Annotated in this window: 49 protein-coding genes, 1 tRNA gene and 1 rRNA gene (1 of these 51 running past the window's edge); 24 read left to right on the forward strand and 27 right to left on the reverse strand. The window is 45.5% G+C overall.

The features are described from left to right. Positions 1–241: ribosomal RNA gene (locus LEP1GSC052_RS21515) — 16S ribosomal RNA — on the forward strand; the annotation flags it as partial. Between the two features lie 303 nt (positions 242–544). Here LEP1GSC052_RS21515 and LEP1GSC052_RS02420 read toward each other — a convergent pair. From LEP1GSC052_RS02420 to LEP1GSC052_RS02430, 3 genes are all read right to left on the reverse strand, one after another. Next, positions 545–1,537, reverse strand: a complete 993-nt coding sequence (locus LEP1GSC052_RS02420) for an IPT/TIG domain-containing protein (protein ID WP_010574253.1) — start codon at positions 1,535–1,537, stop codon at positions 545–547. A gap of 188 nt (positions 1,538–1,725) precedes the next feature. Beyond that, entirely contained in the window at positions 1,726–2,535 is an 810-nt protein-coding gene (locus LEP1GSC052_RS02425; RefSeq protein ID WP_010574254.1) for a hypothetical protein, read from the reverse strand. Positions 2,536–2,792: 257 nt separating this feature from the next. Next, the gene (locus LEP1GSC052_RS02430; protein ID WP_051185377.1) at positions 2,793–3,239 is read right to left on the reverse strand and encodes a DUF2721 domain-containing protein; all 447 of its coding nucleotides are present in this window, start codon (positions 3,237–3,239) and stop codon (positions 2,793–2,795) included. A 402-nt stretch (positions 3,240–3,641) separates the two neighbouring features. Between LEP1GSC052_RS02430 and LEP1GSC052_RS02435 the strand changes: the two genes are divergently transcribed. Continuing rightward, positions 3,642–5,567, forward strand: coding sequence for a phosphoethanolamine transferase family protein (locus LEP1GSC052_RS02435; RefSeq protein ID WP_010574256.1), 1,926 nt, complete (start codon positions 3,642–3,644; stop codon positions 5,565–5,567). 113 nt (positions 5,568–5,680) lie between these two features. Here the strand turns inward: LEP1GSC052_RS02435 and LEP1GSC052_RS02440 are convergent, their stop codons facing one another. Beyond that, positions 5,681–7,663, reverse strand: coding sequence for an LTA synthase family protein (locus tag LEP1GSC052_RS02440; RefSeq protein ID WP_010574257.1), 1,983 nt, complete (start codon positions 7,661–7,663; stop codon positions 5,681–5,683). Positions 7,664–8,023: 360 nt separating this feature from the next. On the opposite strand from LEP1GSC052_RS02440, the gene LEP1GSC052_RS02445 reads away from it, so the two are divergent. The 6 genes from LEP1GSC052_RS02445 (at position 8,024) to LEP1GSC052_RS02470 (ending at position 13,554) form a co-directional block, all read left to right on the forward strand. After that, the gene (locus LEP1GSC052_RS02445; RefSeq protein ID WP_156892139.1) at positions 8,024–8,767 is read left to right on the forward strand and encodes a TetR/AcrR family transcriptional regulator; all 744 of its coding nucleotides are present in this window, start codon (positions 8,024–8,026) and stop codon (positions 8,765–8,767) included. 30 nt (positions 8,768–8,797) lie between these two features. Beyond that, positions 8,798–9,613, forward strand: coding sequence for a biotin/lipoyl-containing protein (locus LEP1GSC052_RS02450; RefSeq protein WP_010574259.1), 816 nt, complete (start codon positions 8,798–8,800; stop codon positions 9,611–9,613). After that, positions 9,613–10,851: an ABC transporter permease gene (locus tag LEP1GSC052_RS02455; RefSeq protein ID WP_010574260.1), complete on the forward strand. Its 1,239-nt coding sequence runs from the start codon at positions 9,613–9,615 to the stop codon at positions 10,849–10,851. Before LEP1GSC052_RS02450 ends, LEP1GSC052_RS02455 begins: the two co-directional genes overlap by 1 nt. Before the next feature lie 7 nt (positions 10,852–10,858). Next, entirely contained in the window at positions 10,859–11,569 is a 711-nt protein-coding gene (locus tag LEP1GSC052_RS02460) for an ABC transporter ATP-binding protein (protein WP_040913226.1), read from the forward strand. Between the two features lie 72 nt (positions 11,570–11,641). Then, on the forward strand, positions 11,642–12,877 hold the full coding sequence (locus tag LEP1GSC052_RS02465) for a hypothetical protein (protein WP_040912778.1): 1,236 nt from the start codon (positions 11,642–11,644) through the stop codon (positions 12,875–12,877). A 287-nt stretch (positions 12,878–13,164) separates the two neighbouring features. Next, a complete protein-coding gene (locus LEP1GSC052_RS02470; RefSeq protein ID WP_010574264.1) occupies positions 13,165–13,554 on the forward strand; it encodes a hypothetical protein in 390 nt (129 codons plus the stop codon). Positions 13,555–13,746: 192 nt separating this feature from the next. Here the strand turns inward: LEP1GSC052_RS02470 and LEP1GSC052_RS02475 are convergent, their stop codons facing one another. Beyond that, complete coding sequence (locus LEP1GSC052_RS02475) at positions 13,747–14,598, reverse strand: prepilin peptidase (protein ID WP_020986342.1); 852 nt, start codon at positions 14,596–14,598, stop codon at positions 13,747–13,749. Next, on the reverse strand, positions 14,582–15,694 hold the full coding sequence (locus LEP1GSC052_RS02480; RefSeq protein ID WP_010574266.1) for a pyridoxal phosphate-dependent aminotransferase: 1,113 nt from the start codon (positions 15,692–15,694) through the stop codon (positions 14,582–14,584). The genes LEP1GSC052_RS02475 and LEP1GSC052_RS02480 overlap by 17 nt, the downstream gene beginning before the upstream one ends. Positions 15,695–15,851: 157 nt before the next feature. Between LEP1GSC052_RS02480 and LEP1GSC052_RS02485 the strand changes: the two genes are divergently transcribed. The 7 genes from LEP1GSC052_RS02485 to LEP1GSC052_RS02515 all read left to right on the forward strand — a co-directional run bounded on the left by LEP1GSC052_RS02485 (position 15,852) and on the right by LEP1GSC052_RS02515 (position 23,238). Next, positions 15,852–18,884, forward strand: a complete 3,033-nt coding sequence (locus LEP1GSC052_RS02485) for an AAA family ATPase (protein WP_020985664.1) — start codon at positions 15,852–15,854, stop codon at positions 18,882–18,884. A gap of 138 nt (positions 18,885–19,022) precedes the next feature. Continuing rightward, on the forward strand, positions 19,023–19,505 hold the full coding sequence (gene smpB / locus LEP1GSC052_RS02490) for an SsrA-binding protein (protein ID WP_010574267.1): 483 nt from the start codon (positions 19,023–19,025) through the stop codon (positions 19,503–19,505). A 24-nt stretch (positions 19,506–19,529) separates the two neighbouring features. Further along, entirely contained in the window at positions 19,530–20,999 is a 1,470-nt protein-coding gene (gene der / locus LEP1GSC052_RS02495) for a ribosome biogenesis GTPase Der (protein ID WP_020986442.1), read from the forward strand. Continuing rightward, the gene (gene plsY, locus LEP1GSC052_RS02500; protein WP_010574269.1) at positions 20,996–21,646 is read left to right on the forward strand and encodes a glycerol-3-phosphate 1-O-acyltransferase PlsY; all 651 of its coding nucleotides are present in this window, start codon (positions 20,996–20,998) and stop codon (positions 21,644–21,646) included. Before der ends, plsY begins: the two co-directional genes overlap by 4 nt. Then, entirely contained in the window at positions 21,621–22,397 is a 777-nt protein-coding gene (locus tag LEP1GSC052_RS02505; protein WP_010574270.1) for a hypothetical protein, read from the forward strand. Before plsY ends, LEP1GSC052_RS02505 begins: the two co-directional genes overlap by 26 nt. Positions 22,398–22,545: 148 nt before the next feature. Further along, positions 22,546–22,758 (forward strand): hypothetical protein, encoded by a 213-nt coding sequence (locus LEP1GSC052_RS02510; protein ID WP_020986002.1) that lies wholly within the window; start codon positions 22,546–22,548, stop codon positions 22,756–22,758. 171 nt (positions 22,759–22,929) lie between these two features. Further along, the gene (locus LEP1GSC052_RS02515) at positions 22,930–23,238 is read left to right on the forward strand and encodes a hypothetical protein (protein ID WP_010574273.1); all 309 of its coding nucleotides are present in this window, start codon (positions 22,930–22,932) and stop codon (positions 23,236–23,238) included. Positions 23,239–23,336: 98 nt separating this feature from the next. Here the strand turns inward: LEP1GSC052_RS02515 and LEP1GSC052_RS02520 are convergent, their stop codons facing one another. Continuing rightward, positions 23,337–25,169 carry a motility associated factor glycosyltransferase family protein gene (locus LEP1GSC052_RS02520; protein ID WP_010574274.1) on the reverse strand — a complete coding sequence of 611 codons (1,833 nt, stop codon included), beginning with the start codon at positions 25,167–25,169 and terminating at the stop codon, positions 23,337–23,339. 89 nt (positions 25,170–25,258) lie between these two features. Between LEP1GSC052_RS02520 and LEP1GSC052_RS02525 the strand changes: the two genes are divergently transcribed. Next, a complete protein-coding gene (locus LEP1GSC052_RS02525; protein WP_010574275.1) occupies positions 25,259–28,033 on the forward strand; it encodes a chromosome segregation SMC family protein in 2,775 nt (924 codons plus the stop codon). A gap of 70 nt (positions 28,034–28,103) precedes the next feature. On the opposite strand, the gene LEP1GSC052_RS02530 is transcribed toward LEP1GSC052_RS02525, so the two are convergent. Further along, complete coding sequence (locus LEP1GSC052_RS02530) at positions 28,104–28,652, reverse strand: DUF1564 domain-containing protein (protein WP_010574276.1); 549 nt, start codon at positions 28,650–28,652, stop codon at positions 28,104–28,106. Positions 28,653–28,783: 131 nt separating this feature from the next. Between LEP1GSC052_RS02530 and LEP1GSC052_RS02535 the strand changes: the two genes are divergently transcribed. After that, on the forward strand, positions 28,784–29,611 hold the full coding sequence (locus LEP1GSC052_RS02535) for a thiazole synthase (RefSeq protein WP_010574277.1): 828 nt from the start codon (positions 28,784–28,786) through the stop codon (positions 29,609–29,611). Further along, complete coding sequence (gene thiH / locus LEP1GSC052_RS02540) at positions 29,592–30,710, forward strand: 2-iminoacetate synthase ThiH (protein WP_010574278.1); 1,119 nt, start codon at positions 29,592–29,594, stop codon at positions 30,708–30,710. Before LEP1GSC052_RS02535 ends, thiH begins: the two co-directional genes overlap by 20 nt. A 156-nt stretch (positions 30,711–30,866) precedes the next feature. Here thiH and LEP1GSC052_RS02545 read toward each other — a convergent pair whose 3' ends face one another. The 3 genes from LEP1GSC052_RS02545 to LEP1GSC052_RS02555 form a co-directional block, all read right to left on the reverse strand. After that, entirely contained in the window at positions 30,867–31,151 is a 285-nt protein-coding gene (locus tag LEP1GSC052_RS02545; RefSeq protein WP_010574279.1) for a Cys-rich protein, read from the reverse strand. Between the two features lie 21 nt (positions 31,152–31,172). Next, positions 31,173–31,246, reverse strand: a tRNA-Met gene (locus LEP1GSC052_RS02550). Positions 31,247–31,324: 78 nt separating this feature from the next. Further along, complete coding sequence (locus tag LEP1GSC052_RS02555; protein ID WP_010574280.1) at positions 31,325–32,641, reverse strand: hypothetical protein; 1,317 nt, start codon at positions 32,639–32,641, stop codon at positions 31,325–31,327. A 328-nt stretch (positions 32,642–32,969) separates the two neighbouring features. On the opposite strand from LEP1GSC052_RS02555, the gene glnA reads away from it, so the two are divergent. Next, positions 32,970–34,391, forward strand: coding sequence for a type I glutamate--ammonia ligase (gene glnA, locus LEP1GSC052_RS02560; protein WP_020985826.1), 1,422 nt, complete (start codon positions 32,970–32,972; stop codon positions 34,389–34,391). A 338-nt stretch (positions 34,392–34,729) separates the two neighbouring features. Here the strand turns inward: glnA and LEP1GSC052_RS02565 are convergent, their stop codons facing one another. Continuing rightward, on the reverse strand, positions 34,730–35,458 hold the full coding sequence (locus LEP1GSC052_RS02565) for a hypothetical protein (RefSeq protein ID WP_010574281.1): 729 nt from the start codon (positions 35,456–35,458) through the stop codon (positions 34,730–34,732). A 297-nt stretch (positions 35,459–35,755) separates the two neighbouring features. Between LEP1GSC052_RS02565 and LEP1GSC052_RS02570 the strand changes: the two genes are divergently transcribed. Further along, entirely contained in the window at positions 35,756–37,081 is a 1,326-nt protein-coding gene (locus LEP1GSC052_RS02570) for a protein-disulfide reductase DsbD family protein (RefSeq protein WP_040913227.1), read from the forward strand. An 81-nt stretch (positions 37,082–37,162) separates the two neighbouring features. Here LEP1GSC052_RS02570 and LEP1GSC052_RS02575 read toward each other — a convergent pair whose 3' ends face one another. Both LEP1GSC052_RS02575 and LEP1GSC052_RS02580 read right to left on the reverse strand, forming a co-directional pair. Further along, positions 37,163–38,104: a prolipoprotein diacylglyceryl transferase gene (locus LEP1GSC052_RS02575; RefSeq protein WP_010574283.1), complete on the reverse strand. Its 942-nt coding sequence runs from the start codon at positions 38,102–38,104 to the stop codon at positions 37,163–37,165. 150 nt (positions 38,105–38,254) lie between these two features. Next, on the reverse strand, positions 38,255–39,271 hold the full coding sequence (locus LEP1GSC052_RS02580) for a M23 family metallopeptidase (RefSeq protein ID WP_010574284.1): 1,017 nt from the start codon (positions 39,269–39,271) through the stop codon (positions 38,255–38,257). 53 nt (positions 39,272–39,324) lie between these two features. On the opposite strand from LEP1GSC052_RS02580, the gene pcnB reads away from it, so the two are divergent. After that, a complete protein-coding gene (pcnB, locus tag LEP1GSC052_RS02585; protein ID WP_040912783.1) occupies positions 39,325–40,875 on the forward strand; it encodes a polynucleotide adenylyltransferase PcnB in 1,551 nt (516 codons plus the stop codon). Between the two features lie 67 nt (positions 40,876–40,942). Here the strand turns inward: pcnB and recJ are convergent, their stop codons facing one another. From recJ to LEP1GSC052_RS02620, 7 genes are all read right to left on the reverse strand, one after another. After that, positions 40,943–42,874 carry a single-stranded-DNA-specific exonuclease RecJ gene (gene recJ, locus LEP1GSC052_RS02590; RefSeq protein ID WP_020986250.1) on the reverse strand — a complete coding sequence of 644 codons (1,932 nt, stop codon included), beginning with the start codon at positions 42,872–42,874 and terminating at the stop codon, positions 40,943–40,945. 2 nt (positions 42,875–42,876) lie between these two features. Beyond that, on the reverse strand, positions 42,877–43,197 hold the full coding sequence (locus tag LEP1GSC052_RS02595; RefSeq protein WP_010574286.1) for a bactofilin family protein: 321 nt from the start codon (positions 43,195–43,197) through the stop codon (positions 42,877–42,879). Positions 43,198–43,426: 229 nt separating this feature from the next. After that, positions 43,427–44,146 (reverse strand): glycoside hydrolase family 25 protein, encoded by a 720-nt coding sequence (locus LEP1GSC052_RS02600; RefSeq protein WP_010574287.1) that lies wholly within the window; start codon positions 44,144–44,146, stop codon positions 43,427–43,429. Between the two features lie 214 nt (positions 44,147–44,360). Next, on the reverse strand, positions 44,361–45,527 hold the full coding sequence (locus tag LEP1GSC052_RS02605) for an iron-containing alcohol dehydrogenase (RefSeq protein ID WP_040912785.1): 1,167 nt from the start codon (positions 45,525–45,527) through the stop codon (positions 44,361–44,363). An 84-nt stretch (positions 45,528–45,611) separates the two neighbouring features. Continuing rightward, positions 45,612–45,935, reverse strand: coding sequence for a flagellar biosynthesis anti-sigma factor FlgM (locus LEP1GSC052_RS02610; protein WP_010574289.1), 324 nt, complete (start codon positions 45,933–45,935; stop codon positions 45,612–45,614). Positions 45,936–45,947: 12 nt separating this feature from the next. Next, positions 45,948–46,718 carry a 16S rRNA (cytidine(1402)-2'-O)-methyltransferase gene (rsmI, locus tag LEP1GSC052_RS02615; RefSeq protein ID WP_010574290.1) on the reverse strand — a complete coding sequence of 257 codons (771 nt, stop codon included), beginning with the start codon at positions 46,716–46,718 and terminating at the stop codon, positions 45,948–45,950. Continuing rightward, entirely contained in the window at positions 46,715–47,455 is a 741-nt protein-coding gene (locus tag LEP1GSC052_RS02620; protein ID WP_010574291.1) for an LIC11073 family putative lipoprotein, read from the reverse strand. Before LEP1GSC052_RS02620 ends, rsmI begins: the two co-directional genes overlap by 4 nt. 121 nt (positions 47,456–47,576) lie before the next feature. Here LEP1GSC052_RS02620 and LEP1GSC052_RS02625 point away from each other — a divergent pair, with 121 nt between their 5' ends. Continuing rightward, entirely contained in the window at positions 47,577–48,278 is a 702-nt protein-coding gene (locus LEP1GSC052_RS02625; protein WP_020985974.1) for an LIC_20245 family lipoprotein, read from the forward strand. 74 nt (positions 48,279–48,352) lie between these two features. Here LEP1GSC052_RS02625 and nadE read toward each other — a convergent pair whose 3' ends face one another. Together nadE and LEP1GSC052_RS02635 are read right to left on the reverse strand one after the other, a co-directional pair. Further along, the gene (nadE, locus tag LEP1GSC052_RS02630) at positions 48,353–50,287 is read right to left on the reverse strand and encodes an NAD(+) synthase (RefSeq protein WP_020986328.1); all 1,935 of its coding nucleotides are present in this window, start codon (positions 50,285–50,287) and stop codon (positions 48,353–48,355) included. Between the two features lie 114 nt (positions 50,288–50,401). Continuing rightward, positions 50,402–51,481: an acyl-CoA desaturase gene (locus tag LEP1GSC052_RS02635; protein WP_010574292.1), complete on the reverse strand. Its 1,080-nt coding sequence runs from the start codon at positions 51,479–51,481 to the stop codon at positions 50,402–50,404. Between the two features lie 206 nt (positions 51,482–51,687). On the opposite strand from LEP1GSC052_RS02635, the gene pyrE reads away from it, so the two are divergent. Together pyrE and LEP1GSC052_RS02645 are read left to right on the forward strand one after the other, a co-directional pair. Then, a complete protein-coding gene (gene pyrE, locus LEP1GSC052_RS02640; RefSeq protein WP_020986556.1) occupies positions 51,688–52,251 on the forward strand; it encodes an orotate phosphoribosyltransferase in 564 nt (187 codons plus the stop codon). Then, complete coding sequence (locus LEP1GSC052_RS02645) at positions 52,244–52,951, forward strand: hypothetical protein (protein WP_020986056.1); 708 nt, start codon at positions 52,244–52,246, stop codon at positions 52,949–52,951. Before pyrE ends, LEP1GSC052_RS02645 begins: the two co-directional genes overlap by 8 nt. 71 nt (positions 52,952–53,022) lie before the next feature. On the opposite strand, the gene LEP1GSC052_RS02650 is transcribed toward LEP1GSC052_RS02645, so the two are convergent. From LEP1GSC052_RS02650 to LEP1GSC052_RS02670, 4 genes are all read right to left on the reverse strand, one after another. After that, positions 53,023–53,961 (reverse strand): hypothetical protein, encoded by a 939-nt coding sequence (locus tag LEP1GSC052_RS02650; RefSeq protein WP_010574293.1) that lies wholly within the window; start codon positions 53,959–53,961, stop codon positions 53,023–53,025. Positions 53,962–54,037: 76 nt separating this feature from the next. After that, positions 54,038–56,569 carry an ABC transporter permease gene (locus tag LEP1GSC052_RS02655; RefSeq protein WP_010574294.1) on the reverse strand — a complete coding sequence of 844 codons (2,532 nt, stop codon included), beginning with the start codon at positions 56,567–56,569 and terminating at the stop codon, positions 54,038–54,040. A 6-nt stretch (positions 56,570–56,575) separates the two neighbouring features. Further along, positions 56,576–57,271, reverse strand: a complete 696-nt coding sequence (locus LEP1GSC052_RS02660) for an ABC transporter ATP-binding protein (protein ID WP_010574295.1) — start codon at positions 57,269–57,271, stop codon at positions 56,576–56,578. A gap of 374 nt (positions 57,272–57,645) precedes the next feature. Next, positions 57,646–57,671: the final stretch of a SpoIID/LytB domain-containing protein gene (locus tag LEP1GSC052_RS02670; protein WP_010574296.1), read on the reverse strand. It continues 1,099 nt past the right edge of the window; the window shows 26 of its 1,125 coding nt (coding positions 1,100–1,125); its start codon lies beyond the right edge, outside the window; its stop codon occupies positions 57,646–57,648.

Below are 57,671 nucleotides of genomic sequence, written 5' to 3' on the forward strand. Positions count from 1 at the left end.
CGGTTTTTGTCGTGGCTCCGAAGAGCCTTTGATTCTCCTTAAAAAGGAGGTGATCCAGCCGCACCTTCCGATACGGCTACCTTGTTACGACTTCACCCCCTTCACGAGTTTCACCTTAGTAGTCTGCTTCCTTACGGTTGGGCCAACCGTAAGGAAGCAGACTGCTAAGGTGAAACTCGTNAAGGGGGTGAAGTCGTAACAAGGTAGCCGTATCGGAAGGTGCGGCTGGATCACCTCCTTTTTAAGGAGAATCAAAGGCTCTTCGGAGCCACGACAAAAACCGGATCCTTTCGCAAGGGAGGATCCGGGGTGTTAGGTCACGCTACTTTTTCTGTTGTCAATATCTAACAAAAAGCTCGGCAAACAAGCCGGGCTTTTTTCGTTTCAAGACCAAGACGCGATCCGCGTTCGATCCATTCTGAATTTAAAAATGAGTTTCCGGAATGTAGCCGAGGTTGGAGAAGAAAGCGCAGGAATTCCAAAGTAGAAAAGAAAGAACGAAGGCAGGAATTTAAAATTTCCCGCCTTCAGTGTTACGAAAATTTTAATTCGGAATAAAGATCGCCTTATCCGGGTTTGGTGAATCATAACCGGGTTGCAGACAAGTGGTTTGCGCATAACCCGTAGTAAACCCGTAACCGTCCAGACTGATATAATAACTTCTCGTGGTAAGCCCGGATTCTCCCGGATAAGTGCAACGTCCGGTTCGAAGCATGTTCGCATTTGCCGGCGGATTGAGAGACTCGCAACCGTTTGCAACGTTCGGAGTTGGATTCGAACCCAAGAAATCATAACATCTTCGAAAAGAATTCGCTTCGTTGGACGTAGAAGTAGGAACGATGGCGCCGTCCGAGATATTGGTTTTAAAATTCGCGACAAGACCTCCCGCGTGTTTTACTTCGAGAATATAATTTCCCGCGGCTAAAGTGGCCTTATCGAACTCGGATGTTTGAGACGCTCCGGTTGCAAGCGCGGTCGCCGCCGAAGTCGGAGAAGAATAATAATACAAATCCAAATTGCTTCCCGCATAACCGAAGACGTTTGCGACATGAGGAGTATTGGTCGTCGCGGTAAACGAATAGAACGTGCTTACGTCGACCGAAGAAACTCTTCCCGTAAGAGAATTCGGTTGATTGAGCGCGATACTCTGAAGCGGTCTATAACGAATCGTTTTGGAAAGAACGGAACTGCCGGATCTTTGAATCACGATCGGAAGAGTGGAATTCACCGTAACGTTCGGAACGGTAGGCATCGTAAACGAAAGAGCGGTTGCGCTCGTCAGATTGATTCCCGTGGCGGAGGTTCCACCGATGGTAATCGAATATTCGGAAGCGATTCCCGGAAAACTGCCGCCCGTAAGATTCGTCGTGCTACCGGGAAAACCGCGATCCGGATAAATATCGGCGACGGTTTCTGCGTTGATCACATTGTATAAAAGCAAGAACGTTAGGGTATCGTCGTCCGAACCCCCTTTTTTACAATTCGCGAAGGAAAACAAAATCAGCATCGTGGAAACGAATGCAATCAGACTTTTCATTTTAAACGGCTCCTAAGTGACCTCGAAAAAAGAATAAGGATCACGAGCTAAGAGTAGAATAGAATCCGTATAAAAACAACGTCGGGAACTACGTAGTTCCGGATCGTATGTGCGTAGTTTTACGGAGAATGGAGATCCGATTTTTTTTCGTTTTCCAAGCGGTTACGAGTCGTACCAAGCCGCCCTTATCAGTCGCTTCTCATTTTGAAAACCGCGTTGTTGCAGGAGAAACTCACCTTCTTAGGAATCAGACAAAGATCCAAATTCTTATGATTGCTCCGATACGCGTTCAATAAGAATTGTTTCGTGTGTTCCACCGCGTGCAAACCGGCCCATTCGTGAAAATTTAAGTTGGGATTGTTGTCGATCTCTCCGCCGCCCCGTAAGGATTTTTCCGAATCCTTGTTCAGACAAATATGAGTCGCGTACGGTTGATAGAGTTTCATTTCGTTTTGGGAAAGATTCAAACATTCGATCGCTTCTTCTTCGTGATGAACAACGGGAGAAAGATCGTAATAGCCCGTTTGAATCTGAGGCATGGAAAGAAGTTGCCAAGGTTCTTCGATCGGAGCGATTTTGATTTGGTTCGGATGATTTTCGACCCAGTTGCTGTGCGAATAAAAATCCTGGATGATATGCGTCGCGTGACCTATCTGTTTCATCGAATCGGAGAAGAAAATCGCTTTTTCGGATTTCGATTTAAGATCTCTGAGTTCGATTCCACATCCGAAGATATTGTTGTTATCGCAGTGAAACGATTCCGCGTTCATCAACTCCGAATCGGAATGAAGATTTCCTTGAACGATCCACTCCTGACAATCGGCTCGAATTTCGTAACCGGTTTCTTCGGTGAATTCGCGGAAGGATTCTTTTAAGATTCTTATATGATTGAAGGATCCGGCGGGACCAAAGGCTTCCAAAGGAGAAAACGAGGGCCAAAAATCGAAAACGATCAAAAGAATAGGGACGGAAACGATAGATTTTAAAAGTCGATTCATTTAAAAGTAAGTAACTGCTTACATACATTTAGACCTCTGGATTTTCAAAAGTTCGATTTTTTTGAAAAGGTGGGGCGGAGAAAAAATCGAAAAAAACGGGCCGGATTCAAACTGAAATTCGAATTCAATGGAGAATAACGTGGCCAAGAACTCGACAAGCGGCCAAGGAGAATGAAACGTTACGATCGCTGCAAAAGCGGCGCGCTTTGAGATCGTAACGTCCTTCGGGAACGCGCGTCGCTCCGAATTCGAAACGTTTATTTTTGAATTTGAGAACCTAAAAATTCGGTGAGATCGATCAGGCCCTTGATGAACTTGAGATTGTATCGGCTTTCATACAACAAAAAGATGCTCGCCATAAAAAGAAAAACCCCGCCCAAAAGCGCGGTCAAAGTCGCGATCCAGGAATAATCCTGATACAAAGCCTTGGAAAAAGCAAAACCCAAACTGGATAGAACGAAAAGGGAAGTGGCCGTATAAAGAAAGGCCATGGATCTTTGGATCAGAATTGCTCGGATTCTTTGGATCTGAAGTTGTTTTTCAAGACTTTCCATTCTTTCCGAAGGAAACGGAAGTTTGCCCGCGAGAACTCCTTCCACTTCCGCTTTGAGAAGATTGACGCGATCGAAAATTCTCCCCAGACGATTGGCCGTGGAAAAAATCAAACTCGCACAGGCCGTGATCATCACGGCGGGAGTGATCATTCCGGTTAGGATTCCTGGATTGGAAAGCGATTCTAAAAACACGAACTCAGGTTTGTTCGGACCCCGATTTTGTCCATTGATTTTGATTCCGTGTAATTCGAGTTAGGCGTTCGTGCTGGTTCGTAACTTCGAATATGTCTTCCTTCCAAAAAAGGAAAAAATGAGAATCGAATTATAGTTTGGACACCATCGGAAATCCTTCGTTTTGAGGGTTATTTTTCAAAAATCGACCTAGATTCGTTCGAAAAAAACTTGATACTCTGGGGGTATTCTAAAAATAAACATGTAAGCATTCGCTTACTATATAAAACCCGATACGTTCCTTTCGAGTTACGCCTGAAAGAAAAACAAAAACGCCGTATTCGGGGGAAATGGTTTATTTCGAACAGAACGGGGTGATTTTTGTTTTCTCTCTTTATACAAAAATTAAACAATTTTAATTCTTCCATATCCAAATCCAAGTTTCGGTTTGTATTCGTATTTCTCGTACCGGCCTTGATTCTTTTCGCCGATCTGGGACTTCGCTGGAAAATTCTCAGCCAAATGGAAAGCCTTCAATGGGCTTATTATCTTTTGTCGTTTTTATATTCTTCCCTGATCTACGCCTTGCTTTTGTTTTCCTTGTTTCTTTTGTTTTCCGTTTCGAGGATCCGATCGTATTGGACCGTTTTGGGTTTTGCGGCTTTTGCATATTCGATTTGTGTAATAGGTTCTTACGGATATTTTTTATACGCGGGAATCATGCCGAATTTTTTCGTGTTCTCTTATATCTTTCAGGAACCCTTCAACAGCTGGACGATCTTTAAGGGCGGTCTTACCGTTTGGAGTTTGATCGGATTTTTCTTTTTGTTCATTCTGCTTTTCTTAAGTCTCCGAATCGCGTCGTCGAACTTCAGACCGGCGCGTTTTCAAAGAAGTATTCTTGCGGTTTTGATTCTCGGGTTTTTGGCTCTCACAGCGTTCTTTCACAACAACACGCGCTTCAACGATCAGATCTACGTAGCCGATACGAATTCGATTTCGTTTATCAATCGCAACATTTATAATCTTCTCACCGGAGATCGTCTCGGTTCTGCGGGTTTGCAATCCAGAAACAAACCGATCCTAAAAGAAAGTCCGAATCCGTTTCGAAAAAACATCCTGATCGTTCTGAGCGAAAGTCTTCGCAGAAAGAGCATGGCTCTTTACGGTTACAACAAGGAGACGACTCCGTTCTTAAACCGTTGGACAAAAAATCCTCAAGACGGATCGGTTGTGGTTTTTCAAAACGCGTTTTCGAATTCGAGTTCCACTTTGATTTCGGTTCCGAGTTTGTTGTCCGGGGTTTCTCCGATTCAACCGGTTTCGATGACTCACAGTTCTCCTTTGTTTTGGGAATATGGAAAGGCGGCCGGTCTTTCGACGTTTTACATTTCGAGTCATAGTTTTCGTTGGAATAATTTTTCCGGTTTTTTTAAAAACGCGGGAATCGATTTTTTGTGGAATAAGGAGATCAGCGGTCTCGGAGTTTTCAACGATATCGGGATCGACGATCGTAAGACGGTAGCCGAGTTTAAAAACCGCGTAAAACTTCTCAAAGGGAAAGGGGAGAATTTTGCGGGCGTTCTTCATCTCAACACCAATCACTTTCCGTATATCATTCCCGAAGAATCCGTTTACTTTCCGATCGGAAAGGATACGTACGCGCCTTACGACAATTCGGTCCGTTATCTCGACGGTCTTTTGGAAGAAGTATTCAACTTTTTGAATGAAGAAAAATTATCCGAGGACACTCTCGTAATCTTCACCTCCGATCACGGAGAAGCACTTTTCGAACACGACTACATCGGTCATATCGAAAGCAATCATATCGAAACCGTCGCGATTCCTATGTTGTTCTTTTTGCCTAATTCCTTAAAGGATCGTAAGTTCGAAGATCGTCTTAGAAAGAACGCGGATCGAAACGTTTCTAACACCGATCTCATTCCCACCATCGCGGATATTCTGGGAGTTTCGACTCAATCGGAGGTGAAAGGATATTTATCCCAACTGGAAGGCAGATCCCTTCTTTCCAATCTTGCGAACGACAGAAGAATTTTTATCGCGAACAACAACGAGACTTCCTTGTATCGGGTCGGGATGAGTTATATCAAAGGGAATCTTCATTATATGCTTCGTCTGAATTCCTTTCCGCCGGACGAAGAAGCGTATGATATCCAAGCCGATCCGATCGAAAAAAAGAATCTTTGGCCCACGATGAACCTGGAACAGAAAAAAGAAATCCGCAAGGAATTGGACGCTTGCGGTCTTTGTCAGGATCTGTATTCCGCATCGGGAATCAAACTGTAAGTCTTTCGAAAAAAGTTCCTTGAAGTTCGATCCCCGCGTTCGATAGATCCGCGTTCCGTTCGTTGTGTTGTATGTCGTATCGTTTTTGAATCTTTCTTCTTAAATCGTAACGATTACTTCTTTGAATCGATTTCCTTTTGTAGCTCCGCGTCGGAAGGAAACACGATATTCTTATTGAGCAGTTCGTAACTTAGATTGAGATACGCCTTCGCTTTTTTACTCATATCGTCGCATACGACGGGATCCTTTTCACAGAAATTATTCTTTTGACGAGGAGGTTGTATGTTATACGAAAGATCCTCTTTTCCGTCGAAAAATCTCAGATAAAAATGATCGTTTTCGATCCAGCCGAAAAGGTTTCCGTACGCGAAATACGCGGTTTGTGTTCTGCCCGGGGCGAGAAGATTTCTTCCCATCGACGAGAATACCGCTTTTTTGCCCACGAGTCCGAGTATGGTGGGAATCACGTCCAGCTGAGACGCGATGGTTTCGTCTAACGCAGGTGCGACTCTTCCCGGAGCGTAGATCAAAAACGGAACGTTTCTGTCCTCGTAGTAATCCAGATATCGATGGTGCGTGTGATCGGCCACGAACACGAAGATCGTATTCTTAAAATAACCGGACTTTTCGGCCTGTGCGATAAAGTTGTGAACGGCCCAATCCGCGTAGTTATAGACGTTTAGAAAATCGTAGTCTCTCGTGGAAGGATCGAAGATCCGGAATTTTTCGGAAGGAGTTCTATACGGATAGTGTGTGGTTAGAGTGAGCGCCAAACCGAGAATCGGTTTTTTGGAAGATGAGATTCTTTCATGCAATAATTGTAATACGTCCGCGTCGTCGTAACCCCAGGCCCCGAGTTTGAATCTTCCGAGTTTTGCGATTTCCTTTTCGCCGAGAACGGTGTCAAAACCCCAGTGCGGCATCAACGTGCTTTTGTTGTCGAAGCTCAGATCCCCGCCTGTGACGAAAAAAGTATCGTAGCCCATTCTTTTAAAAATATTTCCGATCCCCGAAAAGTTTCCGAGAACCTGATGCGTTCTCACCACCGTTAAACCGGGGCGATCCGGAATTCCGGTAAGAATGGACATCATTCCGTTGGTCGTTCTTCCTCCCGAAGCGATGAATCGATTGTAGAATCTTCCCTTTTTCAAAAGTTGATTGAAGTAAGGAGTGACTTCCTTCCCTTCCACAAGACCGTTCGAAATCGGCCGGATGAATTTGCCCGTCCAGTTTTCGAGCATGATCAAAACGACGTTAGGCGGCGTTCCCGCGTTGGTTTCCTTTTGAACTCTTAGGATCGGATATTTGTCGCTGATGAATTCCGCGCCTGGATAAGAAATTTCCTTTCGAACGATCGAAACTGCTTCGTCGGTTTCGAGTTTTAGGAATTTAGGAATGGATTGGCTTTTTAAATCCATGATGGAAGTGAAGACGCCGTTTAACGCGATATTATTTACGAAGTTGTTTCCCGATACGATCGCGTTAGTCGCTCTTATCGGAGATTCTTGGATTCCTCCGCGGACCGCGACGATCGTCACGATCAAAACGATCGAGATTTGAATCGCGGTCGACTTCCAGGATTCTTTCTTGTATTGATACGGATTGTATTTGAGGAAGAGCCATGTGGAAACCGGAAGAAACACCAATAGAAAAACGATTCCTATGAGAAACGTGACCGTGTTTTGTTCCAAGGCGGAACGGAGAATCACACCCAAGTCCTTTCCGATAAAAACGAAACCCTCGTAACCGATATGTTTGTTCGCGTTTTCAAAGTAGATGATGTCCGCGATCAAGTGCGCTATCATCCAAACTCCCAAAAGAATCGGAGTGTATCCCCAGAAAAAACGATACGCTTTGAATCGATTGAAGTAAGGCAAAACGGATAAGAATGCGAACAAGCCCAACGTCATTCCGATCACGACGAGATCGAATCGAAAACCCAAAAGAAACGCGAGAGCGACTTCTTCCACGGGAACTTCCCGAAGACGATACGAATAGACCGATAAAAAAGCGATCTTGTATAACAAGAGGATGAGAGCGAAGTAGAGAACATAACCTAAGATAAGTTTTAAGTGTGTGGGTATACGTTGAAACATTCTGACTCTTTGTGTTGGTATGAATTGGAAATTCCGAATCGGATTCTCAAATCTATAGTAGGCTAAAAGAGGAGCAGAGGCTCAAGTCAAAAATGCCCGAAATTCAAAGACTGCCTCGGATTCGAAATTACAAAATCGGAACGAATTCGATACGGATTCTTTTGCGGAAAAAGGTCTGAAAATTCGTTTCGAAGTCGTTTTGATTTGTTCGTGAATCGTTTGGTTTATAAATTTATTTCCTAAAAAAATTTTAAAATCCGGAAAAATCGAAATAAAAACCGTATTAGAACCTTGACAGATTTCGTCTTTTTTACCATAATGAGTGAGTAATCACTCACCGAAAGGTTTATCATGGAAGAAATGAAGGACAATATCGAAGTCGATCCGCAGTGGCCGGAAGGTCAAAAAAAGATATTTTTGGCCGCGATAGACATATTCGCGCAAAAGGGTTTTTCCGCGGCTACGACGATGGAAATCGCCAAAAAGGCCGGCGTCGCCGAAGGGCTGATTTTCAAACATTTCAAAAGCAAGAAGGAACTTCTTCTTCGTTTGGCGCTTCCGATTATGGAAGGTTTTATCGCACCGATCACTTTGAGACGACTTCAGGCAGTTTTCTCAAAGGAATTCTCCTCCTTGGAAGAATTTTTGACCGCGGTTTTCGAAGAGAGAATCGCGTTCGTCACTAAGAACAGAAATCTTCTTCGAATCATTCTACAAGAGGCCTTTGTCAATTCCGACATACAAGCGATGCTCGAAAGAGTGTTTAAAATGAACCTCGCGCCTTTGATTCTGCAACGGCTTAAAAAATTTCAGGAACAGGGATTGATCTCGGAGATGCCCACATCAAGCGCGTTTCGATTGGTCGCAACGAATCTCGCGGGTTATATGATGATCACGGAAATTTTTTATCAACCGAAGGTTGAGGACGGCTGGGACAGGGAAGCGGAGATGAGAAGAACGATCGAATTTATCGCGAAAGGATTATCGCCTAACAAGAAAGAGGCGGCTCCTTCCAAACCCGCACCCAAAAAAAAGGCGCCGATCCGTAAAACAAAACCCGCAAAACCACAAGCAAAACCTAAGAAGAAAAAAAAGAAATCTTAGAATCGAAAGCGATTCTTATCAGGAGTTTGTATGAATGTTGTCATTGATAAAATCAAAACTTTGATCGCGGTTTATCGATCGCTTCGATTTCCGTTTCGGATTTTGATTCCGGCGATTCCGGTCGTCTTGTTGATCGTATTGTTTTCGACTCGAGGTAAAAAACAAACCGAAGACGTCGCGGTCCTCGGACCGATCGTCGAAAAGGCTTACGGACTCGGAACCGTTCATTCTTTGGATACGTTTCGATTCCGAGTCGGAGTCCCGACCAAAATTACGAAGGTGTTCGTGTTGGAAGGGGACGAGGTTTTTGCCGGTCAGTCCCTTCTTCAACTCGAAGGGATGACAGTGGTTCGATCTCCGATTCACGGAATCGTTTCCGACGTGGGTTATCACGAAGGAGAGGTTGCGTTTCAGAATATTCTCGCCATAGAAGTGTTAGGCGTAGGTTCCAAATATTTGATCGTAGCATTGGACGAACAGATTCTTCTTTCGATCCGAAAAGGACAAAAGGCTTTGATTCGATTTGAAGGGAAGCCGAACGAGGTGGTCCAAGGTAAGGTTCAAGGAACGTTCTCGCATGGCGGACAATTCTACGCGAGAATCGAAGCGGCCAGTTTTCCGGAAGGTGTTCTTCCCGGTATGACCGCGGACGTAGCGATCGAGGTCGGCAAAAGAGACAGCGCGATTTTGGTTCCGAGAAAATACGAAAAGAAACAGAAAATTCTAATATTCAGAAACGGTAAATCGGTCGCGGTTCCGTTCGTTCCGGGGTTGAAATCCGAACAGTTTATCGAGGTTAAGGAAGGCGATATTCAAGCCGGAGATAAACTCGCAGAGGTTCCGTAATGTTATTCATCGCGGTCAGACAGATGCTCGTGCGGGGCAAACAAACGATCACCACACTTTCGGGAATCGTTTTGGGAACCGCGGCGTTTATCATCATCTCCGGAGTTCTTCTCGGATTCAGGGGTTATCTCATCGATCAGTTGATCAACGCCGATTGTCACGTTCGAATCAGCCCGAGACAGGAAATCATTCTTCCCAATTCCATGGACGATCTGTTTCCGGACGAGAATGTGTTCTGGCTTTCACCTCCTTCGGGCAAACGCGGTTCCACTCATTTGAACAACGCAAGTCTTTGGTATGAAAGATTGGAACAGGACAAGGAGGTTCAGGCGTATTCTCCGCAAGTCAGCGGAAGAATTTTCCTTTTTTCGGGAGCGAATCAGGAAGCGGGAAAGATCATAGGAATCATTCCTTCGAAACAGATTTTGATCACCCCTCTTGCGGATTATATCACGGAAGGAAGCGTCGAATCTCTTTCCGCAGGAAATAGAATCATACTCGGAGACGGTCTCGCCAAACTTCTCGGACTCGGTTTGGACAAAACGGTTTGGGTGACTTCGGGACTTCAGGAGAAAACTCCGTTTCGAATTTCTGGGATCTTTCGTTCCGGGAACAAGGCGCTCGACGATAGCGTCGCCTACGGGTTGTTATCCGAAATTCAGCTGTTGACCGCACAATCGGGTATGATCACCGATATCGCCGTACGACTCAAGGACGTAAACCGTTCCTTGGCGAAAGCGGAGGAATGGAGAGGTCTCGGCGACGAGAAGGTTTTGAGTTGGCAGGAGGCGAACTCGAGTTTTTTCGCGATCTTTAAACTCCAGGACGCGATCCGGTATTCGATGACGGCCGCCATTCTTACGGTTGCCGGATTTGGAATATACAATATTTTGAATGTAATTATCAATCAGAAAAAAAGGGAGATCGCGATTCTCCGTTCCATTGGTTACAGGCCGAACGAGGTTTTGATGATCTTTTTGCTCCAGGGTTTGATATTAGGAATCTCCGGAGGTTTGATCGGACTTCTCATAGGTTTTTTGATCTGTTTAAGAATCGAATCTCTTCCGTTTACCAATCCTCTTTTTTCGGCCGGAGCGGGAACGATGGTGATTTCCTTCGCGCCCACCATTTACTTACAGGCGTTCCTCCAATCCATGGTCGCCACTTTGATCGCGAGTTGGATTCCCGCAAGATCGGCGGGAAAACTTTCTCCGATCGAAATCATACGAGGAGAATAGGATGCCGATGCAAATCGCAAATCATATCGGAATCTCCGTAAACAATCTGAGAAAGACGTTCGGAAATTCCGAGATCATCAAGGGAGTCAGTCTCGAGATCGAAGACGGGGACTACGTTTCCTTAACGGGAAAGTCGGGTTCCGGTAAAAGTACTCTTCTTTATATGATCAGTTCTTTGGATCCGCCGACTTCGGGAACGATCGAAATCGGGGGAAAGAATATTTATAAGATGGACGAAGAGGAAATCCACGAGTTCAGAAACAAAAGAATGGGTTTTATCTTTCAATTTCATTATTTGTTGCCCGAGTTCACCGCCCTGGAAAACGTGTTGATGCCGGCAAGAAAGGCCGGACTTTTGAAGGAATGCCAAAGTTACGCGGAACATCTTTTGGAGGAATTCGATCTTCGGGATAGAATGGATTATCGGATCAATCGTCTTTCGGGCGGTCAGGCGCAGCGCGTTGCGATCGCTCGGGCGCTCGTGATGAATCCGAAATACATATTCGCTGACGAACCCACCGGAGCATTGGATTCCGCAAACACCAAAGTCGTGATGAACATTCTGGAAAAGGTGAACCGCGAAACCAAAACCACCATTCTCGTGGTCACTCACGACTCCGATTTCGCGTCTAAAACCAAAAGACAGATTCATCTCGTCGACGGAACTGTGGTTCCTTTGAAGGAATTCGAAGCTCAGAAAAAGAAATCGAAAGGTTAAAGGTCGCTTTAATATTCGGAATAAAAAATTTTCAGATAGGCTTTAAAAGTCCCGTCTTCGATTCTACGTTTTATGCAATGGAAGTTTCCAAAGTTTAAATCGGGCCAGACGAGAAGATGGGAATATCTATTGCCCACGGGATCTTCCAAAGAAACCGAACAGATCGCAAAGAAGATTCTCACTGATTCTTATCTTCCCAAAACACAGGTTCCGTTTTTGAAAATTATTCCGGGAAAAATTCTTCTCGAAAACGCGAACTTCAGACAAGCGCTCGAACTTTTGGTAAGAATTCCCTGGGTTCGGGACTTCCGATTGAATCTGGGAATGTTTCCGTTTAAAAAATCCTTTTCCTTCGACGAGTTCGAAACCGCGCTCCGCAAATCCGAAATTCTTCCCGAAGATTGGACTCTTCAGTTCCGTCCGCAGGTGAAAGGACAAACCGATTGGAGCAACGAGGATTTAAACCGACTTTGGGAAACAAGAAACGATTCCTCTTCCAAGACATCGGGGAAGAAGGGAAACAAAATCACGGAACTCAGCGCGCTTCTTGTCGAAGACGAGATCATTCTGAACGTTGGACTCGGCGGAGAACCTCTCAATCAACGAGGAAGTTTTAAACCCCTTTCCAAGTCCGCGCCGATCCGGGAAGACCTTGCAAGATTTCTAATACAAAGAATGCATAAAATACTTCCGAACCCCGACGCGGTTTTTGTTCCGTTTGCCGGAACGGGAACCTTGATTCGGGAATCCGTGGATTCCATATTGGGAATCGGTTTTCCTCATTATTCCAGACAATATCTTTTTCAGGACATGAAGGAATTTCCCGAAACGACTTGGGAGTTTCTCAGAAAAAAAATCCTAAAAGAAACCAAGGACGCTTCGATCGGGATCTGGTGGAACGAACTGAACTCCGAAACTTTTGAATATGCTGAAAATCGAATGAACGTATATCAAGATTTTCTAAAACAAAGCGGCCTTTCGGAATCGATTCGATTTGTACACAACGCGGGGGATTTTTTCGGACTTTCTCCGAAGGAAATTTGGGAATCTTCCGGAAAACCGAAACGGATTTGGATGCCTCTCAATCCGCCTTATGGTCTTCGTTTGGAAACGGGTTCTTCCGCCGGTTTTTATAAAAAGCTCGGGGAAAGATTGAAACATTGGTGGGAACTTCCCTGTGAGATCAGCGGTTTGATCCTTTGTCCGGACGAGGATTCTTGGTCCGTTCTGATCCGCAATTTAGGTATCAAAACCGACACGATCCACGTCACGCACGGTGGTACGGATTTGAGAGTGGTTTATTTTTGAAGCGGAGAATTCGCATCGGCCATTGAGTGAGTCGAAACTTTGTCCGCGCTTTTCGTTTCTTCGAATCGCACTGAAAAAGGTTACACTTCATTCTCCAAAAATTACATTCAAAAAAACGAATTGGATTCGATTCTTTTCGAACGATTCGAAGCCCCGTTTTAACTCTTTGAAAAAATAAAATTCCGATGCAGTAACCTTTTAAAACTCGAGGCGAAGAGAAAATCAAAGACCCGATCCATTGTCGAGTTATAGATCGTGTCCTAACTTATTTTTGGAGAGTGAAGTTTATGTTCGGAGTTTGGGGATCTCAATCGAGTTTGTTTTTGTATGTTCTTGTGGCGGGAACTTTTTTCGTGTTTGCGCTTCCTATGTTTTTAGTTCCTCTGCGTTGGGCCGCGACCTTGGGTTGGGAAATTCCGGGGCAGAATCATCTGTCGATTTATTACGGACGTTGTCTTGCGAGCGTAATGGCCGTTTTGTGTTATATGGGTTTTGTCGCGGCCGGAAATCCTACGGTACAACCCTTTTATTTCAACATACTTCTCGGTTGTTTCGGGTTGATGATCGTCGTTCACGCCTATGGCGGAATCCGAAAAATTCAACCGCTCAGCGAAACGATCGAAACCGGTTTTTGGTTGATCCTTTTTTTTGCGGCTCTTTTGTTTTATCCGGTTTGAGGGAGAATGGAAAACGGCGGATCTTTTCTCTCATTCGTGTCGATCTTTTTTCGAAGGCGATCGTTTGTCGGAACAATCAAAAAAAAATTCTTGATCCATGAATTTGAGATTTCACGAGGAAGTTTGTTTCGCAAGTTCCATTCTTCCTTGAAAAGAAAACCCGTTTCCTGCGCTTCTTATCAAACGAACGTATCACTCGGAATTTGAATATTCGGAAAATATGGTAAACGGCAAAACCCCGGAATCAAAAAGGACCCTGCTCAAAAACGTAAGGATCAAACCGATCCCGAAATACAAACCCATCGGAATCGGAGTTTTTCGGATACTTTTTCCTTTTTCTCGCAAAACGATCGTAAAAAGAACCGCCGGGATATAAGAAGCGTTTAGAAAAAACATCCACCAAGGATGACCCGCGATCATCGCATAAACGGGAGCGAACAAAACGTCTCCGAAGCCGATTCCACCCGGAAAGAAAAAATACAAAACCAAAAACGCGGAGAAAAAACCGCCGAACACGAACAATTCGTTCAGACCCGGAAGTTTTCCGTTTAAAAGATAAACGGAACCCAGGCCGAACAAAAGGATCCAGGGAAGATTCTCATAATCCAAAGAAAAATGAAACGCGTCGGTGATGCAGGAAATCAAAAGATGGCCGCACAAAAAAAGAAAAACAAAACTGAATGCCGGATTTTTCGTTAACGAAAAACAAAACACAAAAACGCAGACGAAGGCGAATTCGATCAGGGGAAACAGAGGATTGATTCTTCCTTTACAGAATTTGCATATACCTTTCGAGATCAAAAAACCGATAACTGGAAGCAATTCCGGATAACGTATCTCCGAGTCGCAATGATCGCAGGAACTCGGATGTGTAAAGATCCGTTTCCATTTTTGAAAAACGGAAAGCGATTTTCTATGTTTGCCGTAGTAGACGTCCAAGATTCGAAAGCCTAGGGTCACGTAAAAACTTCCCAAGGAAGCCGCGCCTAAACTTCCGAAACTTAAGAACAACCAAAAAGGAAAGGATTCAGGCAAGCTCTGCAAGCGCGGAGATTCCCCGTTTCAGATTCTCCCATTCGGACGCGAAGCTGATTCGAATGTAATTTTTGGAATCGGCGAAGATATAACCCGGAACAAGGATCAATTCTTTTTCTTTGATCGCTCTTAGAATAAAGTCGTCGTCCTTTTCCTTGATCTTGATGAAGAAGTAGAACGCGCCTTCGCTTTTCGAAATTTCGTAACGATCCTTTAAGGATTCGTAGACGAAATCCCGCTTCTCCTTATAATCCGCGATGTAAGAACTCATGTCCGTTTTCAGAGCTTCCAATCCCATCCACTGAGTTACGGAAGGAGCGCAGACCAACGTGTATTGTTGCAAAGTAGTCAACGCTTTTGTAATGGGTTCGGGAGCCAAAATCGAAGACAAACGAAGTCCGGTCATACTGTATGTTTTGGAAAAACCCGAAAGTGTGATCGCCTTATCGTAGAACGATCCAGCCGAAATGAATTTCTTATCGTAGTCGAAGAGTTCGTAGATTTCGTCGGAGATCAGATACGCTCCCGTTTTTTCCGCGAGATCGGCTAACGCTTCGAGTTGTTTTCTGGAAAGAATTTTCCCCGTAGGATTGGAAGGGGAAGAATAGATGATGATCTTGAGTTTTTTGTTCGAGAATTCTTTCAGATCCTCCGGTTCGAAAGACTCGTGAACCGAATTCATCTTTCCTCCGTAAATTTTGATGTAGGCCGGATACATCAGGAAGTGCGGAGTTACGACCAAACATTCGTCGCCTTCGTTTAACAACGCGTTAAAAAGAAGTAAGAATGCGGAGCTGATTCCGGACGTGACGAGAATTCTTTCCGGGGTCGCATAGGAAATTCCGTTTACGTTTTTATATTTCTCGGCCAGCGCGCTTCGAAGCTCGGGAATTCCTCCCGTAAGAGTGTAAGCGGTTTTACCGTCCTTCAATGCTTTACAACCGGCCTCGATGATATTGGGAGGACAAGGAAAATGAGGTTGTCCGATGGAAAGATTGATCGGGTTTTTCAACGTGCCTGCAAGTTCGAAGGCTTTGCGGATGGCGGAAGTATCCAGGCCTTGGATACGATTGGCTAAAACATATTCTAACGTACTCTGACTCATACTTATTCCTTTTTGAAATTCTGATGCTGGAGAACCACTGCAAAACTTCTTTCTAAAAAGAATCTTTTCGAAAAGTTAATTTGAGTGTCAAACCATTCAAATTACAGTTTGGCAGAATTGAGGTTGCCAGAGGATTCTAGGGGAGAAAGGTTGAGTCATGGAAACCGTAAAAATCGCCGGTCTAAATGTTCCAGTTTCTAAATCTGGAATCAACACAGGAAGTCTCGGGTCCGATCTCGTCGAGACCGATTCGACAGTTCGCAATTTATCCAACATTCTTTATCCTTTGCTCGAAGGAAAACCCGTGCTTCTCGTCGGAGACGCCGGTGTCGGTAAAAACGCTCTCATCTATTACATCAATCATAAGAGAAAACATCCGACTGCGAGATTCAGTTTTAACGAGGACACTCTTCCCGAGGACTTGATCGGTTCGTATCGGATTCTGATGGACGGTCGGGGTTTTGCTTGGTCGGACGGGCCTCTGACTTCCGCGATCCGTTCGGGTCATAGTTTTGTGGCGGACGAGATGAATCTTTGTCCACCGCATATCATCAAACGATTCTCCACCGTTTACGAGTCCGCCTATTTGGAGTTAATCGAAGGGGACGGTTCTCGGATTTCCTGCGGAGAAGGTTTTAACTTTATCGGAACTCAAAACCCTTCCGAAGGTTTCGAAGGAAGAAAACCTTTGCCCTTCGACATCACCCGTTTTTTCTCCGTGGTTTTTATCGATCCTCATTCTCCGGACGAGATTCTCTTTATCTTAAAAAAATTATATCCCGCGTTGAGCGAATCCTTACTGCAATCCTGCATTCGTATTTCTTTGGAAACGGAGAATCGGGTCGTCACCGGTAAACTCGGCAAGGGCGATCTCGAAAAATATCACTTCAATATCCGCAACTTGAAAAAACTCTGCAATCGGATTCTCGGTTTGAAAGCGGACACGAGCGAACTTCAGTTCCGCGAATTCTGGAACTTCTACGTGGAACCGTTCCGCAAAAAAGAGGACCGGGATTTACAAACGGAACTTTTGTTAAGCGAATCGGGTTTGTCCGTAACTCCTTCGCTTCCCGAACCGAGCTTTCAGGTTCACAAAGGATTTCTGTACTGCAACGATAAGGCGATTCCGGTCCGGGACGAAAACCGCGCCAAACAATTGTTAAGCGAAGTGCCTCTTCCTCTAAAACTCCGCGAGTTCTCTGAGAAAATTTTCACCGCGGTTCAGTTTCAGGAAAACGTTCTCATCGAATATTCCGAGGAACAAGATCCTCAGATTCTTCTTCCTTTGTTTACGGAGATGTCCGGTCTTCCTTTGGAAACGGTCAGTCTTTGTAAGGGAATTCATACTTCCGATATCATCGGTGCTTTGAAACCGATCGACGGTTCCAAAGTGGATTGGGTCGACGGTCCTTTGACGAGAGGAATCCGCGAAGGCGGTAACATTCTCATCACGAACCTCGAAGCCGCGGGCGCGGAGCTCGTGGAAAAATTGAATATGCTTACCGACGACGCTCGTTCTCTTACGCTTCCTCCCGAAAGCGGTAACAACGAGCCGGTTCAGCTGACGGGCGACTCGAGAATTTTCGCTCTGAAACTTTTCCGTAAATCCAAATCGACTGCGACGATTTCCAGAGCGTTCCGAAACCGTTTTACCAGCGTGTTGTTCCCCGATCTCGAAGACGAATCCACGTTAACCGAAATTCTTTCCTTTTATCTTCCGGGCAACAGTTTGATCCTGAAGATGGTGAACTTTCATCTGAAGATCCGAGATCTCGCGAAAAAAAGGACGATCGGTTCCGCGAATCTTCTTCCGTATCTATTCGGACTTTCTAATATTCTTTTTTGGAAGGATCATATTCTGCGTTATGCGGACGCGGGCGCCGGAGAGGCCGGTCTGAAGGAAACCGCGGTTCGGGGCGGCAAGATCGCTTATACGAACCAGATCGCCGACCCGAAAGAGAGAATGGAACTCGAAAAAATCCTGGATTTCCAAATGTCCGGCATCGAAGTCGAATCCGATTTCTTCAAGATTCTTGAGGATAAGAAAAAAAAAACTCTGACAACGGCCACCGACATTGAGAAGAAACGCTGGTGGAATCCCGAACTTCATAAACGGGAAGCGTTAACCGGTAAGGCCAAACTTCTCAACTCGGGCAACCCTCTCAAACGAGGAATCGAAATCGACACTCCGGAAACCGGAGGTCAGATGAAGGAAGGCGCGGACGCTTGGTACGGTCAGGACACGCGCGGCAACAAGGGACAAGGCGAACCCGCGGGCGGAGGCGGCGCTTGGGGTTATCGCACCGAAGAACTTTATAAACAATTTCTTGCCAAACGCAAGATTCTCTGGGATTACACGATCCAAGTTTCCTTAAAGGAATTCAAAGAGGTTTTCGGTCAAAGCCTCGAAGATATCGAACTCAATTTGGATCGTCTGTTCGATCCCGAAATCGACATCACGAGAATGTATCGAAACGAAGGAAATCGTATCGATACTCGGAAATACATTTCATTCTTATCCGGAAGAGGGGACTCGAAAGTTTTCGATCGTACGATCATCGATAAGAACGAGGAAAAACTCAAAGGTGTGGAAGTCGCGTTTCTCGTTTCCAAGTCGAGAAGGATCTTCAACTTCGAATACGCGGTCGCGGTGATCTCCGCGATGCTTTCATCGGCCTATATTCTCAACGAACACGAGGTGGATTTTTCGATCCACGCGTATTCGGACCGAAACAATCGAAAGGATAGAATCGATCTCGTTCCGATCAAACGTCTGGAAGAGGAATACGACGAGGCCAAAGAAGAGGAAATGTTCAATTATCTTCGAACCGATTGGCAAGGCGATTCCGTGGAAGAATATCAGCTTCTCGAAAAAGTAGAATCGTACTTTTCGCCGGAGGCACAGACGAAAATTGTGGTAATGATCTCCGATTTTCGGGGGCAAAGAGGAAAAGCGGAAGTTTCCGACGAGATCAATTCTCGGGACAACCGCAAACTTCACGCCGAAATTCTAAAGAACCAAAATCGGAACTACGTCTTCCTCGGGGTCGGACTCGGTCGAAGATACATTGCGGAACATCTGTTCCAGGATTCCATTCAGATCACTTCGGACAATTTTTACAATATGCCAAACCTGATCGGAACCGAACTGGGCAGACTGATTCTTACGAATCACAGCATGAGAAATTAATCGGACATCGATCGTTTCTGCCGATTGCGGTTGCGGACGATCGGGTCGGAACGAAAAACGGCAATGATCGAACGGGTCGTATATCGGAAAGATCGACCCAAGATAAAACCGTCCACGAAGTCGGTTTAAAAAAGTAAGATGGCAAACAAAAAAGAAGAATCCGGGCATTCTCCCCTGGTCAATAAAAAGGCCAAGTTCAACTTCGAATTGATTTCATTCATCGAAGCGGGGATCGTTTTGTCCGGTTCCGAAGTCAAAAGCCTCCGCGAAAAAAAAGGAAATCTCACCGACGCGTTCGCCAAGATCAAAAACGGAGAAGTCTTTTTGGAAAACTTCTCCATCACCCCGTATAAAAACGGAGGTTATGCCAATCATCCGGAAATCCGTCCCCGCAAACTTCTTCTTCATAAGAAGGAAATCGAAAAGTTGGATCGTCAGGTAAAAGAAAAGGGATTCGTTCTCATCGCGACCAAGGTTTATTTTAAGAATAATCTCCGAGTCAAAGTGGAGATCGCCGTGGGCAAACCGAAAAAGCTCCACGATAAACGGGACGACATGCAGAAAAAAGACGCGCAACAAGAGATCGCGCGCGCGTTAAAATCTTCCAATCGCTACGAATGAGTGGCGCACTGAATCAAGGAATCTATGGCTAAAGCCGGAAAAAAACCAACCGCAGAATCGGAAGTAACAATTCCGGTCAAAGCTCCCCGCAAAGAACCCGGAGAAAAAATTCCCGTCGTTTCGATCGTGGGCCGTCAGAACGTGGGCAAGTCCACGCTCTTCAATTCTCTCTTGAAGAAAAAATTGGCGATCACCGAGGATTATCCCGGCGTAACGCGCGACGTTCTTTCCGCGAGAATTTATCAGGAAGATAAGGACCTCGATTTTTATCTCTGCGACACTCCGGGACTCGACATCGAAAACCCCGATTCTCTTTCGCAATCCATATTAGAAGCCGCTTATAGACAATTGAAGGAATCGGACGTCATCATCTTTTTACTCGATAAGAATCAGATCACTCCGGCCGACCACAGTCTTCTCGGTTATTTGAGAAGGGAACCCCAGGTAGCGAACAAACCGATCATCTACTGCGTAAACAAAGCGGACAAGGAACTCGACGAGTTCGATCTCGAAGAATTCTATAGAATGGGTTTGGCCGAAGTCCTTCCCATTTCCGCGATCGGAAGAAAGAATCTCGGACTTCTACTTGAGAAAATTAAGTTTTTCTTAAGTGATAAACCGGGAAAAGTTTGGATCGAAAAAATCTCCGCTTCCAAAAAGAAGGATTCGACTCCTCTGCCTCTCGCGGAAGAAGACTACGAATTTCGTCTTGCGATCGTGGGCAAACCGAATTCGGGTAAGTCCAGTCTGTTGAACGCGATCTGCGGTTACGAAAGGGCCGTGGTCAGCGAAGTGGCGGGTACCACGCGCGATTCCGTGGACACTCTATTGGAATTCGGCGATAGACGTCTTCTTTTGACGGACACGGCTGGGATTCGAAGAGGAAGTAAGTCCGCCGAAGCCTTGGAATTTTATTCCTATCAAAGGACGTTAAAGGCCATCGAATCGAGCGATCTCGTCATCCATCTTTTGGACGCGAAAAAAGGATTCGGAGACTTCGACAAAAAGATCACATCTCTTCTCCAGGAAAAGGGAAAACCCTTTTTGATCGCCGTAAACAAATGGGATTCGATCGAGGATAAAACCGACAAAACCTTCAAGGAATACAAGGAAAAACTCTACAGCCGTTTTCCGTTGTTAAACGAAGTGCCGATCATCACGATCAGCGCCACGGAAAAACTTCGGGTTCAAAAACTCATGGATCTTTCCTTCGATCTCGCTTCGCGTTCGAAAAGAAAGGTGAGCACTTCCGAACTCAATAAAAATCTAAAATTATGGATGGGGCAGGCGGGAAGATCCTTTTCGGCGCACCAACCGCCCAAGATGTTGTATTGCACGCAGGTTTCGACTTCTCCGTTCCATCTGATTCTATTCGTAAACCACGTGGAATACTTTAAATCGAATCTTGTTTCCTTTCTCAAAAAGAAACTCACCGAAACCTACGAGCTTCAGGGAATTCCGGTTCGATTGGAGTTTCGATCGGATCGAAAATGAACTTCGCGCTTTTTGCTTGTATCAGTTTTGTGGCGGGTTCCATCCCGTTCGGTTATTGGATCGCTCTTCGTTTTGCGGGAATGGACATCCGCAATTTCGGAAGTAAGAACATAGGCGCGACGAACGTCGGTCGTTTGATCGGATGGAAGTTCGGATTTCCTGTTTTGATTCTCGACGTCGCCAAGGGAATGTTGCCCGTTTATCTTTCCGGACATTTTGTTCCCGAGGGTGGAGTTCCGTTTCAGTTGGCTTGCGGAGTTCTTGCGGTTCTCGGTCATATGTTTTCTCCCTTCCTGGGTTTTCGGGGAGGAAAGGGCGTCGCGACCACGTTAGGCGTATTTTTGGTTCTGACTCCGATCGCCTGTTTGGGCGCGGTCTTCGTCTTTTTAGCGGTTTATAAATTTTTTAAATTCGTCTCTTTGGGATCAATTTTTGCTTCCCTTACTCTTCCGCTCGTTTATGCTTTTTCCTCGATTCTTCTTTTACACGAAGAAGTTTCCTATTGGGTTTTGGGAACCATGGTTTTCATCTCGATCGGAATCATTCTTACCCACAGGGAGAATATTCTACGGATTTTAAATCAGTCCGAGTTGTTCGCGGTCAAAGACGAGGATTCAAGCGATGATTCAGAGAGAAATCGACGATAACAAAACCCGCGAAGAAAAGATAGAATTTCTCGAACAATATCTGAACTATCATCCCGTCTTCGAAATCGCCGATCTTTACAAGTGGCTTTATTACGGAGAATTCGGCGAAATCGAAAAGCAGGAATTTTATTCCGATCATACGGAGATCGTTCCCGAACTTCAATCCATCCTCGACGATCTTAAGGCCGAAGAAGGCAAACCCTATCCCGAAAGAGTTTGGGAACCTCTTGGTTTTTCCCAAAGATATCTTCTCATCTATCTCACTCCCTATGCGAAGAGGGATTATCCGTTGAAACGATTGGTCAATCTCATTCAAAGGTCGTCCGCGTTTCAGGGATATAGAATGCGTTTTAAGTTGGATTGGATCATTCTCAAGGATCTCATCACGGAGAGAATGCCGGTTTACACCAAACAAGAGTTCAACGATTTCGAGGACCGAATCGGATTCCAACAACTTCCCGACGTGGACCTTTCGGCCACATACAAGAGCGCATATCCTTCGAGCTTTCGAGTCGTATCGGCGAAGTTGTTTTACGAATACTTTCCAGAGTTCGTGCGAGAGCCGAGGGGATTCTCCCTTTTGATGAAAATGAAAGAAGAAGGGGAACCGGAGTTGGAACTTCCGAAACAATCGAGTTCGTCCGGCGGAGAATCTTCTTCGTCTCCGTCGGGCTCGAGTTTCTTGAAGGAAATCCAAGAGACCGAACTGGAAGAGGGAACAACGGAGAATTTTAATTTCGACGGACTTTAAAAATCGCGTTTCACTCGTCAAAAACGCGTTCAACGGATCGCGTTTGGATCGGAGTTCTGAGCCGGGTTGCTCGGTAAAAACGGTCTCGTATTCTGCTTTACAAAGTTCTAATTTCGTGTCCGATTGAACAAAAAGGAAATTCGCAGTCATGATGAAAGAAATAAATTTCGCACTTCAAAGTTCGACGGGAGCCAGACAATTCTCCAAGTCGGAATTTACGATTCGTAATATGCCCGATCGTCTTCATCCTCTTTCTGATTTGGAAAGTGTGAACTCAGGCGCGAGAAATATCGCCAAGGTCGGAGTCAACACGGACGATCAAGCCGTTCGACGCGGTTACCTGATCGACTTAAACGCGTAAGTCGCTTAACAAAAGCCTTCGCAAAATTCGAAACGCAGTATCCGCTTTCGCGCAAAAAAAACCGGGTCCTCGGTTATCCAATCGAATGATTGATAAACCGAGGTTCTTCTCTTGAACTACCAACGCCTTGAAAAAATAGGAACTATTTCCAGTTACATCGCCCTGGTACAAATGGCGCTTCTCATCCTTTCTATATATATCCCGGGTCTGAAAGGCGGTTGGCTTGAAAAATACGCACTCCCCATGTTGGGGCTTTCTTTTATATTTTTCGGAAGTCTTTTTTTATCCACGACCTTGGGAATCAATCTGATCCGTTCGGGAGAATTAGAAATATCGCATATTTTCGTTTCTACTCCGGTTCCGAAACCCATCGCAAGGCTGATCGGATGCGGTTTTCTTTTGATGGGTTCCATCGGGGTTCTTTTGGGATCGATCCTTTTGCCCTTTTATACGATCAACTTCTTCCTTGGAAATCTATAACCCGAAGAGCGGAACCGTTCTTCTTCCACGATTGAAAAAAGACGAGTCGACGAAGTCGATTTCAAAAAAATCGGAAGGCAAAGCCGCGTTTTAAAACGTTAAACCGTTTCGATTCCCGCGAGAAGTTTGCGTTTGAGACCGGTAAATTCCTTCAGAACCGCACCCAAAAAAAGATTTTTCTTTCTGGTTTCGTCTAACGTGTCTTTGTGGCGGAGAATATAAATTTCGGTTTTGCGAACGAGATAATTCAAGTCTTCCCAGGTTTGAATCTCGTTTCTAAATCGGGAAAGAACGAACTCGTACGATTCTTCCCGAATGGACGGATTCGAAAAAATCTCGAGAATGGTTTGGATTTTCTGTAAAAGATCGGAGCGAAAGTTTTCCGCGTCTTTTTTCGAAATCTCGAACCGTTCCTCGTTCTTCCAAGCGCCGAATTCTTTCCAGTAATAACCGTGATCCGGAAATTCGGAAAGAATTCGATCCGCCTTTTCCAAGGAAACGTTTTCGCAATTTTCGATTTTGGCTCCGCGAGAATTTACGTTGTAAACGGGGAAGTCCAGAGTTTTAAACGATTCTTCGAACCAATGTCTGTATAAATCCAAAACGTAATCGGTGAGGACTTCTCCGCCGCCGGCGGAAGGAACAAAACGAGTGTCCCGTTTGCGGATGATCATCTCGTTGATCTTTTCGAGGCTTTGCGTTCTTTTTAGAAGAGTCAGCCATTTTTCGTTGTGATGGGTCCCCGTGGAATGGATTTCCCTTCCCGAATACGCAAGATCTTGACCGACTAAAAAGATCGGTTTGCAACCGAGATTGCGAAGCAGATCGAACGCGGTCGTCGCGACGCTTCCGCCCGATTGAATGTCACCGATCGGACCTAAAAGTTTTTCGGCGGTGGTCGAACCCGCGGTCACTTCGCGCTTCAATTCTCCGCTCGCTTCGACCACGTATTTTGCGGTCAAAGAATGAACCACCTTCGTAAATTTTTGCGATCTTAAAATCGAGGGAGAACTTACCAAGTCCGCAAACAAGGGCACGTTAGACGATTCCGCGCCCATAAAATGAAAGAAAGAATGAGTCTGCGCGTCGAGAGTGATGACCCCGTCCGGAACGATTCCGAATTTCAAAAGCGCTTTCAAAGAAGTATCGCAGGAGAATAAAAACACTTTGTCGCGGATCTTTCGAATCCACTCGCACTGACTCCGAAGCGAAGGTCCGGCGGACACGAGCATCGCGGGAGTGTTCGCAAATTTTTCTTTTAAAAATTCTACGCGAGTGCGCGGATTTTTGGAATCGGGAAAGTTCGCCGCGTTTACGAACGTATTGCGGACCCAAATTCTTTCGAACTCGAACTTGGTCAAAAGATCGCTCATCTTCGAGGAAAGAATTTTCCGAATCTTGATTTCCAATTCTCCGTAATACGCTTCGTTGAGAGAAGTGCTCGCGGCGTTTCTAAAAATTCGAATTCCGGAAACTCTTTCTACGGGAAGAGATTCCAAATAATTCCAAAGAAGATTGAGAGCGGAATGTCCCAAAAACAAATGTCTTCCAGGAACGTCCATTACGGGTTCCAAAACTCCGTCCCAAAGAGGGAAAAGAAGTTCGGGATGTTCGTCCACTAAGAGAAGAATTTGTCCAGGCTCCAAATTTTTATGAACTTCGAAGATGAGATGCGGATTTCCGAGACCGATCACCGCGACCAAATCCGTCGCGGAAATTTTTTGTGTCTGAAGAATTCTCTGCGCCTGCGTGCGGGGGGCGACCGCGCTGGAAAGGGCGCGACCGTTGAGTTCCAAAAACCATTCTTCCGGATTTTTTGCGGGCTTCAGAGCGAAGACAAGATTGGGATCTTCGGGTCTTTGGAAATAGAGGGATAAGTACGGCTTTTTCCCGAATATTTCTCTTGTCTTTTCAGAGAGATTGTGAGACATAATAACCCAGGTGCATTCTAATCCCTGCCCAAATCTGGTCAATTGGAAACATCTTTCCGGAACAATCGGAAACGAAAAACACAAAAACTATGTATTTAAAAAGTCTGAATATTGTTGGATTCAAAACGTTCGCGGACGAGACGGAAATTCTTCTCGATCCCGGATTTACCGCCGTTGTAGGACCGAATGGTAGCGGTAAGTCGAATATCGTAGACGCAGTTAAATGGGTCTTCGGTGAAAAGTCCGCGAAGGGTCTTCGCGGCGACAAGATGGACGACGTGATCTTTCACGGCTCCGAGGCTCGCAAGCCCGCGGGTTACGCGGAAGTTTCCGTGATCTTCGATAATTCTTCCCGGCTCATCAAGATGGATTATCCAACCGTCAAGATGACTCGTCGTCTTTATATGGACGGCAACAACGAATACTGCATCAACGATTCTCGCGTTCAAAGAAAGGACGTGGAAAAACTTCTGATGGATACGGGAATCGGTAAGTCTTCTTATTCGATCATGGAACAGGGAAAGGTGGATCGTATTCTTCATTCCAAACCGGAAGAAAGAAGACTGATCTTTGAAGAAGCCGCCGGGATTTCCAGATTCAAATTGGAACGTCAGGAAGCTCTCAAACGTCTGGACGATACGAAACAAAATCTTCTCCGCATCCAAGACATCATGAACTCCATGAAAAAAGAAATGGAAGTCAAGGAGAAACAAGCCGAGAAAGCCGAAGCTTATTTCAAACTCAAGGCGGAGTTGGACGAAACCGACAAAATCATACGTTATCTGAAATTCTCCACTCTCACCAAAAAACTCAAAGCCTCCGAAGAGGAACTGCAAGGGATCAAGGATAAGAATCAAACCTTACTCGATACGATCAGCGAAGAAACCGGACGAATCGAAATATTAGAAAAAGATAAATCGGAAATCGAAAAACGCGTTTCCGAAATCGACAAAAAATTATACGATCATCTTTCCCAGACGAAAATCCAAAAAGAGAAGATCGAAAAAAACAAACAGATCATTCTCGAATACGAGGAAAGAATCTCCGAGATGACGGAAACTCTGAACGGGGAAGAATCTTCCTTGAGTTTGCTCGTCATCGACTTGGAAAGAATTCAGAAGGAAGTTTCGGAACTCGAAGGTGAGATCGAACTTCTTCAGGAAGAAATTCAAAAGCTGAAGGATTCCAAACTCGTTCTCGAAAAACAAATCGAAGACGAGAACGCGGCCGTTTTGGAAAAAGAATCCAAGATCGCTTCCAACGATAAGGCGCACAACGAACTCCGCGAAAAACTCAAAGAAGTCATCTTCGAACTCATCAGCCAACTCGAATCCAGAAAGAAAGAAGCGATCGACACGGAAAACCGCAGAAAGGAACTGAAAGAATTCCTTCTTTCCAAAATGTCCGAATACGCACGCGAGATCGCGGATCTGCGCGCCAACTTGGATCTTTCCGAAAAATCGAAAATCGCAAGCGTTCTCGAAACGCTGCATCTCGGCGAGGTTCAATCCAAACTCGAGGAGTTCGTTCATCTCGAGGATATGATCCGCAATATTCTTTTCGATCGGGACGGATTCTTATCCAGAAAGGAAACCTTGGATCAACAGATCGAAGACCTCATCTTGGATAACGAAAATCTTACGAGAAGCATCAAGGATTCCGGTTTAAGAATCGAATCCCTTCGCGAAAGTCTCGAAGCAAACAAAGAACAAACCGTCTTCTTGGAAAAAAAAGTTTTGGAACTCGGTTCCGAAAGAAATTCCCGAATCGAAGCGGGTAAGGCGATCGGTCTTCGCAAAGAAGAAATCGAAAAAAGAATTCAAAACGCGAAGGATTCCATCCAAAACGTCATTTCCAAAAAACAGGAATTCGAACGCGAAGTTTCCGAACTCGAACAACAGATCGAATCGAGTTACAACGAATTCTTGGATATGAGCCGCGCGCTTGAATCCGAAAAGGAATCGTTGCGGAACATTCTGAAAGAGATTCAAAATCTAAAACACGACATTCAAAAGAATCAGGACGATTTTAAAAATCTGATTCCTGTTTTGACGGAAAAAGAAAGAACCGTTTCGGGTTTGAAGGTTCAGATCGATTCTTTCACGGAAGAACTTTACAACGACTATTCGATTTCCGAACAGGAACTCGTTGTCGAGTTTCAGAACCGCAATCTCGAAAGAACCAAGGAAGAAGTGAAACTGAAACGGCTCAAGTCCGATATTCAGATGCTCGGTTCGATCAATCCTCTTTCCATCGAAGAATACAGAAGCGTTAAGGAAATTTACGAACACCATCGTGTTCAAAAGGAAGACATCGAAAAATCCAAAGCGGACGTCGAAGACGTTCTCAGCCGGATCAACGAAGAATCGGAAAAATTATTCCGCGAAACCTTTGAAAAGATCCGCGAGAATTTTCAGGAAACCTTTTCCACTTTGTTCAACGGCGGCCGTGCGATGCTCGAGTTGACCGAAAGCGAAGACAGTTTAAACGCCGGTATCGAAATTATGGCGGAACCTCCCGGTAAACACGTTCAGAACTTGCGTCTTTTGTCGGGCGGTGAAAAGTCCATGACTGCGATCGCTTTGTTGTTTGCGATTTATATGGTTAAACCTTCTCCGTTCTGCTTTTTGGACGAGATCGACGCGGCCTTGGACGAAGCGAACAAACTTCGTTTCTGTCAGATCCTGGATAAGTTTAAGGATAAGTCGCAGTTCATCGTGATTACGCACGCGCAATCGACCATCAATCGAGCAAATTCTCTGTTCGGTGTTACGAACGAAGAACCCGGGATTTCGAGAATTCTTTCCTTGAAGTTGGACGAAGCGACTCGGGTCGCCGAAAAAGTTACGGAAGCGGCGGTTTAAGTCGTTCGGTTGTCGTTGGTTCTCAGTTGTCGGTTGTTTTTGTTTCGCGACGACGCGATGTTTGCCCGGTTTATTCTCGATAGTGATGTAGTATATCTTCCGCGGTTAAGAATCGAATCGGGTTTGGTGTAAATTCGAGCGTTTTTGTAATGCGGTTTTGGACAAGATCTAAGTTCCAGAGATAGCTGTAAGAATCTTGGAAGGTGGGAGATCCTACATTTACTTTTTCATCGATAGAATCTCCGACGCCGGATTCATCGAGCCAAATCATATAGTTCACTAAAAAACAGCGTGAAACTCCGTGCGCGGCGGCAATCACACCTAAAATCGCCCAAACTCCGGAATCAATTCTCAGATTCTGACGAACCAGTTTCCCCATGTTTCTCTGATATAAAGTTTTCTGCGCGTTTTGATTGATTCTTCTTTTAGAAATCAAAAACTTTTGGTATCTCCGCAAAAGAGGAAGAATTCTTTTCGGAAGCTGTTTCCGTTTTTCCGGCGTTAAACGCCGGAGATAACTTTCCGGGAAAAGAATCGTTTCCACGCTCGAACGTCCGGAGTGGTTTGGAACCAGAGCCGATTGAATTCTTTGATCGATATCGAGATAAATCGTCGCCATATCCGATACGGTTCCGAGAACATTCGCCGCGTTCGGGTTCCCGTTCGAAATTCTAACAAAAAAAGAAAACCAGTCGAACACGCGGGAAGGATCTTGACGGCGGGAGGATTCCTGAAGATTTCTACAGAAGAATGTTCTCATCTCCCGACAAGAATTCGGATCCTCTTATCATCGCCGGAAAAACGTTTCAATCCAGACTCTTTCTTGGAACCGGAAAATTCTCGTCCGGACAAATCATGCAAGAAGCGATCGAAGCTTCCGAAACGGAAGTGGTCACGGTCGCTCTTCGAAGAGTCGATCTCGAATCACCCGAAGACGATATTTTAAATCATATCGATCGAAAAAAAATTCTTCTTTTGGCGAACACAAGCGGGGCGAGAAACGCGGAAGAGGCGATTCGTCTCGCAAGATTCGCACGCGAACTCGGTGCGGGCGATTGGTTGAAGTTGGAAGTGACTCCCGATCCGGTGTATCTTCTTCCCGATCCGATTGAAACCTTAAAGGCCGCCGAGGTTCTTGTGAAGGAAGGATTCAAGGTTCTTCCCTATATCAACGCCGACCCGATTCTTTGCAAACATCTTGAAGAAGCGGGATGTGCGACCGTGATGCCTCTCGGTTCTCCGATCGGTTCCAATCTCGGAATCCGCACGAAAGCGAATCTGGAAATCATCATCGCTCAATCGAAAATTCCGGTCGTCGTCGACGCGGGACTCGGTTTGCCTTCTCACGCCGCGGAAGCCATGGAACTCGGAGCGGACGCGGTCCTCGTCAATACGGCGATCGCAATCGCAAAAAACCCGGCCGAAGTCGCAAGGGCGTTTCGACTCGCGACTATCGCCGGAAGATTGGCGAGACTCCACGGAGGAAGCGGCGTAAAATCGAAATTGGAAGCGTCCGCATCCAGTCCTCTCACGGGTTTTTTGAACGAAGAGGAAAGAAATGTATTCCGAGATTTTTGAAGGAGTTTCGTTTCAAGACGCTGTCAGGATCGTTCATTCGAAAACGAAAAACGAAGTCGAAACCGCACTTCATAAATCGGCGTCCGGACTTCCTCTTGCATTCGAAGATTATGTTTCTCTCATATCCCCTTCCGCGTCTTCCTATCTCGAACGGATGGCGCACCTTTCCAAGGAAATCAAAAAGGAAAGATTCGGAAACACGATCCAACTCTACATGCCCTTGTATCTTTCCAACGAATGCAGATCCTCTTGTCTTTACTGCGGATTCAGTTACGAGAATAAGATTCCCCGTAAAACGTTAAACGAAGAGGAGATTCGACGTGAGGCTTCCGTTCTCAAAGAAAAGGGAATCCGACATCTCGTCGTATTGACCGGAGAGGATTATAGCAAAACGAATCTAGAATACATCGGCAACGCGGTCCGCATTCTGAGAGAAAGTTTCGATTCTGTCGCGATCGAAATCTATCCCTTGGATGTGGAACCGTATCAAACCATGATCGAATCCGGAACCTCGGCGCTTGTGGTTTATCAGGAAACATACGACCCGGAAGTCTACGCAGAAAATCATTACCGAGGAATCAAAAAGAATATGCGTTACAGACTCGACGCGCCCGATCGGGGAGGTCGTGCGGGTTTTAGAACCATCGGACTCGGGGCGCTTCTCGGACTTTCCGATCCTCTCGGAGAATTATACAAACTCGGAGAACATGCAAAATATCTAATGAAAGAATACTGGAGAACCTCTTTCCAGATTTCTCTTCCGAGGATGCGGCCTGCGGCCGGCGATTTTCAGAAGATCGTTCCCGTAAGCGACAAGGAATTCGTACAATATCTGTTCGCGCTTCGGATTTCGTTTCCGGACGTAGGGCTTGTTCTTTCCACAAGAGAATCGAAAACGTTGCGAAACAATCTCGCGACCCTCGGAATTACGCACATGTCCGTGGAATCCAAAACGGAGCCGGGAGGTTATTCCGATTCGGGAGCGCTCAAACAATTCGAGATCGAAGACAACCGACCGATTCCAGAGCTTGTTTCCGTTTTGAAAAACCTGGGACTTGATCCGGTCTTTAAGGATTTTGATCGCGCACTTCTGCGTTAGAAACGCTCGCTCGCTCGTTAGAGAGTTCGCCTGGCCTGCGGCCAGGCTGGAAGTTTCCACTCGCTCCGCCTCTAAACATAAAAAAAGAGCAACGGTTCTCGTTGCTCTTTCGGATTCGAAATCGACTTTCGTCGTTCGAAGGAAACTCGTCTAAACTTATTTTTTAGTCGCGTTGTAAGTGTTTACGATACAATCGTTAAACGGTTTACACTGAGACTTGTGATTTTCAAAACAAGCCGCAACCGCAGCGGTGTGTTTCTTGCAGGAATTTAAACAACCCGCCTTCACCTTGGTCTTTTCGTCCGCGCTGAGTTTTCTCGGAGCGTTTTGTTCCACACAACCGAAGTAAAAACCGCAGATTTCATTACAAGCCGCAGATTGAGCCGACACGGAGCCGGTCAGAATCAGGAAAGAAAGAATCAATAGAAAGAGATGTTTCAACGTCTTCTCCTTTGAAACGATTAGCGACGCAGGGATTCGAACCCCGGACCTGCGGATTATGATTCCGTTGCTCTAACCAGCTGAGCTACGTCGCCGCTTTGTTTGGACCCGATAAAATCGGTTCCAGTGCTATTTTTTTCAGGGGAATTGCCCTGTCAAGGTTTCCTTACGTGTTAGGACTTCCAGATTTCGATCAGAATTTTCCACGCGGAAGAGGAAGAATTTTCCTCCATTTTTTTCGTCGTCAGTTCCTTTCTTTCTTTCCAAAGATTTAAAACCGAGTTTGAAATTTCGGACTGCAATGATTTCCATTCTTCTCGGGAAGAATCGTCCCAAGAAGTCGCGGAGGAAGAATCCTGAACCGTTTTCAAACGATTCAAAAGTTCCGGAATTTCGAACTCTTCCAATTCTTCGATTCGATTTTTTAAAGTCGATTCGAGAACGTCTTTGGAAACCTCGTATTCGTTTTGAAGCAGAGAATGATAAAAGGATTCTTCCTCGTCTGCATGACGCGAAACTCTGGAAGCGAATCTATGTTCGGTCAAATCCCTCCAAGATTCGTTTTTTGAAAATCTCGGGAAAGAATTCGGAAACGAATCCTGAGTCTTCGTTTCCGGCGACGAACCTTCCCGATTTTCCAAAGCGTCCAAAAGCGAAGAATGTAAAATCAAAAACAAAAACGAAGCGCTGAGCCAAGGAGAAACCGCGATCTCCAAAGAGGAAACGTTTCCGTTCTTATCTTTTTTATAGACGGGAGAATTTTCCTCGTCCATCCCGGAAAGAATCGAACCGGAACGCGCAAACCAAACCGAAAGAAAATCCCCGCAACGGGAAAGATCGATTCTTAGTTTACAAAAATTGAATTCGATTTTTTCGGAGATCGAAGAAAGAAGATAAATCGCAAAAAGACTTTGAGTTCCGTTTAATTTCGGTGTGATTAAAAAGAATTCTCCCTGTTTCTCCGAAATTTTTTCCACAAAACTTCCGGGGATCGGAAGCTCCAAAATTTTCTCCAAGTCGATCGGCGCCGCGGAAAGAATTTGAAACTCGAGTTGGAAGAGGGAAGTTTCGAAACCCTTTTTCGTTTTGTGAAAGAATTCGTTTTTTATTTTTTCTTCGATCGAAACGATCTTGGATGAAATCGTTTTCGTCTCCGAGGCAAAAGGGAAGTAAAGGGATTCTCCCCAAACATACGCAGGGAAGAATTTGGACGGAACTCCTGCCGAGCCGAGACCGGACGATTCCGTAAGAACGGAGATGGAACGGGATGAGGATTCTTCCGAGCCGGAAAGTTCGAACTCTTCAAAAAGAGAATCCGGGAATGTGATTCGATACTTTGCGTTCTGTTCTTCGGCCCATACTTTCAGTTGGGCAAAAAATTCTTTCAGAGCGGATTCGCTCGGGTTCGATTCTTCAAAAAGGGAAGAGAACGTTTCTCGGTCCAGTCTTCGCTTCAATTCCGCTTCGGTAAGAAAATGAATTTGTCTCATCGGTTTCTCAATCGCTGAATAATATTTATGCAGAATGTAAATTCTCGGTACTGGAGTTGTACGAAATTTAAGCTAGTTGCCAATCCGATTGGAAAAAAGATAAAATCTGCAACCGCAGTGTATTTTAGGGCTTGCCTGCCTTTCAAGGAATTTTACTTTGATTCCGGATTCGTTCCGAATTCGGAGAAGAAAAGAGCGTCTGTTTCTTTTTTTCGGAAATCATAGGATTTCAACCCAATGGTACGATACTTGCATCGTATTTACAGACGCACGCTACGCGTGAATTAGAGATTAGTTATTAATACTCGAAGACAAATAGGAGAATAGAATGTCCAGAACAGCTAGTGAAGTTATCGCATACGCCAAGGCGAATAACGTTCTTTTCTACGATTTCCGTTTTACGGATATCAAAGGAGCATGGCACCACGTATCTTATCACACGGTCGCCATCACTGAAGATTCCTTCAAAGGTTTACCGTTTGACGGAAGTTCCATCCCAGCTTGGCAACCGATCGACAGATCCGATATGCAATTGATTCCGGATACCGATGCGATTTTCTTAGACCCTTTCACTGCGGATCCGACTCTTGTTGTTTTCTGTGACGTATTCGACATCTACAAAGGCGCTCTCTACGAAAAATGTCCTCGTTCCATCGCGAAAAAAGCTCTGAAGTATCTCGAGTCTTCCGGACTTGCGGACACGGCTTATTTCGGTCCTGAAAACGAATTCTTTATCTTTGACAACATCAAAGTAAGAGACGCGATCAACGTTCAATACTATGAAATCGATTCTTCGGAAGGGATCTGGAATTCTCACACGGATTTCCCGGGCTCCACAAACACCGGTCACCGTCCCGGAACCAAAGGCGGTTACTTTCCGGTAGCTCCTGTGGATTCTCAAGTGGATTTAAGAGCCGCGATCGTTAAGACTCTTCACCAGATCGGAATGGAAACTTTTGTGGTTCACCACGAGGTTGCGCAAGGTCAAGGTGAGATCGGCGTTAAGTTCGGAACTCTGATTGAAGCTGCGGACAACGTTCAAAAATTAAAATATGTCGTGAAGATGGTTGCTCATAACTACGGTAAAACCGCTACGTTTATGCCGAAGCCTCTTTACGGTGACAACGGAAACGGTATGCACTGCCACCAATCCATCTGGAAAAACGGCGTGAACCTTTTCGCGGGTAAAGGATATCAAAACCTGAGCGACACCGCTATGAATTACATCGGTGGAGTTCTTTCTCACGCAAAAGCTTGTGCAGCTTTCACAAACGCTTCCACAAACTCTTACAAGAGACTTCTTCCCGGTTTCGAAGCTCCTTCGATCTTAGCGTATTCCGCGCAGAACCGTTCCGCTTCTTGCCGTATTCCTTTCGTGAACGGAGACAAAGCAAGAAGAGTTGAGTTCCGTTTCCCTGATTCTTCCGCGAACCCTTATCTCGCTTTCGCAGCGATGTTGATGGCGGGTATCGACGGAGTTCAAAAGAAAATCGATCCGGGTCCGCCTCGGGAAGAAGATCTTTTCGAACTTTCTTTGGATGAAATCCGTGAAAAAGGAATTCAGCAGATGCCTCACACTTTGAGAGAAGCCGTGGAGCACATGCTCGTCGACAGAGAATTCCTCAAAAAAGGCGACGTGTTCACCGAAGACTTTATCCAAACTTACAAAGCGTATAAGTTTGAAACTGAAATTTGGCCTTGGGAAGGAAGACCTCACCCGTTCGAATTTCTTACGACTTATTCCTGCTAATCGAATGGGGCGTCGTCGCAGATACGGCGCCGGTTTGAATCGGATGAAAGCCCGGGTTTTTACTCGGGCTTTTTTGTTTTTTTGGGGGAGAGAGGGAAGATGTAAGTGACATGCGATCCGCAGAGAACTAGTCGCTTTACGTAGATCCTCCTACAACTTTTTCGTAAAATCGCCCCCACCCGAGTTAGGGTGGAGGTGGCGGGCCTTGTGGGAGAAAATCGCCGGATTTTTCTCTATCAGAAAAACTTTATAATTTCAATAAGAATTTTGATCGTAGGAACTCCCACCATTCTCCGTAGTAAAGTGATCGTGCGCGGACCCGCGGGTTGCGGTGAATTTTACTGTTCCAAAAGCGGTTTGTTCGCGTCGGGATGTTTTGCTAAGTATTCTTTGACGGTGTTTCGTTTCTTTTCCAAACGGGAAAGATGATCGTCTATGATCTTTCCGAAATCCAGCTTCCCCGTAATGATCTCGTAACGTTCCGTTTCCATCGTACCCAGATCCAGATCGGAATCGATCTCCGAAGAACGATCCGCGTATCTCTGCGCCTCTTTCCAATAGGGAATCGCTTCCTTATAAAATCCGTCCGCGACCTCGAAGGAACGATTTAGGTCGTATGCAAAATCCAGATTGTAAAAGTAAAGATGTCGCTTATCAAATTGGGACGCGATTCTCATATAGGAACGCATGATCTGAAGATTGATATGCATAAAAAGAAGGTTGCGATATTTGTAATATTCGTCCTCGTCCTGGATCGGGCAAAGGGCGTTCTTAGGATGGCGGAAACGTTTCCTGAGTCCGATCTTTAGAAAATAAATATCCCTTCTGAGTTCGTTTTCCCTATAGTGAAGTTTGAGACCGTAGAGTTGATAATAATCCTCGAGGAATTTCGGTTCCCATTTGTGGAGTTTGTAGGGAACCCAATCCGAGAATTTCGTATAAGGACCGTTCTTCTCGTATTCGTAATTGTAATCCAGATCGATCTCTGCGGAAACCGGGCCGGTCTCCGCGTGCAAAAGTATCCCTAAAAGGATACAGCCGATCAGTGTGAGAATTCTTATCCGCATTCAGAATGATTTTCGGCAATTCCGTCCAATTGCGTAAGGGAGAATCCCCTAAATTCGGACGATCGACCGGGATTCTGCGCCCTTCGGCGCTCCACTTTCCTTAAAAAAAGAATCTTTTGAAATCGCTTCCAGTCTAAACTACGAGTTCGGGAACCGGCTGATCGGGAATCGGGTTGACCCCTGATTTTTTAACAAAAGCATTGTTCTCGGAACGAAGTTCCTATTTTCTTTGGTCAATGGATCGTGTTATTTAGAGCCGTTCAGAACAATTTCAACAAAGGCCGTTTTGGCGTATGGATTCTTCTTTCTTTTTTGGGTTTGAATCTTTCCCTTTCCGCCGAAACGTTATCCGGTTCTTGGTTTTCCGAAATTCAAAAATCCGTAAGCGAAGGGGTTTCCAGCGGAGCCTTCGATTGGACGACAGGTTTCGTTCTCATCACGGGCGGAATACTTGCGAGTCTTTTACCCTGTGTTTATCCTTTGTATCCGATCACGGTCGGAATCGTAAGAGCGAGAGGAGAGGGTTCTCCTAAAATTCTCCATCCTGCGATTTATTATCTCGGTTTGGTGGCCGTCTACGCCTCGTTCGGATTGATCGCCGGTTTTTCAGGCGGAGCGTTTAACGTGATTCTCCGTTATCCGATCGTAAATTTCGGACTTTCCATTCTTATCTTTTTATTGGCCCTCGCTTCTCTCGATCTCATTCATCTTCCTTTTTTCCAATCCAAAGAAGTCAGAACGGCGCAAGGTTGCGGCGGAACCTTTCTTTTGGGAATGGGCGCCGGACTTCTTTCTTCTCCTTGCGTCGGACCGGTTGTGGTCGCGATTCTTTTGCAGATCACCGCGGGTTCGGGTGCGATCACGGTCGGCTCCGTGCTTCTCGCTTCCTTTAAGATGTTTTTATTCGGAGTGGGTTTGGGTTTTCCGTTTTTGATGATCGGAGTTTTCGGTTTGAGTCTGCCAAAGTCCGGCAAATGGATGCGTTGGATTCAATGGGCGCTCGGAGTTTTCGTATTATATTTTTCTTATACGTATTTTCAGAAGTCCCTTTCGGGCTGGGGAATCTCCGATTCTTCGATTCCTTGGGCGGCTTTCGGAATTCTGTTTCTGATTCTTTGTTTGTATTTTTTTCTTCCGGAAGAATGGAACCGTTACGTAAGAATGCAAAAGGCTTTGTTTCTCGGCGGAGTCGTTTTGTCCGCGACGGCGCTTGTGATTCTTCTGGCTCCGAACGTTGGCGGCGTTCATTCTTCTTCGGCCGCGGAAACCGAAACGAAAGGAAATCTTTCCTGGTTTAGAACTCCCAGCAAGGCCTACACGGAAGGTCAGGACACGGGCAAAAAAGTTTTTATCGATTTTTATGCGGATTGGTGCACGAACTGCAAGGCTTTCGAGGACCTCACTCAAAACGACTCCGCTTTGAACGAGGCTTTGAAAGGTGCGGTCCTTTTAAAGGTCAAGGATCACGATCCGATCTTCGAGACCTACGCGAGAGATCCGCGTTTCGAAGAACTCAAGATCGGTCTTCCTTTTTTTGTGATCCTCGACGCGGAAGGAAATCTTCTTTATAAGAATACGGATTATCAGGATACAGCCACGATGGTCCGCATTCTTAAACAATGATTTTCTAATATTCTTCCCGGTGCCGTTTGACGATTCGTTCGACGGTTCGGTTCTTCCCTTTTTAGATCTTCGTTTTTTAGTTTAAGCTACGGAACTTGAAGTTTCTTTTTCCCAAAGTCTTCCCTTGACCAAAAAGAAAACTCCGATCAGAATGATCGCAATGGAAACCCATTGCGATTGGGAAAAACCGTGCCAGTAATACTGATTTAAGAAAGCTGGATTCTGCTCCGCGTTCGGAATGTTTACGATCGAAGGAGGATCGATAAACGGAAATACCGCCTTGTTGACTCTTAGAAATTCCACCATCAGTCTCGCAAAACCGTGAAGAACCAGATACTGAGCGCCGATGGAGAACTTTTTAAAGTTCTGATCCTTAGCCCAATATTGAAAGTAAAGAAAGAATAAAAACGAAACGATGGATTCGATGAGGGGAGTGTTCCAGACGGGAACACCGGAAGGATGAGCGCCGTGATAATCGAAAACCAAAAGAGGAATTCTCATGTCGGTCGCAAAACCGTAACAACCGTCTCCGGAAACCCAACAACCCAATCTTCCGATCGCATAACCGATCGCCATACTCGGAACCGCTGCGTCGAGATACGAAGGGATGTCGCGGTTGAAATACTTCATATAAAGAACGATAAAAAGAATTCCGAAAAGAAATCCTCCGTAGAAGACAAGACCGCTTCCCGAAAACAGATTGTCCCAAAGAGCCATTCTTCCGGGAAAACCGTACCAATGTGTGAGCGGATATAGATACTTTCCGTCGAACCCGGGAGTTTCCACAAAGATCTGATCCCAGATCTCGAAGACGAAAAAGATTTTCGCGCCGACGAGAGTTCCGAGGATTCCCAAAAGAAGAAGCCAATCGGAATCTTCCGGCACAAGTCCTCTTCGTTTTAATTCTTTAGGAAGAAGATAAGAAGCGGCTAAAAAACCCAACATCATCAGGATGCTGAAAGTGGACGGTCCGTCCCAGTTGAAGAATTGTTTGAGAAACGGCACTGGAATTCTATCGATCATAGTGTAACCAATTCTCTCGATCGGAGGAAGGAAGCAACCCATTATCCTTTTTTTAGAAAAGACAAAGCGAGTTTCAAGATTCGAAAATGAGAATTCTTTTTAAAGAAATCAAGGAACGATCGAAACGATGTCGAGGTCGTCTATTCTCGTTTATTCGATGTTGATAAACTCGGCCGGATCCAAAGGTGGATCTTGTCCGATATGAACCTCGTAGTGAACGTGAGGTCCGGTCGCTTTTCCGGTGGAACCCACGAGCCCGATGAGATCCCCGCGTTTTACGATTTGATTTTTTTCCACGAGAATCTGAGAGCAGTGACCGTAGACGGTAAAGATTCCGTTCAAGTGATTGATTTTTATATTCTTCCCTAAGCCGCCCGAAGATTGACCGGACTCGACAACGATTCCGGGAGCGGTCGCGTAGATCGGAGTTCCTTCCGAAGAAGCGAAGTCCACACCGGAGTGATGTTCTCCCAAGACCACAAGTCCGAACGGATCGACCCTTCCTCCGAACGTGGAGGAAACGAAACCGACTCCGGGTTTGAGCGGACGACCTCGGGGAAGGGCGTAGAGAATGGACTCTCGTTCTTCCAGATAATCGAACGCGTTTTCAAACGCCTGACGAATCCGAAAGAGTTCTATGTTCTGCGCCGCAAAACCTTCGACCGTGTTTTTATAAAGTTCGAGGTTGGTTTCGGAATCTGGAATTTCCTTTTTCAGACGAAACTCGGGGATCACTTCGTAGGTAAGAATTCTTTTCCAAGGAACCTCGTCCCAGGCCACGAGATTGAGCTGTTCCGTCTTTCTTTCCAAACCGCGGATTTCCTTTTTCGCGTCCTGGAGAAGCATATCATAGTAAAGATATTGACTGACGTTTTCGTCGCTTTTCTGAAACAGATCCTCGTCGGGCCGATAGAAAAAATTCAGGTAAGAAAGAAACACAAAAGCCAAGGTGAGAATCAATCCGGAGAGAATCCCCAGGAACCAGGCCATAAAGACGTTGAGTTCGATTCTGATCACGTTCTCGTGGCTGTGCGGAACGAGCAAAAAGGAGATCTTTTTCGATCCGGCTTCTTTGAACTTTTTGAACCAGTTTTTGAACTTGAGAATTCGGACCTGCAGACGCTCGGAATGAGTCAATTTGAGATCGTACTTTGCAGGGCTTGTCATAGATTTTTACTTGCAGGTAGGGGGATCGACGGGATTATAGACCCATTCTTTATATGAAATTCCTGTCCAATCTGTTCAAGAAAAAAATAGGATCAGTTGAGGATATTCTCTCTCACCCGGACGGCAAACGCTACTACCGGGATGCCCACCTGATCCGCAAAAACATGATAGATGAGGACGCGGTCAAAATCATCCATAGGCTGAATAAATTCGGCTTCAAGGCTTATATTGTCGGAGGAGGAGTGCGCGATCTCCTTCTCGGAAGAAAGCCGAAAGACTTCGACGTTGTAACTAACGCGACCCCGAATCAGATCAAAAAGATCTTTAATAACTGCCGTATCATCGGAAGAAGATTCAAAATTGTGCATATACTTTTCCGCGGAAAAGTGATCGAAGTCAGCACCTTTCGTTCCCTGCCTGATTACAGACTTGGGAAAGCCGTGGAAGATCAAGATTACCTCATCAAGAGAGACAACAAGTTCGGCACGCCTCAAGAAGACGCCGCACGCAGAGACTTCACGATCAATTCCTTATATTATGACGTAAGAAACGATTCCATCATAGACTACGTCGGCGGTTTTGAAGACATACAGAACAAGGTTCTGCGTGTGATCGGAGATCCGGATATTTCCTTTCGCGAGGATCCGGTCAGAATGTTGCGCGCCGTTAAGTTCGCCGAGATTCTCGGACTGAACATCGAGAAGACCACCGCGAAAGCGATCCGCAAACACAAGATCGAATTGGAAAAAGCTTCCAGCTCAAGAATGTTGGAAGAATACAATAAGATCTTCCGTACGTGGAAAACATCTTTGATCTTTCAAGGAATGGCGGAACACGGACTTCTCGAAGTGCTTTTTAAAGAAGCGTTTGAAAAGGAAAGAAAGAAGAATTCCAGTTTCGGAGATAAATTCCTCGAAACCAATATCGGAAAACGTCTCGCGATCGCGGACAAACTTCTGACGGAAAGAGAGGAGATGACTCCTCATATTTTCTATTCTTTGATCTTTTCGGATCTCGCTTCGGACGCATTACAAAAAGAGAATATGAATTTGGTCCCCGCGATCAAAAACAGTCTCGAACCGATTTTCAAACGACTCGAAACCCCTAAGAAGGATAAGGATCGTTTGATTAAGATTTTCGCGAGTCAGCAAAGATTCTTGAGCACCGAAGACGAAAAATCGTCTCAGAATAATTTCTTCCGTATGAAGGATTATTTCTACGACGCGTTTATGGTTTTTAAAATCGGAGCGATCGCCGAAAACGACGAACAATCGATTCAGAGCGCGTTCTTCTGGGAAATTTCCGTGCGAAAAAGACCGATCCCCGTTAAGAAATTCAACGGCGGCGGTGGTGGAGCCGGAGGCGGCGGAGGCCAACCACAAGGCGGCCAACGACAAAATAAAAACCGCAATAAGAATTCCCGAAATCGAAATCGGGAAGAAGGCGGTTCAGGTCAGCAACGCGGAGGCGGCGATCCGAGGAACAGAAGGGAAGGAAATCAGAATTCTTCCGGTTCTTCCGAATCTCCAAACCAAGGCCGCGGATCCAACGAAAATTATGGAGACGCTCGTTCCGGTGAAACTGAAAATCCCGGGAACGAATGAAAAAGAACCGCGATTTCTCAATCCAAGCGGAAACGAAAAACCGATCCTTGTGATCGGTTTTTTTTATTCAATTCCCCGATTCCTGAAAGTAGTTCACGACGAACTGAAGAGAAGTTTTGGATCGGAACGTGGATTCTTCCAAAGAACCCCAAAGATCCAAACTTCTCGTTTTACTGAGCAAATCCAAAAAGTCTTTCCCCCGGTTCCAGATCAGACACTGGATCGATTCCGGCGCGCCTAAGATTCTAAAACGAACGTGTTTTCCGTCGGTCATCGGTTTGGTATGATAGACCTTCGCGTTTTTGATCGAATACAAGGGAACCGGATTCTCATGCCCGAAGGGTTCGAAGATCGAAAGTTCCTGAAAGATTTTTGCGTTCAATTCTTCCGGCTGAAGGCTGATGAGACTCGGCGTTTGATCGAGGGAAGATTGTTTTTGTTCTTCTTCCAGCCAAGAATCCGCGTGTTCGAAGATCACCTTTGCGAGCTCGGGAATCTTATCGATCTCGAGAGAAAAACCTCCGGCTTCCTTGTGACCTCCGAATTGAAAAAAGAGAGGCGCCGCTTTTTTGAGAAGGTTCAAAACGTTTTCTTTTCCGTAAGAACGAATGCTGCCCTTTGCGTGACCGTGATCGGGTGTGATGAAGATCACCGGTCTTTTGTATTCTTCCACGAGTCTTGTCGCTACGATTCCGGAAACTCCCGGTTCGAAGTCGGGTTCGTAGCAGAAAAGAACCGCTTTTTCCGTTCTTTCCTTTTTGCGTTTTAAGAAGCCGTCGACCTTGAAAAGATTTCTTTTGGTTCTTTCCCTTCTTTCCTCGTTGAGTTTTTGAAGTTCTTTGGCTCCGGCTTGCGCGCGTTCGGGATTTTCTTCCAGGAGTAAATTTAATGCGACTTCGGTTGCGTTCATTCTTCCCGCGGAGTTGATCATAGGACCGAGTCCCCAACCCAAGTCTTTGGAAGTGACGTGTTTGTCCGCGAGTTCGACGAGTTGTAAAAGTTGGAAAAGTCCTTCCCTATGTTTGGTTTCTTTGCGGTAGAGTTTGAAAAGAATCTTACAGCCTTCCCGTACGACGATTCTGTTTTCTCCGTAGAGGGGCATCATATCAGAAACCGTTCCGATCGCGGCGAGATCGAAGTTCTGAAGATATTGTTCGTGGATCGCGGGGTATTTTAGAAATTCATGATAGAACCATTCTCTTTCGGGATAAGAGGATTTGAACGAAAACGTTTCGTCGACGACGGGCAGAGCGAATTTGGATTCCGCTTCCTGTCGGTCCCCCTGAAAAAGAAGTTTGCCGCGGTATATTAGAAAACCTGAAAATAGAGAATTCCCGTCCGGAATCCAAGTCGCGCGGTTGTATTCTTCCAAAGAGGAATACAGATACGCTTGAATGAACTTCATCGCCAAAACCGAAGTGCAGATCTTTTCGTTCGGGTATTGCGAATCCTGTCGTTTCGGAGATACGAGATAACAATCCGGAATTCGTTCCGGGATTTCGTGGTGATCGAGAACGATCACTTTGATTCCGAGAGATGCGAGTTCGTCGATCTGAACGTGATTGGTCGTTCCGAAGTCGAGCGTGATGAGAAGATCGGGTTTGTGTTTTTTTACGAAGTCAAGTGCGGCGGGACAAAGTCCGTAGTCTTCTTCGTTCGAGGTTTTGAGGATCAACTCTCCCTTGTGAATTTTTTTTAAGAAGGCTCCGAGTAAACTCGTGGAGGAAACCCCGTCGCAGTCCCGATCTCCGAAGAGAAGAATTTTCTTTTCCGCGCGAACGTATTCTTTTAAAAGTTCCAAGGCCGGTTCGAGATCCGGCAATAAAAACGGAGACGGTAGTTCTCTCAGTCCGTGATAGAGAAGATGTTCCGGATGGGATTTTTCCCGAAGATGTGTTTCGTAAAATCGATGTTGAAGCGGACTGAGATGTTGACGGAACCCGGAAGGATGTAATTCCTTTAAACCCGGGCCGTGTGAAAAAGGGGAGAGTTTGGGCATTCTTACATAGCGCTGTTTCCGCTAAATCTCGCTCCGGATTCGATTTCCAAGTCGGGTGTGCGGATATCGCCGATTACTTTGCCTGTTTTGCGAATGGATACTTTTTCGTTCGCGGAAACGTTTCCTTTCAGATTTCCTTCCACTTCCAAGGTTCCGGTTTGGATGTCCGCTTCCACTTCTCCGGTGTCTCCGACCACGAGTTTTCCTGTGGTTTCGATCGTTCCTTTGAAGTTGCCCTTGATTTTCAGGGAATTGCTGAATTTCAGTTTTCCGCGGAAATGAATATCGTCTCCGATGATTGTATCGATGTGTTCGTCGCTCATTCTGGCTCCAAGTTTTAAGGTCGGAGAGGCAGTTTCAAATGTTTTTTTCGGGAGAATGCGGGGCTTGGCCGGAATTCTCGGGTGCATTTGTAGTGCGCGGTGGGTTTGTATGAGTTCCTACATTTGGGGAGAACGAGGGACTTGATCGTGATTTGTGCGGCTTTGTATGAGTTCCTACATTTTGAAGAATGGAGGTTTGATCGTGACTTGTGCGGCTTTGTATGAATTCCTACAAAGAATTCAGATCTTCCGGACTTCCGTACCAAACGTTGAGATCTACAGGACCGGAAATTCCCGGCAAACGCGCCCTGCTGTGATACTGCCAAAAAATCCATCTTTGATCCGAAAACGTATTCGGATGTTTGAATATATCGCGGATCCAAACGCCATGATCCTGAAAATCTTCGCCTATGTATCGATCGATGAACTCATACGTAAGATAAAGAATCGTTTTTTTACCGTAGTAAGAATCGACCCGATTTAAAAAATCTCGGATTTCCTGGGAAACGTTTTCGATCGAGGGTCTTTCTTTACAATTACCGACAAATTCCAAATCGACGACGGGAGGTAGAGAATCGGCTTCCTTGGGAACGGTGGAGATAAAATTCTCGGCTTGTTCTTTTCCGGATTTGCAAAGGGTAAAGAAGTGATAAGCTCCGACGGAAAAGCCGTTCGCTTTTGCCAGTTTCCAGTTATAGGTAAAGGATTTGTCTTGGAAATCTCCGCCTTCGCTCGCTTTGATAAAAACGAAAGAAACTTCCGACTTCGGAACGTTTGTCCAGTCGATTCTTCCCTGATGATTGGAAACGTCGATTCCTCGGATCGGATATTGGGAACGGGAAGGCGAAACGAACCAGATCCAACCCTGGTCCAAAGCCTCATACAATCCAAGGCCGCTCAAAAAGAGTAAAAGTAAGAATAGAAAAGCGAAGAATTTTTTGGATTTCATGACGGCCCGTTTTTTGTATGAGATCCTACATTTTAGAAAAAACTTTACCGAACCCGTGTGAGTTCCTACATTTTAAGAAAGAATGGAACCTGACAACGCCACGCGATATTGTATGAGTTCCTACAATTTCGTAAAAATCAGAATCAGCTCCCAACATTCCCAACGGCGCGAACCCGTATGAGTTCCCACACTTTCCGGAATTCTCGATTCTCCCTTAGAACGCCGCGACCAAAATGGTTTCGATCTCGTTCTTCGGAAGCTCCCTCGGAAGAGAATCCAAAAACGGAAACGAAGCCGCAAGATTTGCGATCATAGGAAGATCGATCTTTCTCACCTCGTATTCCGAAAGTCTCTGCGGAATCTTCAATTCGATAAAAATCTTACGAATCCCTTCCACCGCCTTAATCGCGGCCTCGATCACGGAGATATTCGTGATGTCCTCGTCCAAGGCTCTCGCGATCATCACGTATTTACCGGCGGAGGAAGTCAGGTTGTATTCCATGACGTGGGGGAGAAGGATGGACATGGACTGAAAGATATCCAAATTTGTAATATTCGCACTTGCTAATGAAAGCGCGAAACAAAGCCCCAAAGAACTGGAGGACTGGGCGATTCCCGTCAAAAGACTGGCCGCATACAAACCGTTTTTATAGTTGATGTTCTTCGGATCGCGGATGGAAGGAATCAGGTTTTTTTGTAAAAGTTCGATCGCGCGTAACGCGGAAGAGATCGTAAGTTCCGATGAAAACTTGGAAAGAATCGTGTCCACCGCGGCGGCCAAAATTCCCACGCCGACCTTGGAAATGTCTGTGGAACTCATAAAGGAAGAAATCTTCGGATCGGCGATGATCAACTCGGGAAATAAAAGTTCGTGCGAAAAGTATTTCGTAATTCTTTCTTCTCCGAGAAGAATCGTGGAAATGGGAGAACATTCCAAACCGAAAACGGGATGAGTTGGGATCAAAATCAAAGGAAGCGGTTTTTTGAGTTTCGCCTTCCGTTCGCTTAACATTTCTTCGGCGAAGATGTCGTTCGTAACGAGAAGGGCGATGATCTTGGCCATGCTGATCGATTCGTAAGAACCGTAACCGATGATACAATCCGCGTTAGCGATCTTGGCGAAGTAGGCGGCCGTGTCCAATTCTTCCGGAGTCGGCTCCTTGACGATATCGTCGTAGAGAATCACTCCGTCGATATGTTTTTCCAAACTGGTTTTGATGATGGAAAGTTCGTCCATATTCTCCAGCTCCTGTTGAGTGGAGAATATCACGGTTCTCGAGCCTATGTTTTTGACGAAGTTACCCACCTTGTATCCGCAATCGGCTTCAAAGTGGATTTTTGGAGGAAATGTGTAGTTAACCCAATCGGGGAGTATCGGCATCGTCGTCGTCCCCCAGAGTTATCTGGTGAATCGGAATATTTCTAATTTAAATAGAGGTAAAAATCAGTTTATCCGTAACGTTCTTTATTGACCTAACATCGTTTCTGAGATTCTATCCGCGATCGTATTCAAAACGTCGCCGCTCAGATTATCATAGTCTCCGTTTTTCAACTTTTCCTTAACTTCTTTGAGTTTTACGGAACGGTCTTGGTCGTCCGGAGTAGAAAGAATTTTGCGAGTTATAGTTTGAACTTCCGCTTGCAGTCTTGCTTCGGATGCTTTTTGTTTTGCGGTATCGGAAATAGAAACGTTATCAAAAGCTTCTTTTGATTCCGCCTTTTTAACCGGAGCGGTTCTTTTCGGTTCGTACCCGCTTCCACCGATCCCACCGATTTTATCGATAGTCATGATTTGTTACCTCTACTGAATTCTATCGGCCGATCCAAGAGAGCCTTTAAGCATTTTTTTCCGATTCGTATTGATTAAAACCACAAATTCACCCTTGTGGGCAAATTCCTTCGGTTTTCCGGGGAGAATGGGCGAAAAAAGGAGAATTTCCTCGTGAATTTTGGTCATTTCCCGGCCCATCAGATATTCGGAATCGGGGAAAATTTCTTTCACGGCGTCGAGCGTATCTCCGATTCTGTGGACGGATTCGAAGATCATGATCAGTCCTTCGAATTCTTTCCATTCTCCCAATTGATTTCTTTTTTTGCCTTTTTTTTCGGACAAGAATCCAAGAAACAAAAACGGATTGGCCTGCCAACCGGAGATTCCGAGTAACGCGGTCAATGCGCTCGCTCCGGGAACGGGGGAGATTTTAAAACCGGCTTCCCGGATCACTCGGATCAGATGAGAACCCGGATCGGAAACGCCGGGAGTTCCCGCGTCCGAAACAAGCGCGAAGGTTTTCCCCGCTTTCAAATCTTCTAATATACCCGCATAGGGAGTTGGAGATTGATCCCTGTAGAGCGTGGAAGCGGGAGTCGAAATTGCATAGTGCTGTAACAATCTTCTCGAATGTCCCGCGTTCTCGCAAAGAATTCGGTCCGTGTTTTTTAGAATTCGAAGCGCGCGAAAGGTAAGGTCTTCCAAGTTTCCGATCGGTGTGGAGACGACGTAAAGTGTTCCTGGTTCGAGTGGAATTTCGGAGGAGGTTTCTAGAGAAGAGGATTCTTCCTCTAAACTCATAGATTACAGCCCGAAGGTGAAACTCCCGAAGGACAAACACAACCCGTTTCTTCGGCGCCCGCAATCAAACAAGGATTACAAAGCGTTCCTACGGGACAGTTTTGTTTTACGGTAGTATTGCAAGCCGCGTTGTTGCACTCCGATGGATTACAACTCGAACCTACGGGACAAAGATAAGGACGGGAAGAGGAACACATTCTCACCGGCGTGGAAGGGTTCGAAAAGATACCGCTGTTCAAAAGAGCTCTTAACGTGAACGTATAAATCTCGCATTTGATAAACGGAAACACGCCGGGAGGAGGAATCTGATTGAGAACCCGATGCGTTTGCAGTCTCGCGGAACTCGTGGACGCTTCCGATGCGAGATGCGGGAAAGAAGGTTGAACCCCATTCTCCAGATAAACGTTTCCGCCTGCGAGAGTTTCCGCAACCGAAGGCGCCGCGGTCGTGATGTAAAGATTATAACCTACGAATTGCGGCTCCGCGTTGGTAACGAAATACCGGATCAAAAATTCTGGTTTGTAAGAATTCGGTTCGGATACGAAGTCCACGTCCTTCGTTGCGTTGTTCGTGATTCCTTCGTTGACCGCGACCACGCTTAAAAACTGAGGAACTCCGACCGGAGAAATAAATACGAAAGGGGATTGCGCTACGTCCGTGTTCATACCACAACCGAAAAGAATCCAGATCAAGGAAAGGGTGGGAAGAATCGTTGGATGAAGAATTCTAAAAGACATTTTTATCTTGCGTGGGATTCAAATTCTCAAATATTAGAAGACGGATCCGCTATTCAGGATAGAATTTCCTAGTTCGGCGGTCTTACAATCAAAATTTCCAGATTTATTCCGGAGCATTCCAGTGGTCAGCATTCGTAAACTCGTCATTTATTCCGGCATTTCCATCGCACTTGTTGCGCTTGTTTGGATTCTTTTTTCTTCCGAAGATCCGGGCGAAGCGGATCGTAAAAAAAGGGAAGCGGATAGCGTAGCCCTTCTTCTGGGCGGTGGAGGAAGTTCTTCCTCTTCTTCATCGGGATCGTCCGGAGGCAGAACGAACGAATCCATTTTCGATTCTTCCTTTTACAAAGCGGGTAAGGGAGAATACATCGAATCGAATTCGGGAGAAACCAAAGAAGCCGATCCGAACGCGGCCGACGCGGACAACCCGATCAATCCTCAATCCAATAAACCTTATACGAACGAGGAGATGGAACGTTTCAGTCAATTACGGGAACGTTTTCCGAACAATTCTCTCATTCCTAAAAAGTTAAGTCCTTCCGAAAAGGAAGCGAAGAAACAGGAAGAAAATCAAATCGCGGAAGCCGCTCGAAACGTTTATGCGAGAACAGCGACTCCGGTTCAGATCCGTTCTTATTACAATCATATGGAAAAACAAACCCAGGATAGAATGGACATCATCAACTATCTCGTGGATTTGCAAAAAGGTTCCGGCGAAGAAGAAACCGAAAAGAAACTTCAGAACATCCAGGATTCCATCAAAAACCAACTCCAGCAAGTTCAACGCGATAAGGAGAATGCGTTTAAACAAGCCGGGTTGTAAGATCGGTTCGACCGTTTCCGTAATCCGCAAGGGATCATTCAACGATCGATGTTTCGTTTTTAAAAAATTCGATTCTAAATTCCCGAGCCTTTTTCTTCGGAAAGGATCGGGAATCTAAAGCTAGACTTCGGATCCAAACCGTAGTCGTCCAGATGAAACGAAGGCGGCAACCTTTCCCGTTTCCATTGATTTCTGTGAAAGAGTGAAATATATTTCCGAACCGATTCTTCCAAAAATCCCGGTGCTAATTTTTGAACGTCCGGATCTCCGCCAAGAAGCTGAACGATCTCGGAAAAACCCGCGCCTCGAACCACGAACAACTCTTCGATCTTTTGCAGAAGAGGATAGGGCATCAGATCCTTTTCGTCTTCTTGTTTGTCTTCGAGAGGTTTTAATTCCGCGCTCGGAGGAGAAAGAACGATTTCCTTCACCGAAACATACGCGGGAAGAATCGGATCCTTTCCGTCCGCGACGAATTGCATCCACTTCAAAATAAATTCTTTACTAACTCCGGTAAGAGGGGCCACCGATCCGGAAGAATCCCCGTCCATCGTCGTATAACCCGCGCCGGCTTCGCTACGGTTTCCCGTGGAAAGAAGAAGATGTCCGTTTAAATTGGCGAGCATCCAGATGATCGGAGAACGAACCCTCGCCTGAATGTTTTGTAGAACCAGGTTGTGATGTTCCCAATCCAAAGAAATGCCGGTCATCTTGGAAATCTTATCCGTAATACTTTGCACTTCGGAACCGATCGTAAGATCTCCGTGAATTGACTTCACGTCTTCGGCCAATGCTTTGGCGAGGGATCTCGTACGATCTGAATTGTTCTCGGTGGCCTGATACAACGTATAAAGAATTTTATCCTCGTCGATTCCAACCGAAGAAAAAAAGTTTTTCCCCAATTCTTCTTGGGCGATTTTTTTCATCGCGGTAACGAGAAGCGCGCAGGTGGAACTGTCCGCGCCTCCCGAAAGGGATAACGTATAACCCTTCGTCTTAGACTGTATTAGATAATCAAAAAGTCCTAATGCTACCGCGCGTGTGAAATCCCGATACGATTCCTCTTCTTTGGAAAGGGAAGGTTCGGGAACGGGACGGTTTACGATCGGAGTTCGTTTTGGAAATTCGATACCGAGATAGATTCGATTTTCTTCCGAGGATTTTTTTTTCGAGAAACGGTTTCCCGAAGGACGAAAGTTTTTGGCGCGATCGGCTCTGGAAGCGTCGAAGTCGATTTCGCTTGAACAAAGATTGAAATCTCCGAAAAAAAGACGTTCGGATTCTGCGATCAGTTTTCCGTTTTGAACGACCATGGAACCGCCTTCGAAGATCAATCGTCCCGATTCGTTTCCGCAGAGATTGGAAAACAGATACACGTTAGACTCTCTTCTCGAGCTTTCCTTAAAGATCTGTCTGCGCGTTCTTTGTTTGCCGAACGCGAAATGAGAAGCGCCCGGAGAAAGAATCAGATCAGTTCCCGCTTCCGCAAGAGGAATGGAAGGTTTTTGCAGAACCCAGGAATCCTCGCAGATTTCCACACCGAACGAAAAATGATCGGTTTCAAACACGAGGGAACCGAACGGAATCGCCGAGCCGTCCGGCGCGATCCAATTCTCCTGCGCTTCTTCCCCTCTGGCAAACCAACGGTTTTCGTAATGAACTCCCGTGGTTGCGAGATTGGATTTGGGAACGATCCCCGCGATGGCCCCGTTGCATAGAACGGCGGCGCAATTGAATAGATAAGGATTTTGGAATATAGGTAAACCGACTACGACGATTCTGTTTTTCGTAAGAGGAAGAATCTGCGTCAAAGAATTCCAGGATTCTTTCCAGATCCGAGGAAAGAAAAAAGAATCCTCGCATCCGTAACCGGAAATACAAAGTTCGGGAAAAAGAATCAGATCGGAATTTTTTTCCTGAGAAAGAACCTTTTTGATTTTATCCAGGTTCCCTTGAAAATCGAACACTCTCGTTTTGAGAGAAACCGAAGTAAGTCGCACAGACTGCATGTTGTACAGGATTCAGGTTCGAATCCGTTTTGAAAGTGTTTTTTAATTCGAAAAGGTCCGGTCATCCGGTCTACAACCGGCGCCGAACCTTCTTCGAGAAAATCGGATCGAATTTTAAGAAAGGGTTTGCAGATCACCGGAAACGATTTGTTTCCAAGTTTTGAGAGCGGACCTGAATTCTCCCTTGGCGACGCGAACCTGATTCTTATCTCCGGAAGATTCTTTTTTGGAAACGAGATCCGCCTGACGATCGATCAAGGATTGTTTATACGATTGCAGTTTTGTTTCCAGATCGGCGGAGAATGGAATCTGCAACGTTTCCATTCTTTTCAAAAAACGTTTTTCATCCATCTGCACTTTTTTGCGGAAAATCTGTTCTTCCGGAATTTGTTTTAAATCGGACGCAAGACCCAGATGATACAAACCTTTGATGAGCCACTTGCTCGGATCGTAGTCGAAAAAACGGATTCCGTTTCTATAATCCGCTTGGAACTCGTGATGAAAGTTATGATATCCTTCTCCGTAAGTGAATAACGCTAAGATCCAGTTGTCCTTTGCGGTATGTTTGTCCGAAAACGGTTGGGTTCCTCGGAAATGACAAAGCGAGTTGATGAAGAACGTAAAGTGATGATTGATAAAAAGTCTTAAGAACCCCGCGACTAAAACCCCGCCTAAAAAATCTCCCCAAAGAAGACCGATCAAACCGGGAAAGAGAAAACACATAAAGATCGAAATCGAATAGTAATATTCGTGTTGCCATACGATCCACTTGTCTTCCCAAAGATCGGGGATGTTCGTCAAAGAATATTCTCTTTTTTGAAACAACCAAAGGATGTGAGCGTGCCAAAATCCTTTCGTGATCGCATACGGGTCCTCGTCCTTGTCCACGTGTCTGTGATGAATTCTATGATCCGCGCACCATTCCAAAACCGTACTTTGAAACGCGGCTCCGCCGAAGAGCAGGAAAAAAATTCTTACCGGAAGCGCGGCCTTATACGCCCGATGGGAGAAGAGTCTATGATAGCCCGCGGTGATTCCGATTCCGGTCGCAAACATCATAAACAAAAACAAGAGCCAGGTCTGATACGGAATTCCTCTCGTAACCTCCAGCCAAACGGTTCCAGTAACTCCGACGATCGGAGTTACGATTAAGAAGATCGTGGTCACCCAATTGATTGATTTTTCTTTTTGCATATTCAATTCCTAAAAGGCCGATCGGGACGTTCGTCCTGTTTTGGCCCATTTAATTAACTCTGTTAGTTATGAGCAAAAAGAGGAATGCTGGTTGCAAAAATCGGGAATTTTTTTGAGAATTTTTTTCGAAATCGAAAACGGTTTCCAGATTCTTTCCGGGAAATTCACTGGTTAAAATCAAACGCAAATCGGAAATCACAACGTTTATGAAACAAGAACTGCTCGAACTCATTCGTTCTCATGCGTATCGCTATTCGGAACAACCTTTCACCCTCGCTTCGGGAAAACAATCCAGACATTATTTCAATTGTAAGGAGATCACGCTCGTTCCCGATCGTCTGGAACTTCTTTGCCGATTTATCGTTGAACAACATTTAGGCGAGTCCGGCATTTTAAAACCCGAGGCTTTCGGCGGTCTTACGATGGGCGCCGATCCGATCTGCTACGGAATCAGTTTAGAATTTAGAAAACAGAAAAAGAACGTTTTTCCTTTGATCGTTCGTAAACTTTCCAAGGATCACGGAACGAAAAAGCTCGTAGAAGGAGCGGTTCACGCCGTAAAAAGTTGTATCATCGTGGACGACGTGATTACCACCGGAGGTTCCACGATTCAGGCGATCAAAAGTCTGCGCGATTCCGGAATCGAAGTCTCTCAAGGAATCTGCATCTTGGATCGCGAAGAAGGCGGCAAGGACGCGATTCTTTCGGAAGGGGTTCAGATGTTTCCTATATTCAAAAAAAGTGATTTTGGGAATTTGGAGCATGAGTGAGTTTCCGTACGACTTCGGTAAGTTTAGAAACAATCTGATCCTCAGATCGGTCGCGGTGATCGCTTTGTATCTGGCGTTTATCGTCTGGAATTTTTTGAAGGTTCCCGAAGAAAGCAGAACGGACTTCGTGAGAATTTTCGGTCTTCTTTCTCTCGTTCTCGGTTTCTTACTCTATCGGAATTTTTCCAGACAGATCCGCGTACTCAAAGGCGCGAAGGTGGAATTGAATTCAAATTCCTTAAAGTTGTTCAACTCGAAAGGACAATCCCTCGAAACCAAACTCAAGTCCATCGTTTCGATCGAACGGGACGTGTTCCGTTCTTATGTTCGATTTTTGATCGCGACCAAGGAGGATATGATTCCCGTTTTGAATCTTTCCGAGCCGGATCGTTTTCAGGAAGAATTGGAAAAACATTCGGGAAAGAAGACGCTCGTTCAGGAAAAAAAAACGGGATTTCTTCATCCGAAAACCCTTTTGTATTTTATTCCTTCGTTTGCGATGTTCGCGGCCGTGATGTTCGGTCCGTTTCCTTTGAAGATGGAATCCTTTTATTTGATCGCGAACGTAAACGCCTTGCTCGTGGCCGTCTATTTTCCCGAAGACAAGGTCAAACTCGTTTATTCCGCGAAACGAAGATGGATTTTTCTTTTGGGCGCGCTTTTGATCGCGCAGTGTCTGATTTACTTAAAGGTTTTGTAATCTATTTCGTATCGTAGAAACGCCGCGTCCGTTGCGCGGCGCTTCGCTTTCGAGTGGGCGCTCTTGAGGTTCTACATTCTCGGCTTAGCGAGCAGGTTGAGTTTTCTTTGGGTCAATCTTCTGAGTTCGATCATCTCTTCGAGATACGAGGCGAGAACCTTGTCCACGTTGATATTCTTTTCCATTTTCAAAAGATTGTCCCGCACCAAACGAAGATTCTCTTCGTTCGTAACCTTACCGGAAATGATCAGTTTACGAATCGTCTCGAATTCGCATTTTCTAAGATGGACTCGGAGTAAAAACTCGATCGAGAATTTGGAAACCATTCTCCCCCAAGGGCTGTTCGGATTGAGATTGGCGGCTTGCGCCTGTTCTTCGATCCGATCCGCCGCTCTTTGAGAAGGAACCGGTCCGAAGGAATTCGAAAAAGAATTCATCGCGCGCGATGGTTCGTCGATGTCCTTTCCTTCCGCGGGAGTGTCGCCTTTGGAAACTAAAATTTCCTCCATCGCCTGCACGCGGAATTCTTCCTGAAAGTCGTTCGGATTGTTGTTCATCATCCGAATGAATTCTTCGAGCATAACCGCGATGTTTACGATTCTTCCGATCGGAGTGTTGTTCAGTTCTCGGATCTTCGGAAAAAGTTCTCTTGTGATGAGAGAAGGGGATTTCTTTTTGTAATAGGTCGCCTCGTAAAGACGTTCCAATTTTTTTTCGGCGTAGTATTTCAGATCCTGGAGAATTTTCAGATCGGCGTACGCGTATGCGTCCACGCCGGGATCGTTCATCTTCGTCGCCTTTTCTTCGGGCAATACGATTTTGATTACGAATATGATCTTCGCTTCGCGAAGAACCTCGAGGATGTTTCGAATATCGTCCGGTTCTCTCGAAAAAAGGGACATCAACTCCTTGATAAAAGTGTCGGACGTGGGAATTTTTTCGTCTTCCCGAAGATTGACCTTTCGGATCTCTCCGGCGATTTCCAGTGCTACTTCACTCAAGGCGCTCATACGAATGATAACATCCTAAGAGAAACTGCGTGGGCGATCAAGTTGGTTTTCGTTTTGAAAAGAGGGGAATGTCTCTTCATTCTTGGCTGATCCGAAATCCTAATTTTCTCAAAGTATACAAGGGAACCAAACAGGAAAGAATTCCCAAGACGGGTGAGAGAATCAGAAAAAATATCGGAACTTCGGGCGATACGGTGAACTTTAAAGTCCATCCGAACGCGTTCTTGTTGATGACGTATAAAACGACAGGAGAAAGAACGAAGGCGAGAACGATTCCGAAACAGGTCGCGACCACCGTGATAAAAACGCTTTCCGTTAAAAGAATCGAACTCAGTTGTCCGTGATCCGCGCCCAAATATTTCAAAATTCCTAACGTAGTTTTTTTGGAGATGAGATTGTGAAGCAGGGAGGAAACGAGCGAAATCATCGCGATGATAAACGCCGTGGTTTTCAAGGTTCCTAAAACTCCGAAAACCTTATCCACTCCTTCCGTATAAAGAGCCCTCAGTTCCTTTCCGTTTAACAATTTCAGGGAAGAATTTTGTCTTAAAATACGAGAGATGGATTGCTCCGCGGCCGGAAGATCTTCTTCCTTATTTAAGAATATCTTAATCGAATTGTATCCCTGAAGTCCGAAAAAGGTTTCGTAATTTTTGATATCCATCATGATCGTTCCGCGTTCCGAAAAAAAATGTTCCTTGATTCCTTTGATTTTGAATTCCTTTTTTCCGAGTTTGGTTCCGAGAAGAATCGTATCTCCGACCTTGAAGTTCTGCAGATAAGCCATATTGGAGGAGATTAGAATTTCGTTTTCCATTTTCGCCGAACTTTCGGGAGAATCCTTCCGGTTGTATGCCCCGAAGGTATATGCATGAATCGTAAAGTTCCCTTTTTCCGTTTCAACCCTCGTGTTTACGCAGAATCCGTCCAAGGACTTCACCTCGGGAAGTTTTGAGAGTTCGCTTAACAAAGAAAGGGGAACTCCTCCGTGAATTCCCGCGGCAAGATTCGACGTGTTGATAACGGTCAACTCGGCGGGAAACTCCGAATCCACCCAATCGTTTAAGGATCTTCGATAACTGTCCGTCAAAACCGAAAGACAAACCACGAGAGAGGTCGCGAGCATCAAGGTCGCGGATGTGAGAGTGTTTCGGAGAGGTTGGTTTCTCGTTTCTTCCAGACCGACTTTCATAAATACGAAGGATCGATCCGATCTTTCGGAAAGACTAAAAAAGAATATCGTAATCGTCTTAAATACCCAAGGGAAACAAAGGGTAACGCCGATTACGATTCCTCCGATTCCTAAAAGCCCGGTGATCGGAAGTTTCCATCGTAACGGAACGAACGCGATCGACGCGAAAATACAAACGAGCAAAAGACCGAAGAAGAACGTTTTACGTTCGTCGATTCGATTGGTTCCCGAAGAAGAATCCCGTAAGATCGAAACCGGCGAAACTCTTCCCGCGCGAAACGACGGAAACGCAGCGGAAAAAAACGATCCTACGATTCCGATTCCGAGTCCTATGATCCAAGTGGATGAAGGGATGGACTTGTATGTTTTGAGATAAGATAAATCGGCGGAGGCGGCTTCCGGGCTGAAAAAATCCATTCTCGAAAAAAGAAAACCGAGCCCGAGTCCCAAAAAACTTCCCGTGATTCCAAGAAGCAAAGCTTGGGAAACGAAAAGCGCGAACGTATGACCGGCGCCGAGTCCCATCGTTTTTAAAATTCCCAATTCTTTTTCGCGGCTTACGTATAAACCGGACATCGTGTTGGAAACCATAAAGAAAGCGATGATGAGAGATATAAACGATATGACGAGAAGATTGAGTTGAAAGGAGCGTAACGCGTTTCCGGATTTTTCCCGTATGTCCTCTACGGTTTCGATCCGATAGTCCGAGCCGAGTTTTTGTTCGAGAATTCTTTTCTGTTCCGATCGGAATCGGTCGGGTTGGATGAGAAGAAAACTAACGTAATCTCCCGTTTCGAATCGTTCCATCGCGGATTCTATGTCTTCCATCAGAATACTTCCGCCTTCCGTATCGAATACTTCGAGCCTAGATAGGTTGAAACTTTTAGAATTCGTTTTAATATCGGCCTTTGAATTTCCTATCTTCTCGGATAAGGATCGGCTGATAAAAACCGAGTTTGCCGGATCGTTTTCGTTTTGCGACGTTCGATCGGATGTTTCTTCTTGAGGGACACGTTTTTTTGATTTTTCGTTTTCGGCCGCTCGAAACGTTTCGAATTCTTTTAAAAAATCCAAACCGAGATACACGGCTCGGATCGAATCGTTTACTATGACTTCTTTTTGAAAACGGGGAGAAATTTTTACGATCCAGGAAAGGGAAGAATCATCGGATAAGGTTTTGATCAATTCGACGGGAACGTTTTGTTCTCCCGATGCCGACGAGATTTTGATCTTATATTCTCCCTGAAAATATCCCATCGCAAAATCGGTCAGACTTTTTTCCGCCTTCATTCCGTTTGCGGTCGTCGATATAAAAAGACCGACCCCAAGAGAAATTCCGGCTAACGCGAAGAATGCGGCGACCTTATGGCTTCGGAAGTATTCGAAAAGAAATAGAACGTAAATTCGATAGGACATGAATCTTCAATCCACCAGAATTCCGTCCGCCATTTTTAAACGGAATTCTCCCAAGGATCCGAGCTTCTGATCGTGGGTTACTATAAAAAGAGTGAAGCCGTGTTGTTTCTGAAGATCCATCAAAAGACGTATTACGTTTTCTGCATTCTTCGTATCCAGGTTTCCAGTGGGTTCGTCCGCGAGAATCAGGGAAGGACGTTTGCAAACCGCTCTTGCGATCGCTACTCTTTGTTGTTCTCCTCCGGAGAGTTCGTCCGGTTTGTGGTTTTGTCTGGAGGAAAGTCCGACCTTTTCGAGGGCTTCCTCTGCGAGTTTGCGCGCTCGCGCCTTGCCGACGCCGGAGATGTAAAGAGGAACCGCCACGTTTTCAAGTGCGTTTAGATAGGGAAGTAGATGAAAGAATTGGAATATGATTCCTGTTTCCTCTCTTCGATATTTCGTGAGTTCTTTTTCGTTCATCGAATGCAAAGAATGTCCGTTCACTCGGATTTCACCCGAATCGGGCACGTCTATGCCGGAAAGTATATTCAAAAAAGTTGATTTACCCGAACCCGAAGGGCCCATGAGCGTGACGATCGACGCGCTCGGTATGTCGAGTTCCAATCCTTTGAGAACTTCCGTTTGAAGTTTTCCGCTTTGATAGGATTTTCTAAGTCCGGAAATTCGGATTCTTTTTGAGTCGGTCGCGTTCGAGTTTGTCATTTGGTTTTGAGGGAACAGGAGAATTCGGATTCAAATTCGTGAAAAGTGAAAAATGGACCGACAAGAATGCGTCGAGGTCGGTTTATTTTGTCGGAGGTACGACAACGGGAAATTGGGTATTTTTTGGTTTACGGGACGAGGATTTTCAGTTAAGGGAAGTTTATTCGGGATTTTTCCGCCGGTTGAACGCAGCGATTCGTTCTCTACGGATCGCTCCTCATTCTCCACCGCAGATGCGGGTTGGGGCGCGCCGTTTCACTAAAAATCGTCGGAGGTACGACAATTCTTTCCCGAAATTGGGCTTGCGAAAAATTAAAAAAGCCTCCGATAGAATTTTCTTTCGAAGGCTTTTTGGATTTTAGGATCTTAAATTTTTAGCGTGTGATTCTTGCGAGATCGG

This window comes from Leptospira kmetyi serovar Malaysia str. Bejo-Iso9 (assembly GCF_000243735.2).
GTDB lineage: Bacteria > Spirochaetota > Leptospiria > Leptospirales > Leptospiraceae > Leptospira > Leptospira kmetyi.

Coding starts and splice junctions, on each gene's coding strand:
- LEP1GSC052_RS02420 (WP_010574253.1), bottom strand. CDS start 1,537: ATGAAAAGTCTGATTGCATTCGTTTCCACGATGCTGATTTTGTTTTCC.
- LEP1GSC052_RS02425 (WP_010574254.1), bottom strand. CDS start 2,535: ATGAATCGACTTTTAAAATCTATCGTTTCCGTCCCTATTCTTTTGATC.
- LEP1GSC052_RS02430 (WP_051185377.1), bottom strand. CDS start 3,239: ATGATCACTCCCGCCGTGATGATCACGGCCTGTGCGAGTTTGATTTTT.
- LEP1GSC052_RS02440 (WP_010574257.1), bottom strand. CDS start 7,663: ATGTTTCAACGTATACCCACACACTTAAAACTTATCTTAGGTTATGTT.
- LEP1GSC052_RS02445 (WP_156892139.1), top strand. CDS start 8,024: ATGAAGGACAATATCGAAGTCGATCCGCAGTGGCCGGAAGGTCAAAAA.
- LEP1GSC052_RS02450 (WP_010574259.1), top strand. CDS start 8,798: ATGAATGTTGTCATTGATAAAATCAAAACTTTGATCGCGGTTTATCGA.
- LEP1GSC052_RS02455 (WP_010574260.1), top strand. CDS start 9,613: ATGTTATTCATCGCGGTCAGACAGATGCTCGTGCGGGGCAAACAAACG.
- LEP1GSC052_RS02460 (WP_040913226.1), top strand. CDS start 10,859: ATGCAAATCGCAAATCATATCGGAATCTCCGTAAACAATCTGAGAAAG.
- LEP1GSC052_RS02465 (WP_040912778.1), top strand. CDS start 11,642: ATGCAATGGAAGTTTCCAAAGTTTAAATCGGGCCAGACGAGAAGATGG.
- LEP1GSC052_RS02470 (WP_010574264.1), top strand. CDS start 13,165: ATGTTCGGAGTTTGGGGATCTCAATCGAGTTTGTTTTTGTATGTTCTT.
- LEP1GSC052_RS02480 (WP_010574266.1), bottom strand. CDS start 15,694: ATGAGTCAGAGTACGTTAGAATATGTTTTAGCCAATCGTATCCAAGGC.
- LEP1GSC052_RS02485 (WP_020985664.1), top strand. CDS start 15,852: ATGGAAACCGTAAAAATCGCCGGTCTAAATGTTCCAGTTTCTAAATCT.
- smpB (WP_010574267.1), top strand. CDS start 19,023: ATGGCAAACAAAAAAGAAGAATCCGGGCATTCTCCCCTGGTCAATAAA.
- der (WP_020986442.1), top strand. CDS start 19,530: ATGGCTAAAGCCGGAAAAAAACCAACCGCAGAATCGGAAGTAACAATT.
- plsY (WP_010574269.1), top strand. CDS start 20,996: ATGAACTTCGCGCTTTTTGCTTGTATCAGTTTTGTGGCGGGTTCCATC.
- LEP1GSC052_RS02505 (WP_010574270.1), top strand. CDS start 21,621: ATGATTCAGAGAGAAATCGACGATAACAAAACCCGCGAAGAAAAGATA.
- LEP1GSC052_RS02510 (WP_020986002.1), top strand. CDS start 22,546: ATGATGAAAGAAATAAATTTCGCACTTCAAAGTTCGACGGGAGCCAGA.
- LEP1GSC052_RS02515 (WP_010574273.1), top strand. CDS start 22,930: ATGGCGCTTCTCATCCTTTCTATATATATCCCGGGTCTGAAAGGCGGT.
- LEP1GSC052_RS02520 (WP_010574274.1), bottom strand. CDS start 25,169: ATGTCTCACAATCTCTCTGAAAAGACAAGAGAAATATTCGGGAAAAAG.
- LEP1GSC052_RS02525 (WP_010574275.1), top strand. CDS start 25,259: ATGTATTTAAAAAGTCTGAATATTGTTGGATTCAAAACGTTCGCGGAC.
- LEP1GSC052_RS02530 (WP_010574276.1), bottom strand. CDS start 28,652: ATGGCGACGATTTATCTCGATATCGATCAAAGAATTCAATCGGCTCTG.
- LEP1GSC052_RS02535 (WP_010574277.1), top strand. CDS start 28,784: ATGTTCTCATCTCCCGACAAGAATTCGGATCCTCTTATCATCGCCGGA.
- thiH (WP_010574278.1), top strand. CDS start 29,592: ATGTATTCCGAGATTTTTGAAGGAGTTTCGTTTCAAGACGCTGTCAGG.
- LEP1GSC052_RS02555 (WP_010574280.1), bottom strand. CDS start 32,641: ATGAGACAAATTCATTTTCTTACCGAAGCGGAATTGAAGCGAAGACTG.
- glnA (WP_020985826.1), top strand. CDS start 32,970: ATGTCCAGAACAGCTAGTGAAGTTATCGCATACGCCAAGGCGAATAAC.
- LEP1GSC052_RS02565 (WP_010574281.1), bottom strand. CDS start 35,458: ATGCGGATAAGAATTCTCACACTGATCGGCTGTATCCTTTTAGGGATA.
- LEP1GSC052_RS02575 (WP_010574283.1), bottom strand. CDS start 38,104: ATGATCGATAGAATTCCAGTGCCGTTTCTCAAACAATTCTTCAACTGG.
- LEP1GSC052_RS02580 (WP_010574284.1), bottom strand. CDS start 39,271: ATGACAAGCCCTGCAAAGTACGATCTCAAATTGACTCATTCCGAGCGT.
- pcnB (WP_040912783.1), top strand. CDS start 39,325: ATGAAATTCCTGTCCAATCTGTTCAAGAAAAAAATAGGATCAGTTGAG.
- recJ (WP_020986250.1), bottom strand. CDS start 42,874: ATGCCCAAACTCTCCCCTTTTTCACACGGCCCGGGTTTAAAGGAATTA.
- LEP1GSC052_RS02595 (WP_010574286.1), bottom strand. CDS start 43,197: ATGAGCGACGAACACATCGATACAATCATCGGAGACGATATTCATTTC.
- LEP1GSC052_RS02600 (WP_010574287.1), bottom strand. CDS start 44,146: ATGAAATCCAAAAAATTCTTCGCTTTTCTATTCTTACTTTTACTCTTT.
- LEP1GSC052_RS02605 (WP_040912785.1), bottom strand. CDS start 45,527: ATGCCGATACTCCCCGATTGGGTTAACTACACATTTCCTCCAAAAATC.
- LEP1GSC052_RS02610 (WP_010574289.1), bottom strand. CDS start 45,935: ATGACTATCGATAAAATCGGTGGGATCGGTGGAAGCGGGTACGAACCG.
- rsmI (WP_010574290.1), bottom strand. CDS start 46,718: ATGAGTTTAGAGGAAGAATCCTCTTCTCTAGAAACCTCCTCCGAAATT.
- LEP1GSC052_RS02620 (WP_010574291.1), bottom strand. CDS start 47,455: ATGTCTTTTAGAATTCTTCATCCAACGATTCTTCCCACCCTTTCCTTG.
- nadE (WP_020986328.1), bottom strand. CDS start 50,287: ATGCAGTCTGTGCGACTTACTTCGGTTTCTCTCAAAACGAGAGTGTTC.
- LEP1GSC052_RS02635 (WP_010574292.1), bottom strand. CDS start 51,481: ATGCAAAAAGAAAAATCAATCAATTGGGTGACCACGATCTTCTTAATC.
- pyrE (WP_020986556.1), top strand. CDS start 51,688: ATGAAACAAGAACTGCTCGAACTCATTCGTTCTCATGCGTATCGCTAT.
- LEP1GSC052_RS02645 (WP_020986056.1), top strand. CDS start 52,244: ATGAGTGAGTTTCCGTACGACTTCGGTAAGTTTAGAAACAATCTGATC.
- LEP1GSC052_RS02650 (WP_010574293.1), bottom strand. CDS start 53,961: ATGAGCGCCTTGAGTGAAGTAGCACTGGAAATCGCCGGAGAGATCCGA.
- LEP1GSC052_RS02655 (WP_010574294.1), bottom strand. CDS start 56,569: ATGTCCTATCGAATTTACGTTCTATTTCTTTTCGAATACTTCCGAAGC.
- LEP1GSC052_RS02660 (WP_010574295.1), bottom strand. CDS start 57,271: ATGACAAACTCGAACGCGACCGACTCAAAAAGAATCCGAATTTCCGGA.